Here is a 55,313-nt window from a genome sequence, read left to right on the forward strand (position 1 = left end):
TTTGGGGCTGGGGCCCCCGCCCCACCCCCCCCGCCGGCGGTCCCCGCGGGGGCCCCTTTTTGGGGGGGGGGGGGGGGGGGGTCGCGGGGGGGGCGGGGGGGGGGGCGCCCCCCCCCCCCCCACGGCACGAGACACCACGGAGGACCCATGACCGCCGCACCGCCCGGCCGCCCGCCCGTCGTCGACCTGGCCACCTGGCAGGCCGCCAGGGACGAGCTCCTCGTCCGCGAGAAGGCCCACACCCACGAGGGTGACGCCATCGCCGCGGCCCGCCGCCGGCTGCCGATGGTCGAGTTCGACGGGACGGTCGAGGTCGTCGGCCCCGAGGGACCGGTCCCGTTCCTCGACCTGTTCCAGGGCCGCGACGAGCTCGTGGTCTACCAGCACATGTGGTACGACGGAGCGCCGCACCAGGGGCAGTGCGAGGGGTGCACCACCACGGCCTGGCACCTGCGGGACGCCGTCTACCTCAACGCCCGCGGCGTCTCGTTCGCCGTGCTGACCCCGGGCCGTTGGGACGAGGTGGCCTCCTTCGTCGAGTTCATGGGCTACACCCAGCCCTGGTACTCGGTGCGGGACGTGCCCGCGCCGGTCGGCGGGGAGATGGGGCATCTGACCTGCTTCCTGCGCGACGGCGACCGCGTGTTCCTCACCTACTCCACGACGGGCCGTGGCACCGAGCCGGCCAACGGCTCCCTCAGCCTGCTCGACATGACGCCCTACGGCCGCGGCGAGGCGTGGGAGGACAAGCCGGAGGGCTGGCCCGAGGGACACGCCCCGTGCTGGTACTGGCGCACGGACGCGGAGGGGAACGCCACCTGGGGCCCGACCGGCCGCCCCGTGCCGCAGTGGACCCGCCCCGGCGCGACCCCGGTGGAGACCCTCGGCCGGCACGGCCCCCACCACTGACGCCTCGGGACCGGCGTCAGGCGTCCCGGCGTCGGTCCCTTCGCTCGGGGAGCCGCTCGAAGCCGGCCGAGGTGTAGGCGGCGACGCCACCGACGTTGGAGCTCGGGGTGCAGACGAGCGCGCTCGACGCGCCCAGCTCCCGGAGCGCGGCCGCCGCGGCGAGGTTGATCGCCCTGCCGTGCCCCCGACCGCGGTGTTCCCGATGCACCCCCATCGGCTCCAGCACCCCGGGCCGCCCCGGGCCGGCCGCCCAGACCGTCACCACCGCCACCGCGGCGCCCCGGTCGTCGTACGCGACCAGGCACCTGGCGTCGGCGTACGGCGATCCGGCCGCCATCGCGTGCCAGCGCTCGGCCGTGAACGTCGACCCGTCGAACGACGCCCGCAGCACGTCGGCCCACACCGCCGCCCGCCCGGGACCGATCGCCTCGACCCGCAGGCCCGGGTCCGCCACCGGCCCACCGAGGTCGCGGCGCAGCGGCGTCCACGGCTCGTCCTCGGGCCAGCGGTGGACGCCCAGCAGGTCGTGGACCAGGGCGCCAGGGGGCGCCTCGACATACGCCTGCCCCGCCGGCAGCACGCCGCGCTCCGGGTCGGTGGCGTCCTCGACCAGTCGCCGCGCCAGCTCCTCGTCCCGCCGGGCGTCAGGCGCCGTCGTCAGCCGCAGCAGCTCGGGGCCGTCGAGCAGCCCGACGGCGAGGATCCGCCCGTCCCGGCTCCAGGTCCTGACCGCCGCGGCCGTCGTCTCCGCGCCGAACCGCCAGAACCAGCCGAGGTCCCCCGGATGCAGCTGCGTCGGCGCCCCCTCGGACTGCCACTCCCGCAGCACCCCCACGACCTCGCCCAACCCGTCGGCCCCCGGCCTGCCCAATGCGATCGTCATGCCGCAGAGCACACACCACCGCGCCGACGCTCCGCACCCCAGTTGGCGACGACCGGCCCGACGAGGATCCGGGATCCGGCCCCCCGGGTGGCGTAACCCCAGTTGCCCGGCGCGCCGGGCTCGGTGTCGATGGCCACATGGACCTCCCGATCCTCCCGCTGGCCGTGACGATGATGGCGGGCCCGCAGTTCGTCTCCTCGGTGATCCTGGTGACGACCCCGCGCGCCGTCCGGGTGTCGCTCGCGTTCCTGGCCGGCGTCGCGGTCGCCGTGGCGGTGGGGGTGACGGCGATGTTCTTCGTCGCCGCGGCGTTCGGCGGCGCGGTGGGGCTCGGCAGCGAGTCGGACAGGGGCTCGGCCGGCAACGTCGTCAAGTACGCCCTGGTGGGGCTGCTCGTGCTGCTCGCGCTGCGGAACTGGCGCGGGCGGGCCACGGCCGAGCCGCCGAAGTGGCTCGGCGCGCTGATGGACGCGGGGCCCGGCCGGGCCTTCCGCACCGGGCTGCTGGTGATCCTGCTGATGCCGTCCGACCTGATCGTCCTGCTGACGGTCGGGGTTCACCTGCGGCAGACGCACGCCACCCCGCTGGCCGCGCTGCCGTTCTGGGCGCTGACCGTGCTGATCGCGGCGCTGCCGCTGCTCGCGCTGCTGCTGTTCCACCGCCGTGCCGCGACCGCGATGCCCAGGGTGCGGGAGTGGATGAACACGCACAGCTGGCTGATCAACATCGCCGTCTGTGTGCTGTTCGTCGTGATCATCCTGTCGGGTGCGTGACCGCCCCCGAGCCGGCCTCGGCGGCGGCGACGTTCTCCTTGACCCGCAGGAAGCTGTCCGGGCTGACGGAGACGGAGTCGATGCCCGCCTCCACCAGCAGTCGCGCGAAGTCCGGGTCGTCGCTCGGGCGTTGCCCGCACAGCCCGACCATCCGGTGGCCGGCGTGGGCGGCGTCGATCAGGGTGGCGATGCTCCCGGTGACGGCCGGGTCGCGCTCGTCGAACAGCTCGGCCAGCTGCTCGGAGTCCCGGTCGACGCCCAGGGTGAGCTGGGTGAGGTCGTTGCTGCCGATGGAGAAGCCGTCGAAGCGCTCGGCGAAGGCGCCGGCGAGCAGGATGTTGGAGGGGATCTCGGCCATCACATAGGTCTCCAGGCCGTTGCGTCCCCGGATCAGCCCGTGGTCCGCCATGGTCGCCAGCACCCGGTCGGCCTCGCCCAGGGTGCGGCAGAACGGGATCATCACGACGGCGTTGGTGAGGCCGATGTCGTCCCTGACCCGGGCGACGGCCCGGCATTCGAGGCCGAAGCCCTCGCGGTAGTCCTCGTGGTAGTAGCGGCTGGCGCCGCGCCAGCCCAGCATCGGGTTGCCCTCGGTGGGCTCGAACGGCAGGCCGCCGATGAGCCTGGCGTACTCGTTGGTCTTGAAGTCGCTCATCCGCACGATGACGGGGCGCGGCCACCAGGCGGCCGCGATGCGGGCGATGCCCTGGGCCAGCCGGTCGACGAAGAAGGCGGACTTGTCCTCGTATCCTGCCGTCAGTTCGGCGATCTCCCGCTTGGTGGTCGGGTCGGCCAGCTCGTCGTAGCGGAGCAGCGCCATCGGGTGGACGCCGATGTGGTTGGCGACGACGAACTCCATCCGGGCCAGGCCCACGCCGTCGGCGGGCAGCCGCCACCAGCGGAACGCGGCGGCCGGGTTGGCGATGTTGAGCATCACCCTGGTGCGCGTCTCGGGCACCCGCGTCAGGTCGAGGTCGCGTTCCTCGTACTCCAGGACGCCGTCGTAGACGTCGCCCCGCTCGCCCTCGGCGCAGGAGACGGTGACCCGGCGGTCCTCGGACAGCGTCGCGGTCGCGTCCCCGGTGCCGACGACCGCGGGCACGCCGAGCTCCCGGCTGACGATGGCGGCGTGCGAGGTCCGCCCGCCGTGGTCGGTGACGATGGCCGCGGCCCGCTGCATCACCGGCTCCCAGTCGGGGTCGGTGGCGCTGGCGACCAGTACGGCGCCGTCCTCGAACCGGTCGGCCTCGGCCGGGCTGTTCAGCTTGCGGACCGGTCCGGCGGCGATGGCGTCGCCGATCGCGAGGCCGCTGACCAGGCGCTCGCCGCCCGGCTCGGTGAGCCGGTAGGAACGCAGGGTGGCGGCCTGCCTGCGGGCCTGCACGGTCTCCGGGCGGGCCTGGACGACGTGCAGCTCGCCGGTCTCGCCGTCCTTGGCCCACTCGATGTCCATGGGCCGGCCGTAGTGCTCCTCGATCACCTCTCCCCAGCGGGCCAGCTGGAGGAGCTCCTGGTCGTCGAGGACCAGCGCCCGGCGCTCCGCGTCGGAGGTCTCCACCGTCCTGGTCGGGGAGTCCCCGGAGTCGCCCGAGTAGACGATCTTGGTCTGCTTGCCGCCGACCCGCCTGGCGATCACCGGGCTGAGGTCCGTCTTGTGCAGGAACGGCTTGAAGACCTCGTACTCGTCGGGGTCCACCGCCCCCGAGACGACGGACTCGCCGAGCCCGAAGGCGGCGTTGACCAGCACCACGCGCGGGAAGCCGCTGTCGGTGTCCAGGGTGAACATCACCCCGGCGCCGGCGCGGTCCGCGCGCACCATCTGCTGCACGCCCACGGACAGCGCCACCCTCAGGTGGTCGACGTGCTGGTGCTCCCGGTAGCTGATGGCCCGGTCCGTGAACAGCGAGGCGCAGCAGCGGCGGCAGGCGTCCACCACGGCGTCCTCGCCGGTGACACCGAGGAACGTCTCCTGCTGGCCGGCGAAGCTGGCCTCCGGCAGGTCCTCGGCCGTGGCGCTGCTGCGCACCGCCACGTCCACGTCGGCCCGCCCGAGGCGCTCGCACAGCTCGCGGTAGGCGCGCCTGACCGCGCCGTCCAGGGCCGGCGGCAGCGGCGTGTCCAGGATCCGTTCGCGGATGGTCCGCCCGACGTCGGCGAGCTCGGCCCCGTCGCGCAGGGCGTCGAGCCGCTCGGCGACGGCCGTGCCGAGCCCGTCGGTGGCCAGGTACTCGCGGTAGGCGTCGGCGGTGGTGGCGAAGCCGGCGGGGACCCGGATGCCGCGCGGGGCGAGGTTGCCGATCATCTCGCCGAGCGAGGCGTTCTTGCCCCCGACCACCGCGACGTCCCCCGCCGACAGGTCCTCGAACCAGCGGATCCGGTCGTCCTCCGTGGTGCCGGTCATGGCGCCTCTCCCTCGGGTTCTCGTCGGCGTGGCTCGGTGCGGCGGGTAGCCGCTCGGGTGGGGCGTGAAACCCGAGGAGGGGCCCGAACGGATGGCGCTGGGGCGCGTCGTCCCGGCCCCGCGCGGCGGCGCGGAGAAGACTTGCCCGGGCAGGGGGCCGAGCGGTGCTGCGGGACGGTGAGGATGGACGGGCTGGCCCGGACGGTGGTCGTGGGCGTGGGCAACGAGTTCCGGCGCGACGACGGGGTGGGCTGGGAGGTCGTGGCCCGGCTCGCCGAGCGCGCCGGCCGGGCGGACGCGCCGGCCGGGGTGGCGTTCGCCGTCTCGGACGGCGACCCGGGGCGGCTGATCGGGGTGTGGCGGGGCGCCGGGCTCTGCGTGGTGGTGGACGCGGGGCACGCGCACCCGGCGTGTCCGGGGCGGGTGCACCGGATCGAGGTCGCCGACGGCGAGCTGCGGACCACCGAGTCGACCAGCTCGCACGGCATGGGGCTCGGCGAGGCGGTCGAGCTGTCGCGGGTCCTCGGGGCGCTGCCCGAGCGCTTGGTGGTCTTCGCCGTCGAGGGGCTCGACGCCTCGGTCGGCCCGGGGTTGTCGGAGCCGGTGCGGGCGGCCGTGGCGCCGCTGGTGGCGCGCGTGGAGGCGGAGATCGCGCGCCACCGGGAGGCGGTCACGGCGAGGGCGGCCGATGGCTAGCCGGCGGGAGGCGTGGCGGATCGAGGTGTCGGGGACGGTGCAGGGCGTGGGGTTCCGGCCCTTCGTGCACCGCACGGCCACCTCGCTGGGGATCGAGGGCTGGGTGCGCAACGTCGACGGCCTGGTGGTCGCCGCGGTCACGGGCTGCCCGGAGCGGCTGGCCGAGCTGGCCGCCCGCTGCCGGGACGCCGCGCCCGCGCTGGCGAAGGTCGGGCGCGTCACGGTGGGCGGACTCGTCCCCGGCGAGCCGCCGCCCGGACCCGGCTTCACGGTGCTGGCGAGCGTGGGGCGGACGGACGGCGGCGCGGTGCGCGAGCTGCCGGTGGACGCCGCGCCGTGCCGCGACTGTCTGCGTGAGCTGTCGGACCCCGCCGACCGCCGCCACCGCTATCCGTTCGTCAACTGCACCGCGTGCGGGCCGCGGGCCACGGTCATCACCGATCTGCCCTACGACCGGGAGCGCACCACGATGCGCGCCTTCCCGCTGTGCGGGGAGTGCGCCGCCGAGTACGCGGACCCGGCCGACCGCCGCTTCCACGCCGAGCCGCTGGCCTGCCCCCGCTGCGGGCCCCGGCTGTCCTGGCGGTCCGGAGGCGTCACGGCCATGGGCGAGGCGGCGCTCGCGGCGGCGGTGGCGGCCGTCGCCGCCGGCGCGCTGGTCGCGGTCAAGGGGGTGGGCGGCTACCAGCTGGTGTGCGACGCGACGCGCCCCGAGGCGGTGGCGGCCCTGCGGCGCCACAAGCGGCGCCCCGACAAGCCGTTCGCGGTGCTGGTCCGCGACCTGGCGACGGCCGCGCGACTGGCCGTGGTCGGTCCCGCGGAGGCTGCCGTGCTGGCCTCGCCGGCCAGCCCCGTGGTGCTGCTGCCGGCGCGACCGGCCGCGGGCCTCGCGCCCGAGGTGCACCCGGGGACCACGCGGATCGGGCTGATGCTGCCGGCCAGTCCGCTGCACCAGCTGCTGGCCGGGGACGCGGACCGCCCGCTGGTGTGCACCAGCGGCAACGCGGCCGGGGCGCCGATGGCCGTGGACGACGCGGAGGCGGCGGCCGGGCTCGACGGGGTGGCCGACGGGTTCCTCGGCCACGACCGGCCGATCCACGCCCGCTCCGACGACTCGGTGGTGACGCTGGTGCGCGGTCGTACGCTCACCGTCCGCCGGGCCCGCGGTCACGCGCCGGCTCCCGCGCGGCTGCCGGTCGCGGCGCCCCGCCCGCTCGTCGCGGCAGGGGCGCAGCTCAAGCACACCTTCACCCTGGCCTCGGGGGAGCTGGCCGTCGTCGCCCCGCACACCGGCGACCTCGGTGACGTGCGGACCATGGACGCGTTCGAGACGGCCTTCGCCCGGCTGTCGCACCTCACCGGGATCACCCCGGAGCTGGTGGCGCACGACCTGCATCCCGGGTACGCCAGCACGGCGTGGGCCGCCCGCTGGCCCGCGGAGCGGCGGGTGGCCGTGCAGCACCACCACGCCCACGTCGCCGCGTGCGCGGCCGAGCACGGCCTGGTGGGTCCCTTCACCGGCGTGGCGCTCGACGGTCTGGGATTCGGCGCCGACGGCACGCTGTGGGGCGGCGAGGTGCTGGTCGCCGACCTGCGGGAGTTCCGCCGGGTGGGCCGGTTCGGCACCGCGCCGCTGCCCGGCGGCGAGGCGGCGGTGCGGGTCCCCTTCCGGATGGCCCTCGGCTACCTGCTGGGCGGGGAGCGGCTGGGCGGGCCGCGGCCGGACCCGGCGCTGGTGGCGGCCTTCGCCGGCCGCCGCTCCCCGCGCGAGAGCGGGGCGGTGCGGGCGATGGTCGAGCGCGGGGTGAACTGCCCCCGGGCGTCGAGCGCCGGACGGCTCTTCGACGCGGCCGCGAGCGTCCTCGGGCTGTGCGACACCGTCAGCTACGAGGGGCAGGCCGCGCTCGCCCTGGAGGCCGCCGCCGGCGACCTGTCCGGCGAGCCGCTGCCCTGGCGGATCGCCCGGGCCGCCGACGGGCTGCCGGTCTACGACCCGGCCGCCACCCTCGGCGCGCTGCTCGAAGGTCTCGCCGCGGGGGTACCGGTGCCGAGGCTGGCCGCCGGGTTCCACACCGCGGTCGCCCGGGCGACGGCCGGCCTGGTGGAGCTGGCGGTGGCGGACGGGGCCCCGCGCATGGTGTGCCTGGGCGGCGGCTGCTTCCAGAACGCCCGGCTGCTGACCGAGGTCTCCGACCGGCTGGGCGCGGCGGGGCTGCGGGTGCTGGTCGGCTCCGCCGTGCCGGTCAACGACGGCGGTATCAGCTTCGGGCAGGCCGCGGTGGCCGCCGCCCGATCGGCCACGGCGGAGAAGGAGGGATCGACGTGTGCCTCGGCATCCCGGGTCGCGTGATCGACGTGTCGGAGAACAGCGGCCTGCGCGTGGCGACGGTCGACTTCGGCGGGATCAGGCGGGACGCCTGCCTCGCCTACACCCCGGAGGCCGGGGCGGGTGACTACGTGATCGTCCACGTCGGATTCGCCATCAGCACGGTGGACGAGGCCGAGGCGCGCCGCACCCTGGACGTGCTGCGGGCGATGGGCGACGCGGTCGAGGGCGAGCTGGGCGAGCCGCTGCCGCCGGCCACCCCGTCCGGGGCCGGGTCATGACCGGCGCGGTCCTCGACGTCGCGGGCCTCGAAGCCCTGGTGCGGGCGCTGGCGCGGCGCGGGCGCACCGTGGTGGGGCCCACGGTCAGGGGCGACGCGATCGTGCTGGCCGAGCTGGGTTCGGCGGCGGAACTGCCCTACGGCTGGGGCGTGGAGCTGGAGGCCGGCCGGTACCGGCTGCGGCGCCGGGCGGACCGGATGGCGTTCGCGCACAGCGCGGGACCCCAGTCCTGGAAGTACTTCCTGCACCCGGAGCGGGTGCGGCAGTGGACCGCGGACCGGGCCCAGGACGGCACCGTCACCGTCACCGAGGAACCGGACGCCCCGCCCTCCTACGCCTTCCTGGGGGTGCGCCCCTGCGACCTGTCGGCCATCGCCGTCCAGGACGGGGTGCTGATCGGCGGGCCGCACGTCGACGACACCTACCGGCGGCGGCGCACCGGCGCGTTCCTGGTCGTGGTGGAGTGTGTGGAACCCGGCGCGACCTGCTTCTGCGTGTCGATGGGCACGGGCCCCGGGGCGCACGGCTCCTGGGACCTGGCCCTGACGGAGCTGCACGACGAGCGCGGCCACCGGTTCTGGGCGCGGTCGGGCAGCGCCGCGGGCGAGGAGGTGCTGGCCGAGCTGCCGAGCACACCGGCGGACGAGGCGACCGTGGCGGCCGCAGGCGGCAGCGTCGAGCGGGCCGCCGGCCGGATGGGCCGCACCATGCCGGAGGTGGACCTGCGCCGCATGCTGCGCGACACCCTGGAGGCCGAGCGCTGGAACGACGTCGCCGCCCGCTGCCTCACCTGCGGCAACTGCACGATGGTCTGCCCCACCTGCTACTGCACCACCACCGAGGACGTCACCGACCTCACCGGCGACCACGCGGAACGCTGGCGCCGCTGGGACGTCTGCTACGACCTCGACTTCAGCTACCTCACCGGCGGGGTGGTGCGGCGGACCGGCCACAGCCGCTACCGCCAGTGGCTCACCCACAAGCTGGGCACCTGGCACGACCAGTTCGGCAGCTCCGGCTGCGTGGGCTGCGGCCGGTGCATCGTGTGGTGCCCGGTCGGCATCGACATCACCGAGGAGGCCCACGCGCTGCACGCGGAGTCCCCGGCCGGCGGGGGCGAGGACGGTGCGGGCTCGTGACGACCACGACGGGCTTCCTCGCCGGCCTGACCCCGCCGCACCGCGGCGAACTGCTGGCGCTGGGCGGGACCGTGTCCTTCCCCGCCGACTCGCGGCTCTTCGAGGAGGGCCAGCCGGCCGACCGGTTCTGGCTGCTGACCAGCGGCTCGGTGGCCCTGGACATCCACGTGTCGGGCCGGCCGGCGCCGATCATCGAGACCCTGGGCCCGGGCGACCTGCTCGGCTGGTCCTGGCTCTTCCCGCCCTACCGGTGGCACCTGGGCGCCCGAGCCCTCTCCCCGGTGGCCTGCGACGAGTTCGAGGTGCGTGCCGTCCGCGCCCGCTGCGACGCGGACCCCGCCTTCGGCTACGACCTGGCGCGCGCCGTCGCCGCCGTGGTGGGGCAGCGACTGAAGGCCACCCGGATGCGGCTGCTCGACGTCTACGGCCCACCGCGCGAGGAGGCCCGATGAGCGCGCTGCCGGTGCCCCACGAGGTGACCGCGTGGGAGCGGGAGACGCCGGACACCGTCACCCTCACCCTGGAGCCGGTCGGCGACCCGCTGCCGGCCTTCGCGCCCGGCCAGTTCGCCATGCTCCACGCCTTCCCGCGCGGCGAGGTCCCGATCTCGCTCAGCCAGACCTCGCCCTCGGGCCACGGACTGGTGCACACGGTGCGGGCCGTCGGACCGGTCAGCCGGGCACTGACGGAGTCGCGGCCCGGCCGGCACGTGGGCGTGCGCGGGCCGTTCGGCATCGGCTGGGACCTGCCCGCCGCCCGCGGCCACGACGTGCTGGTCATCGCCGGCGGCCTGGGGCTGGCGCCGCTGCGCCCCCTGCTGCTGCGGGCGCTCGGCGAGCCCCAGGCGTACGGGCAGATCAGTCTGCTGGTCGGCGCGCGCACCCCCGACGACCTGCTCTACACCGGCCAGCGCCGCACCTGGTCCGAGGCCGCGCGGGTGGCCGTCACCGTGGACCGGCCGGGCCCCGGCTGGCGGGGCGAGGTGGGGGTGGTCACCGCGCTGCTCGACCGGACGCCCTACCGTCCGGACCGCACCACGGCGTTCGTGTGCGGCCCCGAGGTGATGATGCGCGCCACCGCCCGCGAGCTGGTGCACCGCGGCATCCCGGCGCCGCGCGTCCGGCTCTCGCTGGAGCGGAACATGCGCTGCGGCACCGGGCACTGCGGGCACTGCCAGCTCGGGCCGCTGCTGCTGTGCCGGGACGGCCCGGTGGTCGGCTGGGACCGGGCCGAGTCGCTGCTCGCGGTGCGGGAGCTGTGAGGGCCGTGACGGAACGTCGCCCCACCCTCGCCGTGTGGAAGTTCGCCTCCTGCGACGGCTGCCAGCTCACCCTGCTCGACTGCGAGGACGAACTGCTGCCCATCGCCGGGGCCGTGGAGATCTCCTACTTCCTGGAGGCGTCGAGCGCCGAGGGCCCCGGGCCCTACGACCTGTCCCTGGTCGAGGGCTCGGTCACCACGCCACGCGACGTCGAGCGGATCCGGCACGTCAGGGACGTCTCGCGGCACCTGGTCACCATCGGGGCCTGTGCCACCGCCGGCGGCGTCCAGGCGCTGCGGAACTTCGCCGACGTCGCCGACTTCCGCGCCGCCGTCTACGCGAGCCCGGAGTACGTCGAGACCCTCGCCGAGTCCACCGCCATCTCGCTCAACGTGCCGGTCGACTTCGAGCTGCGCGGCTGCCCCATCGACCGCGGCCAGCTGGTCGAGGTCATCACGGCCTTCCTCGCCGGCCGGCGGCCCGACATCCCCGACCACAGCGTGTGCTTCGCCTGCAAGCGGCGCGGCGTGGTCTGCCTGCCCGTGGCCAGCGGCACCCCCTGCCTCGGCCCGGTGACCCACGCCGGCTGCGGGGCGCTGTGCCCCTCCTACGGGCGGGGCTGCTACGGCTGCTTCGGCCCTTCGGTGTCGACCAACATGCCGGCGTTCATCCCGCTGCTGCGCCGCGACGGCATGTCCGACCGCGACATCGTGCGGGTGCTGCGCACCTACAACGCGGCGGAGCCGCAGTTCGCCGAGGCGTCGACGCCACTGGCCGAGGAGGACACATGACGCACCGGGGCTCCCGCGTGGTGCACGTCGGCGCCCTCTCCCGGGTGGAGGGCGAGGGCGAGCTGCGGCTGCGGGTCGACGGCGACGGCACGGTCACCGAGGCCAGGCTGCGGATCTACGAGCCGCCGCGGTTCTTCGAGGCGTTCCTGCGTGGGCGGGCCCACACCGAGCCGCCCGACATCACCTCCCGGGTCTGCGGCATCTGCCCCGTCGCCTACCAGATGAGCGCCTGTCAGGCGATCGAGGCGGCCTGCGGCGTCCCCGTCACCGGGCAGCTCGCCGCGCTGCGCCGGCTGCTGTACTGCGGCGAGTGGATCGAGAGCCAGACCCTCCACGTCCACCTGCTGCACGCCCCCGACTTCCTCGGCCACCCCAGCGCGATCGACATGGCCCGCGACCGCCGCGCGGACGTCGAGCGAGGGCTGCGGATCAAGCAGGCGGGCAACGCCATCGTCGAACTCCTCGGCGGCCGGGCCATCCACCCGATCAACGTCCGCCTCGGCGGCTTCCACTCCACCCCCACCAGGGCCGCACTGCGGCCGCTCGCCGAGCGGCTGCGCCAGGCCAGGGACGACGCGCTCGCCACCGTGGAGTGGGTGGCCGGCTTCGACTTCCCCGACGCCGGCGCCGACTGGGAGCTGCTGGCCCTCGCCGACCCGGGCCGGTACGCCATCGAGGGCGGCACCCCCACCGCCATGGCCGCGCCGAGCTCCGCCGGTCTCACCGAGGACAGCACCGAGGCCCTGCCCACCCGGGCCTTCCCCGTGCACGACTTCGAACGGCACGTGGTGGAGCGTCAGGTCCCGGACTCCACCGCGCTCTACTCGTCCCTGGACGGCCGGCGGCACCTCACCGGGCCGCTGGCCCGCTACGCGATCAGCGGCCGCTGGCTCTCGCCGCTCGCCCTCCAGGCCGCCCGGGCGGCGGGGCTCGGCGACCCGGCGGCCGGGGTGGTGTGCCGCAACCCGTTCCGCTCCATCCTGGTCCGCGCCGTCGAGGTGGTGTACGCGCTCGACGAGGCGCTGCGCCTGATCGACGGCTACGAGCCGCCGCCGGCCCCGGCCGTGCCGGTGCCGGCCAGGGCCGGCACGGGACACGGCGCCACCGAGGCGCCGCGCGGCCTGCTGTACCACCGCTACCGGCTGGCGCCCGACGGCACCGTGCTGGACGCCAGCCTGGTCCCGCCCACCGCGCAGAACCAGGACGCCATCGAGGACCATCTGCGCCGCGTCGTCCAGGCCCGGCTCGCCGCGGGGCGCGGGCCGGACGACGACGAGCTGCGGCTGCTGTGCGAGCGGGCCATCCGCAACCACGACCCGTGTATCTCCTGCTCCGCCCACTTCCTCGATCTCACCGTCGAACGCGACTGAACCGACCCGACCCCGGAAAGGACGCACCGTGCGCTATCTCGACGAGTACCGGGACCCCGTGCTCGCCCGGCGGCTGCTGACCGAGCTGACCGCCGTCGCCACCCGGCCCTGGCGGATCATGGAGGTGTGCGGCGGCCAGACCCACACGCTGGTCCGCCAGGGCATCGACGAGCTGCTGCCGGCCGGCGTCCGCATGGTGCACGGGCCCGGCTGCCCGGTCTGCGTGACCCCGCTGGAGACCCTGGACCGGGCGATGGCGATCGCGGAGCGGCCCGGGGTGGTGTTCACCAGCTTCGGTGACATGCTGCGGGTGCCGGGCTCGTCCACCGACCTGCTGTCGGCGCGGGCCAGGGGCGCCGACGTGCGCGTGGTCTACTCGCCGATGGACGCGGTGGAGATCGCCCGCCGCGAGCCCGGGCGCGAGGTCGTCTTCCTCGCCGTGGGCTTCGAGACCACCGCCCCGGCCAACGCGATGGCCGTGCTGCACGCCGCCCGCCTCGGGCTGACCAACTTCAGCCTGCTCGTCAGCCACGTCCTGGTGCCGCCGGCGATGACGACGCTGTTGGCCGACCCGGACTGCGAGGTGCAGGCGTTCCTGGCCGCCGGGCACGTCTGCGCGGTGATGGGCTGGACCGCCTACGAGCCGATCGCCGAGCGCTACCGGGTGCCGATCGTGGTCACCGGCTTCGAGCCGCTCGACCTGTTGGAGGGCGTCCTCATGGCCGTCCGGCAACTGGAGGAGGGCCGCGCCGAGGTGGCGAACCAGTACGCGCGCGCCGTGCGCAGGACCGGCAACACCGAGGCGCAACGGGCGGTGCGCCGGGTGTTCCGCGTCGCCGACCAGGTCTGGCGCGGCCTCGGCCCGCTGCCGGCCAGCGGCCTGCGGCTCAGCGAGGAGTTCGCGGCCTTCGACGCCGCCCGCCGTCACGACGTTGGCGCGCTCCGCCCCAGCGAGCATCCCGACTGCATCGCCGGCGCCATCCTCACCGGCGCCAGGCTGCCCACCGACTGCGCCGCCTACGGCACCCGCTGCACCCCGCGCACCCCGCTCGGCGCGCCCATGGTCTCGACCGAGGGCACCTGCGCCGCCTTCCACTCGGCGGGCCGCACCGCCGCCGCCCCCGCCGGGAGCCCCGCGTGACCGAACAGGCCACCACCCGCACGCTCGACTGCCCGCTGCCCCGTGCCGGGGACGGCGCACGGGTGCTGCTCGGCCACGGCGCCGGCGGCCGGCTCTCCGCCGAGCTGCTGGAGACGCTCGTGCTGCCGGCGGTCGCCCCAGGCGCCGGGCCCCTGGAGGACGCGGCCGCCGTGCCCACCGACGAGACCCTGGTGATGACCACCGACGGCTTCGTGGTCAGCCCACTGTTCTTCCCCGGCGGCGACATCGGCGCCCTGGCCGTGCACGGCACCGTCAACGACCTGGCCATGCGCGGCGCGGAACCGCTGGCCCTCACCGTGGCGCTGGTCGTCGAGGAGGGGCTGCCGCTCGCCGAACTGCGCGCGGTGCTCGACTCGCTCGGCGCGGCGGCCCGCGCGGTCGGGGTGCCGGTGGTGGCCGGCGACACCAAGGTCGTCGGGCGCGGCCACGCCGACCGGCTGTTCGTCACCACCACCGGCGTCGGCCGCCGGCTGCCGGGGCTCTCGCCCTCCGCCGCGGGTGCCCGCCCCGGCGACGCGGTGCTGCTCAGCGGCCCGATCGGGGCCCACGGCACGGCCGTGCTCAGCACCCGCGAGGGCCTCGGCTTCGCGACCGACGTGGCTTCCGACACCCGGCCGCTGCACCGCCTCGTGCGGGCGCTGGCCCCGCTCGGCGACGCCGTGCACGCCCTGCGCGACCCCACCCGCGGCGGCCTCGCCGCCTCGCTCAACGAGATCGCCCGCGACTCGGGAGTGGAGGTGGAGATCGACGAGGCCACCGTTCCGGTGCCCGAGCAGGTGGCCGCCGCCTGCGACCTGCTGGGTCTCGATCCGCTCCAGGTGGCCAACGAGGGCTGCCTGGTGGCGTTCGTCGCCGCCGGCGCGGCCGACGAGGCGCTGCGCCTGCTGCGCTCCCTGCCCGAGGGCGCGGCGGCGGTCCGGGTCGGTGAGACGACCGAGGGGCCCGCCGGCCGGGTGGTGCTGCGGACCCTGGTCGGGGCGCGGCGGATCGTCGAGCTGCCGCTCGGCGAGCTGCTGCCCCGGATCTGCTGAACCGGGGCGCCGCCGGGGTCACCAGGGGGTGCGCGGCTCCGCGCCGGTGATCTCGCTCGCCGGCCGGCGCGGGCTCGGCTGGCCGGGTGGCCCGTAGCCGAGCCTGATCAGCATCTGCACGTGCTCCGGTGGCCGGTCGGGGCCGTGCAGGGCGGCCCGCAGGTCGGGCCACTCCAGGGCCTGGTGCAGCAGGGAGGCGCGGACCTCGTGGCCGGTGGCGACCAGCAGCACGTGTTCCAGCGCCTCGCCGGCCCGCAGCCAGTCCGTGCGCCGGTCGTGCGTGGTGGCCAGCACCCCGATGACCGGGTTGCGCTCGAAGACCCGGGTGGGCAGGGCGGGGGCGAGGCCGGCGAAGTCCCGCACCGGCACGTTGCCGCCCTGGTCGCCGGGGCCGAGCTGTCCCGGGCCGATGCCGTAGGAGCCGGCCTCCCTGACCCATTCGCGGCTCTCCTCGCGCCGCCCGGGCTCGTGGGCGTTGCGCCACTCGCCCTCGGCGGTCAGCCGCAGCAGTCGCGTCACCTCGTCCGCGTCCGGCAGGTACAGCGCGACGTCCTCCACGCGGGCCGCCGCGACCAGGTCGTCCACCACGCCCCGGGGCAGCGGCCGGTTCTCGAACGGGAAACGGCTGCTGTGCCGCCGCCACACCTCGTCGTACAGGTCCTTCTCCCCCCGCCCGTCCCGGTCGTCGGTGACCCGGACGGCGGCCAGCAGTCCCGGCTCGTGCGGGTCGGGCAGCAGCCGGACGGCCGTGCCGCGTCCGAAGTGGGCGGCCGCCACCCGCAGGTTGTACAGCGCGGTGCCCGTCGAGACGTGCAGGGCGCGCCCCGTCGGGTCGGTCTCCTGGAGCGTCCGGCTCGGCACGGCGCGCACCAGCAACGTGTCCCGATCGGGGGCCAGTCGGAAGCTCCAGGGCTGGGTGTTGTGGATCGAGGGGGCCCTGGTCGCGGCCGAGACCAGTCTCTCCACGGTCGCGGCGTCGAGCCCGGCGGTCGGTGCCATGCGTGTTCTCCTCCTCGGCGCTCGGACGGGGCACTCGGACGTTCAGCCGGTGCGGATGCGGCGGCCGGTGACGCGGGCGGTGGTGATCCGCACCCAGCGCTCTCGTTCGCCGCCCGCCCAGGGTTCGCTGCGGGCGGCCTCGTCGAGCCGACTCGCCTCGGCCGGGTCGGTCACCTGCCGGGAGGGGCCGGTGACCAGCACGCTCCAGCCCCGGCTGAGCGCGTCGTCGACGTGGTCGACCTCGAAGGCCACGTCGGCGCCCGCGGCCCGGGCGGCGGGGCTGTCCCGCCCCGTCCGGAAGACGATCGCGTCGTCCACCACCGTGTAGTTCACCGGGAAGATCGCCGGCCCCTCGGGCGTGGACACCGCGACCCGGCCGACGCCGTGGGTGGCGAGGTGCTCCCGGCACTCCGCCCCGCTCATCGGCACCAGCTCCGGGCGCCGCGCGGCCTCGCCGCGCCCCGGCGGGAGCTCGGAGCCGCCGCCGAGCAGCTCGGCGGCCGAGGTTTCGAGGGCGGCCGCCAGCCGCAGCAGCGCGGCGGTGTCCGGCGCGTCGGGGCGCCGTTCCGCGTAGCGGACGTAGCTGGCGGCCACGCCGGCGCGCTCGGCCACGTCCTCCGGGGTGAGCCCGAGCCTCTCGCGGCGGGCGGCCAGCCGCCGCCCCACGTCGCCGCGTCCGCTGCCCGATGCCGGCACGTCGTGCTCCTCTCGCCGACTCCACTCCCGCCTCCCCAGCCCCTTCCGATTTGCCCGGAATGCCGAGATGAAACCGGGTGTGGGGCGCGGATCGCCGGCCGGCCGGCGGCCACGTGGCGCGAACCGGCCGGAGGTGCTGTGCTGGGAAGGGAAGCCTGGACACCTTCGGAGGCGGTGACAGCGGTGGAACAGCCCATGGTGGTGGGGGTCGACGGATCGGAGTCCAGCCTGGCGGCGGTCGACTGGGGAGCCGACGAGGCCGCGCGCCACGGGTGCGCGCTGCGCCTGGTCTACGCCTCCTTCTGGGAGCGCTACGAGGCCCTCACGCCCTCCGCCGGCGTCGACCGGCCGGAGAGCCGGACGCTGGCCCGCAACGTGCTGGCCGCCGCCGAGCGGCGCGCCACCGACCGACAGCCCGACGTCAAGGTCTCCGTCGACATCGTCGCGGAACCCCCCGTGCAGGCCCTGCTCGAGGAGAGCCGGCACGCCCTCGCCGTGGTGGTGGGGTCGCGGGGCCGGGGGCCGCTGACCAGCATGCTGCTCGGCTCGGTCAGCCTCGGCGTGGCCGGCCGCGCCGGCAGCCCGGTCGTGGTGGTGCGTGGCACCCGACCCGCGCTGACCGGCGGCTTCGGCCGCGTCGTGCTCGGCGTCAAGGAACCGGTGCGGGACGCGGAGGCCCTGGAGTTCGCGTTCCGGGAGGCCGCGGCCAGGTCCTGCGAGCTGCTGGTCCTGCACGCCTGGCGCGCCGCCACCGACGAGTCCCGGGTCGCCGACGAGGCCACCGCCAGGGGGTTGCTGACCGACGCGCTGGCACGGGCGGCCGAGCGCCATCCGGGCGTCCGGGTGTCGCGGGACATCACCGAGGGCCCCGCGCGCCCGGCCCTGCTGGACGCGGCCGAGGCCGCCGACCTGCTGGTGGTCGGCGCCCACCGGCGGCGTGGGGAGGAGGGCCTGCACCTCGGCCTCACCGGCCACGCGCTGCTGCACTTCGCGGCCTGCCCGGTGGCCGTGATCCCGAGGTCCTGAGACCCCGGCGCCGGCCGGCCCCGTTCACCCCAGGCGCCTCGGGTAGGGATCGTGGCGACGGCGCGGCAGCAGCCGGATCCGCACGTCGAGCGCGGTGATCCCGTCCGGCCTGGCCACCACCGGGTTGAGCTCGGCCTCCGCCAGCTGCGGCAGGTCCTCGGCCATCCGCGACAGCCGCAGCAACAGCCCTTCGAGCCCGGCCAGATCGACCGGTGGCGCCCCGTGCCGGCCCAGGAGCAGCGGGGCGCACCGTGGCGCGCCGATCAGTTCGTGGGCGTCGGTGTCGGTCAGCGGCGCGAGGCGGGCCGCGTGGTCCGCGAGCACCTCCGTCGCCGTGCCGCCGAGCCCGAACAGCACCAGCGGGCCGAACACCTCGTCCTGGGTGACCCCGGCGATCAGCTCCGTGCCCGGCGCCGCCATCGGCTGGACCAGGACGCCGCCCATCCGGTCGCCGAGGCGCGCCGTGAAGTCGCGGAACGTGGCGCGCACCGCCGCCTCGCCCACCAGGTCGAGCCGGACCGCCCCCTGCGCGCTCTTGTGCGTCAGCCCCGGGCCGTACGCCTTCACGGCCACCCGCCCGTCGGGCCCCGCCAGCCGATCCGCCGCGGCGGCGGCCTCCGCCTCGCCGGTCACCCAGGCGGAGGGCCCGAGCGCGATGCCGTAGGCGTCCAGCAGCGCCACGCAGTCGGGCGGGTCGAGCCAGCCGCCGTCCGGCCGCCCGCGCAGGAACGACTCCACCAGGCCGGCCGCCCGTGCCGGGTCCAGCCCGGCCAGCTCGGGCACCGTGCCCGCCGGGCGGGCCCGCCACCGGGCGTGCGCCGCGGCCCTGGCCAGGGCGCGTGCCGCCGCAGGGGCGTCCGCGTAGGCGGGCAGCGGCCGCCCGCGCGCCGGCAGCAGGCGCACCGGCTCTACCTGGTCGAGCAGCACGGCGGCCACCGTGACCGGTACGGCGGGACCTGCCGTGAGACCCCGCGTCAGGTCCTCGCCCCGGGCCGTCGCCAGGGCGGTGGGCACCAGCACCACCAGGACCGCGTCGTAGGCGCCGTGCCCGGCCAGCCGGCCGACGCACGACGCCAGTTGGGCCTCGGTCACCGCGGGTGTGACGTCCACGGGGTTGGCGACGCCGGCGCCCGCCGGCAGGCCGGCCAGCAGCGCCTCGGCCAGCTCGGGCGGCGGCTCCGGCACGGTGAGGCCGGCCTCCTGGCAGGCGTCGGCCGCCAGCACGCCGGCGCCTCCCGCGTTGGACACCACCGCCACCGCGGGGCCGCCGGGCAGCGGCTGGCCGTGCACCAGGGCCGCCACGCCCAACAGTTCGCCGATGCTGTGGGTCGCGACGACGCCGGCCTGGGCGAACAGCGCCTGCCGGCTCATGGTCGGGGTCGCCGCGGCCGCGGTGTGCGAGGCCGCGCCCCGCCGCCCGGCCGGCGACCGGCCGGCGTCCACCGTGAGCACCGGCATCCGGCGGGCGACCCGGCGGGCGGTCCTGGAGAAGGCACGCGGGTTGCCGAACGACTCCAGGTGCAGCACCGCGAGCTCGGTGCGGCCGTCCGCCTCCCACCAGCGCAGCAGGTCGTTGCCGCTGACGTCGTACTTGTCGCCGAGCGAGACGAAACTCGAGATCCCGATGCCCAGCCGGGAGAGGCCGCGCAGCAGCGCGATCCCCACCCCACCGGACTGCACGGCCACCCCGGCCGTGCCGGCCACGGCGCCGGGCGGCGCGAACGTCGCGTCCAGCCGCACCGCGTCCTCGGGGTTGCCCACCCCCAGGCAGTTGGGCCCCACCAGGCGCATCCCGTGGGTGCGGCAGGCGGCCAGCAGCGCCGCGCCACGCTCGGCGTCGAGCCCCGCGGTCAGCACCACCAGGGCCCGCACCCCGGCGGCCCCGCACTCCTCCGCCACCCTCGGCACCTCGGGCGCCGGCACGGCGAGCACCGCCAGGTCGGGGACCCTGGGCAGCGCGCCCACCGTGGGGTAGGCCGGCACGTGCTCGACGAACCGCGCGTGCGGGTTCACCGCGTACAGCAACCCGGTGTAGCGCCCGCGGCGGATGTTCCGCAGCACCTCGTGCCCCACCGAGCCGCCGCGGCGCCCGGCGCCCACCACCGCCACGCAGCCGGGCCGCAGCACCCACCGCAGGCTGGCCGCGTCCGCCCGGCGGTCCCGCTCGTCCACCGCCCGCAGGTAGCGCTCGTCGCCCATGTCCAGGCGGACCGCGCAGCGCACCTCGCCGCCCTCGAAGCGCCGCGAGACCGGCAGCCCGAGGTCGGCGAAGACCTTCAGCACCTGCTGGTTGTCGGCCAGCGCGTCCGCGGTGAACGAGGTGACCCCCGCCGCCCGGGCGGCGTGTGCCAGGTGTTCGAGCAGCAGCGTCCCCACGCCGCGCCGGTGCCACCCCTCGCCCACCGCGACCGCCATGTCCGCGGTCGTCGGGTCACGCGGCGACCGCTCGTACTCCGCGATGCCGACGACCCGGGCCCCGGCAAGCGCCAGCAGCGCGAGGTACCCGGTGCCGGCCGCGTCCCGCACCCGGCGGGCCGCCCGCTCGCCGAGCCCGGCGCCGGCGGCGAAGAACCGCGACCGCACGCTCTCGGGCGACATCTCCCGGTAGAGCCGCGCCACCTCGGCGTGGTCCTCGGGGCGGGCCGGCCGGACCTCCACCGTCGTCCCGTCGGACAGCAGGGCGTGCACCCCCGCCGCCGCGGTGTACCGGGGGCCCGTCATGGCGCTGCCTCCATGGCACCTGCCTACCGCGCCCGGCCGGCCCCCGCGACCGGGCTGGGCCGGCCGGCCGAACCGGCCGTCCCCCGGGGCTACTCGCGCAGCACGGCCGCGCCGTACGGCGGCAGCCGCAGCAGGTGGCCGGTGACGGGCTCCGGCGCGGCGGCGGCCAGCAGGTCGACCGTTCCGGCTCCGGTGGGGCCGAGGTCGATCTCCACCTCCCGCGCGGTGTGGTTGAGCAGGAAGAGGTGGTCGGTGCCGTCGGGGGCGCGGCGGCGGGCGGCCTCGACGCCGTCCGGGGTGTCGAGGACGGGCGTGACGCCGGCGGCGGTGGCGGCCCCCAGGACCAGGCGGCGCATGGTCTCCCGGTCGGGCGAGGTGCCGAGGTAGGTGGCGGTGCCGGCGCCGAACTGGTGCCTGGTGACGGCCGGCGGCTCACCCGACTCACCGTCGGTGTAGCGGGCCAGCGCCCGGGCGCCGGCGAGCACGACGACGTCCTGCCAGTCGGTGGCGGTGCCGGCGCGCTCCCCGTGTTCCGCGTCGTCCGCGAGGGCCAGGCCGAGCGTCACGCCCGGCTGCAGGGGGTTGAAGTCGTCGACGGTGATGCCCAGGACGTCGCGGAAGGCACCCGGGTGGCCACCGGCCCGCACCCGGTCGTGCTCGTCGACGATGCCGGAGAAGTACGACATCAGCAGGTGCCCGCCGCCGCGCACGTACGCGGTGAGGTTGGCGGCCCCGGCGTCGTCCACCAGGTAGAGGTTGGGGACCACCACCAGGCGGCGGCCGGTGAGGTCGTCGCTCGGGCGGACGAAGTCGACCGGGATGTTCGCGCCCCACAGCGGCCGGTAGTGGTCCAGGAGCCGGGCCCTGAACTCGACGTCGTTCGAAGGGTGGTCGAGGCCCTCCAGCGCCCACCAGCTCTCCCAGTCCCAGACCACGGCCACCTCGGCCGGCTCCTTGCCGCCGCCCGCCAGGTCGGCGAGCCGCGCCACGTCCCGGCCGAGGGCGACCACCTCGCGCCAGGTGCGGGTGGCCGTGCCGCCGTGCGGGACCATCGCGGAGTGGAACCGCTCGGCGCCCGCCCGGGAGGCCCGCCACTGGAAGAACATCACCGAGTCCGCGCCACGGGCCACCGCCTGGAGCGAGCGCACCCGCAACTGCCCCTCGGGGCGGGCGGAGTTGCGCGCTGGGGTGAGGTTGTTGCCGGTGGCCGACTCCAGCATCAGCCACGGCCGCCCGCCGCGCAGCGAGCGCATGAGGTCGAAGTTGTAGGCGGCGAACAGCTGCCCCTCGGGGTCGTGTGGCCTGGCGTAGACGTCGAGGGCCGCGACGTCCTCCTCGGCAGCCCAGCGCCAGTAGTCCAGGTTCTTGAAGGAGCCCATGAAGTTGGTGGTGACCGGCAGGTCCGGAGTGTGGCGGCGGACGATGTCGCGTTCGGCGGCGAAGCACTCGAGGGCGGCGGCGTCGGAGAACCGGTGGAAGTCGAGCACCTGGCCGGGGTTGGGTCCCGAGAGCAGCCGCGAGCGCGGCGCGGGCGTCGGGACGTGGTCGAAGGAGTCGTACCGCTGTCCCCAGAACGCGGTGCCCCAGGCGTCGTTGAGGGCGTCGACGGTGCCGTACCGGTCCGCCAGCCAGCGCCGGAAGTGCGTCGTCGAGGCCGGGCAGTGGCAGGGGAACCCGACGTACTCGTTGCCGATGTGCCACAGGGCGAGCGCCGGGTGGCCGGCGTAGCGCCCGGCGAGCCGCTCGGCGATCCGCGCCGCGTGGTACCGGAAGACGGGGGACGAGGGGCAGTAGTGGATGCGGGCGCCGAACGCGATCCGCCGGCCCTCGCCGTCCACCGGCAGCGTCTCGGGGTGTTCGTGGGCCAGCCAGGACGGCGGCGCGGCGGTCGGCGTGGCCAGGTCGACACCGATCCCGGCCTCACCCAACAGGTCCATCACCTCGTCCAGCCAGCCGAACTCGAAGTCGCCCGGCCGCGGTTCGAGCAGCCCCCAGGAGAACACGCCCACGGTGACCAGGTTCACCCCGGCCTCCCGCATCAGCCGGACGTCCTCCCTCCAGACCTCGGCCGGCCACTGCTCCGGGTTGTAGTCGCCGCCGTAGGCGAGGCCCTGCAGCCTTCGCCGCAGACCCGCCAGGCGGGCGTCGGCGGCATCGGGACGAGACATGGCTGGGTGCTCCCTGGGGTGTGGTGCGGTTCCGGTGCGGTGTCCGCCGGGGTTGCTGCCCTCAGCCGGCCGCGGTGATCGAGTCGCCGAGTTCGGCCAGGAACGACTCGGCCGCCTCCTCGGGCGACGACTCGCCGAAGAGGACCTGCTGGTTGTAGCGGTTGAGCAGGGCGTCGATGTCGCTGGCGCCGTTGGGGATGATCGGAGGGGTCTCGCCGACCTCCTGGGCCATGGCCTCGCTGAAGGCGAGTGACTCCCGGCCGGCGGCGTCCAGGGTGGGCTCGACCACCTCCCGGAACGCGGGGTTGCCCGGCTCGCCCCGGTCGAGGCCGAAGAGCTCGGCGACGCGGGTGTCGTTGGCGAGGAAGTCGATCAACAGCGCGGCTTCGGCGGGGTGTTCCGTGGTCGAGGCCGCCGACCAGTACATGGCGGGCTTCAGGTACTGGAAACCGTCCGCGGTGTCGGGGTCGGTCGGCCAGTTGGCGAGGTCGTAGTCGAAGTCGGGGGCCGCCGACTGGTAGGCGACGAACTGCCCCGCGGGGATGAAGCCCATGGCCGTCTGGCCGGTGACGAGGTCGCCCTGGTCGAGGGGGACGCCCACGTTCTCGCTGAGCTGGGCGACCGAGGGGGACGCCTCGCTGTCGATGAGGTCGAGCTCGCGCTGCCAGAAGCCGGCGAGCACGTCGGGGTCGAGGGCGAGGTCGCCCTCCGCGTCGAAGAGTTGGTCGCCGTGCTGACGGGCCCAGACGTTCAGGTCGAACGAGCCGGCGCCGAAGGGGGTCAGGCCGTGCGCCTCACCGCCGGAGGCCCGGGTCACCTCCACGGCGGCGCGCTGGAAGTCGTCCCAGGTCCAGGTGTCGGTGTCGGGGAGGTCGACGCCGTACCGTTCGAAGAGCGTGGTGTTGATGAGGATGCCGTTGGTCGTGGCGCCGGTGGGCACGGCGTACAGGGTGCCGCCCACCCGGCCCGAGTCGAGGATCTCCGGCGGGAGGGCGGAGGGGTCGAGGATGTTGTCGACGCTCGCCAGGTCGAGCAGGGCGCCCCGCTCGGCGTAGGAGGCGAGGTAGAGCGCGTCGAACTGGCTGACGTCCGGCATGTCACCGGCGGCGGTGGACGTCGCGAGCCGCTCCCAGTAGCCGCTCCAGTCGGAGTACACCGGCTCGACGTCGATGTTGGGGTACTCCTCCTCGAACAGCTCGATCGCCTGGATCGTCTGCTGGATACGGGCGTCCGCACCCCACCAGTTCATGGAGATCGTCACGTCCCCGTCGGACAGTTCGGGGTGGTGGACGGGATCGGCGCCGAGGCCGCAGCCGGCGAGCACGAGTCCGGCGGTGACGGCGGCGCACGCCGCGCGTGGCACTCGAAGTCTCATGGTCTTCCTCTCTGTTCCGGTTACGAGTCCAGTGGCCGGGTCGCTACTTGCCGCCGGTGGTGGCGATGCCACGGAGCAGGAACCGCTGGCCGAAGAGGAACACCAGGAACACCGGGACGAGGGAGACGACGCTCATGGCGAACATGGCGCCGAAGTCGGACTGCGACTGCGCGTCGATGAAGGACCGCAGGGCCACGGGGACCGTGTACAGGTCGGGCTTGGTGATGAAGATCAGCTGGCTGAAGAAGTCGTTCCAGGTCCAGATGAAGGTGAAGATCGCGGTGGTGGCCAGGGCCGGGACCATCAGCGGCAGCATGATCCGACCGAATATCCGGACGTGGCCGGCGCCGTCGATCCTGGCCGCCTCGTCCAGCTCCCGGGGTATGCCGCGGATGAACTGGACCATCAGGAAGATGAAGAACGCGTCCGTGGCCAGGAACTTGGGGAGGACCAGCGGCAGGTAGGTGTTGATCCAGCCCAGTTGGGCGTAGGCGACGTACTGAGGGATGATCAGCACGTGGATCGGCAGCATGATCGAGATCAGCATGATCATGAACGCCCACCGCCGCCAGCGGAACTTCAACCGCGCGAAGGCGTAGGCGGCCATGGAGCAGGAGACGAGGTTCCCGATCACCGAACCGAGCACCACGAGAAACGAGTTCAGCAGATAGGTGCTGAACGGATAGCCGAGGGCGTCCCAGCCGGTCGGGTAGTGGTCGAGGTCGAAGGTGTCGACGAAGAGACCCGAGCTCGTGAAGATGTCGTCGTTCGGCCGCAGCGAGCTGGCCACCATCCACAGCAGCGGGTAGAGCATGAGCAGGCAGACGGCTATCAGCCCGGTGTGCTTGAGGACGCTGCCGACGCGCCGCCCGGCACTGGGCTTGAGGGTGTCAGTCATTGTAGAAAACCCAATACTTCGAGGCCCAGAAGTTCAGCGCGGTGAAGGCGCCCACGATGATCAGCAGCAGCCAGGCGAGCGCCGAGGCGTATCCCATGCGGAAGCTGGTGAAGCCCTCCTGGTAGAGGTAGAGCGAGAAGAAGAGGGTGGAGTCGCTGGGCCCGCCGGTCCCGTTGGACACGATGAACGCCTGGGTGAAGGACTGGAAGCTGCCGATCAGGCCGAGCACCAGGTTGAAGAAGATGATGGGGCTCAGCAGCGGGAGCGTGATGGAGAACAGCTGCCGGGTCCTCGACGCCCCGTCGGTCGCGGCGGCCTCGTACAGCTCGCGCGGGATCTGCCGGAGACCGGCGAGGAAGATCACCATCGGCGCCCCGAAGGTCCACACGTGCAGGACGATCAGCGTGGAGAGCGCGGTGTCCGGGTCGGCGATCCAGCCGGGCCCCTCGATGCCGAAGAGCCCGAGGAACGCGTTCATCAGGCCGTCGACGCCGAACACGAGGCGCCACAACACGGCGACGGCCACGCTGGTGCCGAGCAGCGACGGCAGGTAGAGCACCGAGCGGTAGAGGGAGAGACCGCGCACGCCCCGGTCGAGCAGCAGCGCCAGGCCGAGCGCGACGGCCAGTTGCAGCGGGACCGACACGAGGACGTAGCCGAAGGTGACCTGGAGGGACTGCGCCAGCCGGTCGTCGGTGAGCATCCGCCGGATGTTGTCCAGGCCGGTGAACTCGGGGTCCTGCAGCAGGTTGTAGTCCGTGAAGGCCAGGTAGAGCGAGGCGATCATCGGCCCGAGGGTGATGCCGAGCAGGCCGATCAGCCAGGGCGCGAGGAAGAACAGCGCCGCCTTGTTGTCGCGTTTCTCCTCCGCGTCCGGCGGGCCGGCCCGGCGGCTGCGGGACCGGCTGAGTGACCGGAACTCACCCAGCGCGCTCATCGGGCGCTCCCTCGGGTCGGCGGTGGGACGTGTTCACACACATGGCTGGGCCTTCTCCGTGCGAAGGGAGTGGCGCGCGGCGGCACCACCGGGATCGTTCGCGCGAACGTGGCGTGGACTCTAAGAGGCGCGTGATCGATAACACAAGGCCCGCGTACCCTTGTTTCGCGAAGATTTCGCGACTACGCGCGGCGGGCGGGGAGGCGGCCGCTGTCAGGCGGGGCGGGCGGGCGCGGGGCCTGTGGAGTCGCGCAGGATGACGCGGTTGAGCAGCGCCACGTCGGCCCGCCCGGGCGCGGGTTCGCCCCGCAGCAGGGCCAGCAGTTGGTGGACGGCCTCGCGTCCGCGGCGCTGCTGGTCCACGCGGACGGTGGTGAGCCGGGGCGTCAGGTAGCGGCCGAGCTCGTCGTCGTCCCAGCCGAAGACGCTCACGTCCCGCGGCACCTCGACGCCCACGCTCCGCAGCCCGAGGATGACGCCGAACGCCAGCCGGTCGGAGGCGGCGAACACGGCCGTGGCGCCGGAGCCGGCGATGACCTCGGTCGCCGCCCGCCAGCCGGACCCCGTGCTCCAGTCGCCCTCGACCACGGCGCAGGACTCGAGCCCGAGCTCGGCGACGGTGGCCTCGTACACCGCCCGCCGGTTCCGCGCCGACGCCCACGCCAGGTGCCCGGTGACGTGCACGAAGCGGCGGTGCCCGAGCTCCGCCAGGTGCCGCAGCAGGTCGGCGGCGGTCGAGGCGTCCGCGTACACGCCGAGCGACCGCATCTCGTCGTCGTAGGCGCCGTCGACGACGACCGGCACCGGGAAGTCCGACAGGGCCGGCCCCTCGGTGCCGTCGCCGAGCGGCGTGAAGGAGAGGATCCCGTCCGTGCTCTCCGGCTGGAGCAGCGCCTCCAGGCGGGTGGCGCGGGTGGCGGCGTCGCCCTCCAGGCTCACCACGTCCAGCAGGTAGCCGGCCTCGTGCGCCGCGGCGGCGGCGCCGCCGAGCAGCCCCGTCGGCATGCGCTCGGTGGAGCCGGGGAGGATGACCGTGAGCCGGTTGGAGCGGCGGGTGCGCATCGTCCTGGCCGCCTGGTTGGGCCGGTACCCCAGCTGGGCGACGGCCCGCGCCACCCGGTCCGCCGTCCCGGGGCGCATGCCGGGGTCCTTGCGCAGGAATCGGGAGACGGTCTGGTGGGACACCCCGGCCAGTTCGGCGACCTCGTAGATGGTCGGGGGCTTCCGCGCGGCGCGCGGGCGCGGCAACGACTCGTCCACCATGGGTGCCCCCCTCCTCCGCTCTCCGCGCCGGGCCGGCCGTCGGGCGCCGGGATCATCGCGGCTCAGTGTAGGAGAGCCGGGCGATCTCGGACCCGCGCGAATCCCTTGTGTGATCGGTCAGCGCGCCTCTAGAGTCCGGCCGGCGAACATCACCCGACAGAAACGACCGGACATGACCAGATCCGCACGCCCGCTGCCCGATCGTCGGCTGCGCCCGCCCATGGGCTGGAACAGCTGGGACTGCTACGGCACCACCGTCACCGAGGACGAGGTGCTGGCCAACGCGGTCTTCCTGCGCGATCACCTGCTGCCGCACGGCTGGGACACGGTGGTCGTGGACATCCAGTGGTACGAGCCCACCGCCCGCGCCCACGGCTACAACGCCGACGCCCCGCTGGTCCTCGACGACCACGGCCGCCAACTGCCCGCGCCCAACCGGTTCCCCTCGGCGGCCGGCGGCGCCGGGTTCGGTCCGCTCGCCGCCCGGGTGCACGAACTCGGCCTGCGGTTCGGCCTGCACATCATGCGCGGCATCCCGCGCCGGGCCGTCGCGGCCCGACTGCCCGTGGCCGGCACCGACTTCACGGCCGACGAGATCGCCGACACCGGCTCGGTCTGCCCCTGGAACTCCGACAACTACGGCCTGAACCACAACCACCCCGGCGCCCAGGCGTACTACGACGCGCAGGTCGCCCAGTTCGCCGCCTGGGGCGTGGACTTCGTCAAGGCCGACGACATGCTCTTCCCGTACCACGAGCGGGAGATCGCCGCCTACGCCCGGGCCATCGCCCGCAGCGGCCGGCCCATCGAGCTGAGCCTCTCCCCCGGCACCGACGTCTCCCTCGCCCACCTCGACCACCTGCGGGCCAACGCCACCATGTGGCGGGTCTGCGACGACCTGTGGGACCGCTGGCCCGACGTCCGGGCGCAGTTCGCCCGCATGGCCCGCTGGGCACCCTGGCAGTCGGAACACGGCTGGGCGGACGCCGACATGCTGCCCCTCGGCCACATCGGCATCCGGGCCGAACGCGGCGAGGACCGGATGTGCGGCCTCACCGCCCCCGAGCAGACCAGCCTGCTGACCCTCTGGCTGATCTCCCGCTCCCCGCTGATGATGGGCGGCGACCTGCCCACCAGCCCACCCGGGACCATCGCCCTGCTCACCAACGACGAGGCACTCCAGGTCCTGTTCCACAGCCGGGAGAACCGCGAGGTGCTGCGCGAACGCGACCTGATCCTGTGGACCGCCCGCGACACCGAGGAACACACCCGCTACGCCGCCGTCTTCTCGCTGGCCGACGAGCCCCGCCACCTCGCCGTCCCCCTCGGCGACATCGGCGCCCACCCCGACGACCGGCTCCGGGAACTGTGGACCCACACCGACACCCCCCACGACGGCCGCCACCTACGGATCGCCTTGCCGGCACACGGGGCGGCGCTCTACCGGCTGACACCGCGCGGCTGACGGCACGCGGCCGTCAGCCCGCCCGTTACTGGTTCGCGGCCAGCCGTGCCCGTAGCCGTCGCGTGGCCGAGGCCATGTGGGCCCGCATGGCCTCCCGTGCCGCCCGCGGGTCGCCGGCCCGCACGGCGTCCAGGACGGCGGTGTGTTCGGCGAGCCGTCCCTCGCGTGGGTTGCGGATGTTCTGCTTGATCCACACGGCGACCAGCGTCTCAAGTCGGGCCTGGAGTCCGGCCAGCGTCACGTTGTGGGCGGCCTGGGCGAGCGCCCGGTGGAAGGCCAGGTCGGCCTCCAGGTAGGCGGCCGGGTCCTCGTGGGCCGCCGTCATCCGGGAGAAGTGGGTGTCGAGCGCGACGAGGTCGTTGTCGGTGCGGCGCACCGCGGCCAGCTCGGCCAGGTCGGTCTCCACGCAGGCCCTGGCCTCCAGCAGGTCGTCCACGGTCTGGTCGCCGAGCAGCAGGCCCCACTCCAGCACCTGCGGCAGCAGGTCGGAGCTGGCGTCGCGCACATAGGTGCCGTCGCCCTGCCTGATGTCGACGAGCCCGAGCAGGCTGAGCGACTTCAGGGCCTCGCGGACCGCCGAGCGCCCGACGCCGAAGGTCTCGGCCAACTGTCGCTCGGGCGGCAGCCGGTCGCCGGCGCGCACCTGGCCGGAGGTGAGGAGGTGGTCGAGAAGGCGTCTGGCCACCTCTACGGCCGGCGTCGCCGGTTCGCCCCGCTCGATCCGTGTCAGTCCTGCCATCGCCGTGCTCTCCCCACCTCGGTTGATTCCCGCACCGTAGCCGACGCGGAAAGCGGAAAGGCGTCCGCGCACCACTCAGGAGTGGTGGAACAACAGGCGGGACAGCGTGTTGACGCGGCTGCCCGGCACGACGTACTCGGCGACCGCCCGCTGCCAGGCCGGGTAGTGGGGCGCGGCGCGGTGCGCGTCGACGGCGGCCTCGTCGTCGTAGAGCTCGTGGAAGACGAAGTGGTGGTCGTCGGTCAGGTCGCAGACGATGTCGAAGTAACGGCATCCCGGCTCGTCGGTGAAGGAGCGTTCGGCCTGCTCCCGGATGGCGGCCAGGAAGGCGTCGCGGTGGCCGGGGACGACCTGGAGTGAGACGGTCAGCGCGATCACGCCGCCACCTCCTCGGCGGCCGGCAGGGCCACGCCGGTGTCGGCGGCGATCCGGGTGAGCGAGGCCCAGGTCTCGTCGACGAGGCGGACGCCCGCCACGCGCAGCCGCTCGGCGGTACGGGTCTCCGGCTCGCCCGGCACGAAGACCTCGCTGACGCCGGGGGCGGTCGGTGTGGCCTTGGTCCGCTCGACGAGCGTCTCGACCCGCCGGGCGAACTCGTCCGGATCCGCCATGGCCCTGACGTCGAGACAGATGAGCAGGTGTCCGCAGCCGCTGCGCGCGTCGGGCACGTAGGGGCCGACGACGTCGGTGCCGAAGCCGCTGCCGGTCAGCACCCCGGCCAGCACGTCGAACATGAAGGCGATCGCGTAGCCCTTGTGGCCACCCATCGGCAGGATCAGGCCCTCGACGGCCCGGCGCGGGTCGGTGGTGGGCGCCCCGTCGGCGTCGGCGGCCCAGCCCTCGGGGATGGGCTCGCCCCGCTCCTTGGCGTGGTAGATCTTGCCTCGCGCCACCCCGGTGTTGGCGATGTCCGTCACGACGACGCCGTGCCGGCCGCCGGGGGCGGCGATCGACCACGGGTTGGCGCCCACCCGCTTCTCGCGGCCGCCCCAGGGGGCCATGGCCGGGCTGCCGTTGGTGCCGAGGATCGCCACGCAGCCCCGCTCGGCCGCCTTGCGGGTGAAGTAGGCGGCGGTGCCGAAGTGCCCCGAGTTCCGGACGCCGACCGTGCTGATCCCGTGGCGCCGGGCGCGCTCGACGCCGAGCTCGACGGCCCGGTCGGTGATCACCTGACCGATGCCGTCCCGGCCGTCGAGCACCAGCACCGCGCCGTTGTCGCTGACGACGGCGGGCTCGGTGACGGGGGTCATCGCGCCGTTGGCGAGCCGGTCGAGGTACCAGGGCAGCCGCAGCATGCCGTGGGACGGGTGGCCCCACAGCTCGGCGGTCACCAGCGAGTGCGCCAGCAGTTCGGCGTCCCGCGCCGGGACGCCGTGGGCCCGGGTGGTGGCGGTGGCGAACCGAAGCAGCTCCGGGGCGCCGACGAGATGGGGCATGGCGGGTCCTCACTTCCACGGTGGGTTGCGAGCATGCCTCGGCCACCCCGGGAGATGTCAACCGGTAAACCAGATCTCGGAGCCAAATCCCCGCACCGAAACCCACGAAACATCCGCATACCCGACATCACGCGCCGAAGTCGTTCGGTTCAGACGGTTGACAGGTTGACCGGTTGGCATCCATGTTCGTCGCTGACACGCCGTCGTGCCAGATAGGGAAAGAGCCCCCATGTTTCGCATTCGTCCCGGCTCAGGCCCCCGACCCGCCCCCGCCCGCGGCCCCTCGCGCCGCGCCGTCCTCCGTGGCGCCACCGCGGCCGGCGCGGTGGTGGCCGCCGGCGGCGCGCTCGGCGGCTGCGCGGGCCCCGACGCCGACGCCGCCGCCCGGCCCGTCCCCGGCTACTACCCGACCGACTACGCCACGCTGGTCGACGGCTCACGCAGGGAGCTGAAGCTGGTCATCTACTCCCAGACCTCGCAGACCGTCTGGCAGCCGATCTTCGACGCGTTCGCCGACCGCTACCCCTGGCTCACCGACGTCCGGGCGACCAACCTGGGCAACTCGGCCGTCTACGAGCGCTACTACAGCGAGGCGGCGATCGGCACCTCGCCGGCCGACCTGCTGGTCTCCAACGGGCCCGGCAACTGGGCCGACTACGCCACCCGCGAGCTCGCGGCCGACTACGTCTCGCCCGAGAAGAGCCGGCTGCCGGAGTTCGCGGAGCTCCTGCCCGGGGTCTGGACGTTCTCCGTCGACCCGGTCGTCATCCTCTACAACCGGCGGACGCTGGACGAGGCGCGCCGCCCCCGCGGGCTCGCGCACCTGGGCGAGCTCTGCGAGGCGGAACCCTCCAGGTTCCGCGGCAAGATCGGCGCCTACGACCCGTCCAACGCGTTCGGCTACGCCACCAACCACGGCTACACCGGGAGCGTCCCCGGCGGCTGGGAGAACATGGCCCGGGTGCTGCCCTTCGCCAGGGCCGAGCACTCCTCGGGGACCCTGGTCGAGAAGGTCGTGTCGGGCGAGTACGACGCCTCCATCAACATCAGCGGGGCCACCGCCGTCTCCGCCGCCAAGCGCAGCGGCGGGCTGCTCGGCTGGACGTACTGCGAGGAGGGCACCGTCCTGGTGCCCCGCGCCGCCTCGATCGTCTCGACCGCGCCGCACCCGAACGCGGCCCGGCTCTTCCTCGACTTCCTGCTCTCCACCGAGGGCCAGGCGGCGGCCGCGGCCGGCGTCCTGACGCCCTACCGGCCGGACGTCGAGCAGTCGGACGTCGACAGCCTCCAGGACGTGCGGCGCCTGCTGGGCGCGGACCGCGTGCACATCCACCCCTACGACCCGGTGGACGAGGCGGACCAGGAGTCCTACCTCCACCGCTGGGAGCAGGCCATGGGCTGACGCCCCCTCCGCCGCACCACGAACCGCCCCCGACACTCCACGGAGAGCCCATGGCCATCCAGACCAGTCCGGCGCCCCCCGACGCCCCGCCGGGGCCGCCGCGCGCGGGAGAGCTCGGCGTCCCCGGCTACCGCCGCTTCCTCGGCGCCGGCCGCGAGGTCCTCATCCACTACCTGACGTTCCTGGTCACCGTCGCGCTGGTGCTCGCGCCGGTGCTGCCGATCCTGGCCCAGTCGGTGCGCGACCAGCCGCTGTACGCCGCCGGCGGGGTGTTCACGCTGGAGAACTACGGGCGGCTCTTCACCGAGGCCGGCTTCGGCGGGATCGTCCTCGACACGCTGCTCTTCGCCCTGCTGACCACGGTCTTCGCGCTGGCCATCGCGGTGCCGATGGCGATACTCCTGACCCGCACCCGCTTCCCCGGGGCCCGGCTCGTCGAGCAGCTCGTCCGCTGGCCGATCTACATCTCGCCGCTGGTCCTGGCCTTCGGCTGGATCGTGGTCTACGGCCCGGCCGGCTTCGTCAGCACCGCGCTGCGCGCCTACGGCGGCTTCGTGCCCTGGGACCTGTACACGCTGCACGGCATGGCGTTCGTCGAGGCGGTGGCGCAGGTGCCGGTGGCGTTCCTGTTCTGCGCCAACGCGCTGGCCTCCTCGGACACCTCGCTGGAGAGCGCCGCCCGCACGGTGGGCGCGGGCCCGGCGCGGATCCTGCGCTCGATCGTGGTGCCGATGCTGCGGCCGCCCATGCTCTACGCGGGGCTGCTGATCTTCGGCACCGCCGTGGAGACGCTGTCCGTGCCGCTGATCCTGGGCGAGCCGGCCGGCATCACGCTGTTCTCCAGCTTCCTCTACGACGAGGGCATCAACTCCATCAACCCGGACTACGGGCTGCTGGGCGCCGCCTCAACCCTGATCCTGCTGGCCACCATCGGCCTCGTGGTGCTCCAGACCCGGCTGCTCGCCCAGGCGCAGCGCTTCGTGTCGGTGCGCGGCAAGGCCAACCGCTCCCAGCTGCTCGACCTGGGCCGCTGGCGCTGGCTCGGCTTCGCCTTCGTCGGCACCTACCTGGCCTTCGGTGTGCTGCTGCCGATGACCGCCCTGATCCTGCGGGCGTTCACCACGCTGCTCACGCCGCTGGTGAACCCGCTCTCGCTGCTGACGCTCGACAACTTCGAGCTGATCTTCTCCTACCGCCCCTACACCGAGTCCATCCTCAACAGCATCACGGTGGCGCTGATCGGCTCGGTCGCCGTGACCGTCGTCGGCACCTGCGTGGTCCTGGTCGCCAGGCGCTCCGACTTCCGCTTCGCCCGGCTGCTGGAGACGGCCGCGCTGGCCCCGCACGCCATCCCGGGGCTGATCATCGGCATCGGCTTCTTCTGGGCCTTCGCCTGGGCGCCCGGCGGGGACCTGGTGCGCGGCACGCTGCTGGCGCTGATCATCGCCTTCGGCGTCCGGGCGCTGCCCTCCGCCTTCGGCGCCGTCTCCCCCTCGGTCCTGCAGATCGGCCGGGAGCTGGACAACGCGGCCCGGGTCGCGGGCGCCGACTGGTGGCGCACCGTCTCGCGGGTCCTGCTCCGGCTGCTGGTGCCGGCGATGCTGGCGTCGTTCCTGCTGATCTGGACGCAGATGATCCGCGAGTACGCGCCGGCCATGTTCCTGGCCGGCACCGAGTCCCAGGTGATCGGCACCACCGCCATCGACCTGTGGACGCAGGGCGAGACCGGCTCGGTCGCCGCGCTCGCCACCATCCAGATCGCCGTCACCGCCGTCGTCGCCGGCCTGGCCGGCATCCTGCTGAAGGGAAGGCGCACCCATGCCTGAGCTGGTCGTCGAGAACCTCGTCAAGTCCTTCGGCGGCAACGCCGTGCTGGAGGACATCACCTTCACCGTCGCCGACGGCGAGTTCTTCACCCTCCTCGGGCCGAGCGGCTGCGGCAAGTCCACGACCCTGTCGTGCGTGGCCGGCCTGGAGAACCCGGACGCCGGCACCATCCGCGTCGGCGACCGGGTCTTCTTCGACGGCCGCTCCCGCACCGTGCCGCCCGAGGAACGCAACCTGGGCCTGGTCTTCCAGTCGTACGCGCTGTGGCCGCACATGACGATCGCCGACAACCTGGCGCTGCCGCTGAAGCTGCGGAAGGTGCCGAAGGACCGGCGGCGCGAGCTGATCGACGACGCGCTGGCGAAGGTCGACATGCTGCCGCTGCGCGACCGCTACCCGCACCAGCTCTCCGGCGGGCAGCAGCAGCGGGTGGCGCTGGCCCGCGGCATCGTCTACTCGCCCGGCGTGCTGCTGCTCGACGAGCCGCTCTCCAACCTCGACGCCAAGCTGCGCGACCAGGCCCGCTCCTGGCTGAAGACGCTGCAGCGCGAGGTCGGCATCACCACGGTCTACGTGACGCACGACCAGGTCGAGGCGATGTCGCTCTCGGACCGCGTCGCCGTCTTCATGGACGGACGGATGCGGCAGGTCGGGACGCCGGCCGAGATCTACGAGTCGCCGGCCACCCCGGAGGTCGCCGGGTTCATCGGCCGCTGCAACCTGCTGGCCGGCCGCGTCGACACGGACCCGGGCGACGGCGCGACGGTACGGGTCGAACTCGCCGGCAGCGGCCAGCACCTGCGGGTGCCGCACGCGGCGGGCGCGGCGGCGGGGCGCGCGGCGACGGTCGGCCTCCGGTCCGAACGGATCACCCTGGCGGAACACGTCGACGGCGACCCGTCCGGCGTGAACGTGCTGCGCGCCCGCATCACCCAACGCTCGTACACCGGGGCCCGGTTCGAGTACGAACTCACCGTCGGCGACCTGACCCTCCAGGCGGAGAGCGCGATCTCCTACGACGCCCGCGAGATCAACCTGCTGATCCGCCCGGAAGACTGCCACCTCTACCTGACGACGACCTGAACGTACGTCTGACGGCCGGCGGCGCCCGGGGGCTTCCGCCCCCGTGACACCCGTCAGACGTCGCCGCCGGCCAGCGCGGCCCGCAGCCGTTCCGTCGCGCCCGTCATGTGGTCGGCCATGGCCTGCCGCGCCGCGGCCCCGTCGCCTCGTTCGATGGCCTCGAAGATCGGGACGTGGTCGTCGTAGGCGACCCGGCGGCTGCGCGTCGGTACGGTGCGGTGGATCCAGCCGCGCTGGATCATGGCCCGGATTCCCCTGAGCATGTCGCGCAGCACCACGTTGCCGCAGACGTCGGCGATGGCGGCGTGGAACGCGGTGTCGGCCTCCGCGAACTCCGCGTCGGGCGCGTCCCGCATGGCGGCGAGCCGCTCCCGCAGCAGCTCGACGCCGGCCTCGTCGCGTTCGGTGGCGGCCAGTCCGGCCACCACCACCTCCAGCTCGGCCCGCGCCCGCAGCAGGTCCTCCGCGCCGCGCTCGCCCAGCACCAACCCGAGCTCGAACAGCCGGTACAGCACGTCGGAGTCCGGCCCGCGGAAGTACGTCCCGCTGCTCTGCCGGATCTCCACAAGACCCAGGAAGCCGAGTGACTTGATGGCCTCCCGCACCGTCGGCCGGTTGACGCCGAGCAGTTCGGTCAACTGCCGCTCGGACGGGATGCGCTCCCCCGGCTGGACCTCGCCGGACATCAGGTAGTCGATCAGGCGCCGCGACACCTCGGAGGCCAGCGGCTCGCGCGGCTCCATCCTGATCTTCGACAGCTCGGTACCCATGCGCCGATCCTACCGGGATCGGACAACCGGTAAACCGGTCTCCCCGGGCGGGAGTCAGCCGACGGCCTTGCGCACCACGTACGGCAGGATGCCGCCGTGCCGCAGGTACGCCACCTCCTGCCGGGAGTGGAGCCGCAGCCGGAGCGGGATCCGCGTCTCGCCGCCGCCCCGTGGCCGACGCACCCGCAGCACGACGGGGTTGGTGCCGGGCACCGGCTCGTCGAGGCCGAGCAGGTCGAACTCCTCCTCGCCGGTGAGCCGGTACCGGCCGGCGCCGTCGCCCGGCTCGAACTCGATCGGCAGCACGCCCATGCCGATCAGGTTGGACCGGTGGATCCGCTCGAAGCTCTCCGCGATCACCGCCCGCACGCCGAGCAGCGCCTGCGCCTTGGCCGCCCAGTCCCGGCTCGACCCGGCGCCGTAGTTCCGCCCGGCGAACAGCAGCAGCGGCACGCCGGCCGCCCGGTAGCCGGCGGCCGCCTCGTACACCGGCAGGACCGCGCCGCCGTCGACGGTGCGGGCGTGCCCGCCCCGGCCCCGTTCGCCCTCCGGCAGCAGGAGGTTGGCGACGGCCGCGTTGGTGAACGCGCCGCGCAGCATCACCTCGTGGTTGCTGCGACGGGTGGCGTACTGGTTGAGGTCGCGCGGCGCCGTGCCCCGCTCGGCCAACCAGCGGCCGGCCGCGCTGTCCCGGGGGATGGCGCCGGCCGGCGATATGTGGTCGGTGGTGACGTCGTCGCCGAGCCGCAGCAGCGCCCGCGCCGACGTGACGACGGGCGGCCCGGCCGCTTCGCGGGCCAGGCCGGTGAGGTAGGGCGGCCGGCGCAGGTAGGTGGAGTCGGGGTCCCAGGCGTGGCGGACGCCGTCCCGGCCGGAGAGCCGCCGCCAGTGCTCGGTGCCGTCCCGCAGCCGCTCGGTGTTCTCCCGGAACATCTCGGGCCGCACGGACGCCGCCACCACCTCGGCGACCTCCTCGTCGCTGGGCCAGACGTCGGCCAGGAACACCGGCCGGCCGTGCGCGTCGTGGCCCAGTGGCTCGCCGGTCAGGTCCCGCAGGACGCTGCCGGCCAGCGCGTAGGCCACCACCAGCGGCGGCGAGGCCAGGTAGGAGTAGGAGACGCGCGGGTTGACCCGGCCGGCGAAGTTGCGGTTGCCGGACAGCACGGCCACCGGCTCGTGCCCGGCGTCCGCCAGCTCCGCCATCCGGGGTTCGAGGGGCCCCGAGTTGCCGATGCAGGTCATGCAGCCGAACCCCGCCAGGTGGAACCCGACGCTCTCCAGCGCCGCCAGCAGGCCGGCGTCGGCGAGGTACCGCTCGACCACCCGGGACCCGGGCGACAGCGAGGTCTTCACCCACGGCCTGGGCCGCAGCCCGGCCTCGGCGGCCCGCCTGGCCAGCAGCCCGGCCTGGATCATCAGCGCCGGGTTGGCGGTGTTGGTGCAGCTGGTGATCGACGCGATGGCCACCGGCCCGGCCGGCACCGGCTCCCCGTACACCGGGTCGCTGTGCGCCGTCGTCGCCGCCGCCCGGTCGCCGGCCGCCGTGTGGAAGGAGGCCGGCACGGACGAGAGCGGCACCCGCTGGTGGGGCAGTGCGGGTCCGGCCAGGCTCGGCTCGACGGAGCCCAGGTCCAGGTCGATGACGGCGTCGAACCGCGGCTCGGGCGCGCCCGGCAGCCGCTTCAGGCCCTGCGCGGTGAGGTAGGCGTCGACCAGCTCGCGGTGCCCGGCGTCGCGACCGCTCAGCCGCAGATAGCGCGCGGTCTCGTCGTCGTAGGGGAAGAACACGCAGGTCGCGCCGTACTCCGGGGCCATGTTGGCGACCGCGGCACGCTCCGCCCAGCCGAGGGTGTCCACGCCGTCCCCGGTGAACTCCACGAAGCGGTCCACGACGCCGGTGGCGCGCAGCAGTTCGGTGAGCGTGAGCGCCAGGTCGGTCGCGCCGACGCCGGGGGCGAGCCTGCCGGTCAGCTGCACCCCCACCACCTCGGGGAAGGGGATGGCCACCGGCTCCCCGACCATGGCGGCCTGCCCCTCCAGGCCACCGACGCCCCAGCCCACCACGCCGAGCGCGTTGATCATCGGGGTGTGGCTGTCCGTGGCCACCAGCAGGTCGGGGTGGAGCAGCGGCGGGCCGCCGTCGGCCGCCTCCGTCGTCCACACGACCCGGGCCAGCGACTCCATGTTGACCTGGTGGATGATCCCGGTGCCGGGCGGCACCACCCGGAAGCCGGTCAGCGCCCGCTCGGCCCAGCGGATGAACGCGTACCGCTCGTGGTTGCGCCGGAAGTCGACCCGCAGGTTGCGCTCCAGCGCGCCGGCGTGGCCGTACTCCTCGACGACCACCGAGTGGTCGACGACCAGGTCCACCGGCACGGCCGGCCGCAACCCGGCCGGGTCGCCGCCCAGTTCGGCCACGCTGTCCCGCATGGCGGCGAAGTCGGCCAGCGCCGGCAGGCAGGTGGTGTCGTGCAGCATCACCCGGTTGGGCAGCACCGGCACCTCGCACGGCGGCCCCTCGCCCCTGATCCGCGCCCGCACCGCGGCCAGCGCCTCGGGCGAGCGCCGGGCCACGTTCTCCAGCAGGATCCGCACCGCGTACGGCACGGCCGCCAACTCCGCGGGCGGCAGCAGCCGGTCGAGCGGCACGTAGCGGTACGCGCGCCCGCTGATGCGCAGGGCGGCGGTGGACGGCGGGGCTGGCACGGCACTCATGGCCCGATTGTACGAGCACGCGCATTCGTACAACAACTGCCCGCGCGAGAGCCCCTGCCCCGGCCGCTTTCCCGGCCTACCCGTCGATCTTGCGCCGCCGCACCCGGTCCAGGTGGTCCCGGAGGAAGTCGGCCGCCTCGGCCAGCCGTCCCCGCTCGACCAGGTCGAGCAGCGCGAGATGCTCCCTGGCCTGCTCGACGAGGCGCGCCACGTCGCCCTGGAGGCGGTACTCGATCAGCCGCCGCAGCCGGTTCTGCCGGCGGACCGCGTCCAGCAGGAAGGTGTTGCCCGAGCCACCGACCAGCGTCTCGTGGAACGCCGCGTTGGTCTCGAACAGCTCGGCCGGCGTCAACGCGCCGGCGCCGCCCGCCGCCAGCGCCTCCTGGCGCGCCCGGTGCGCCGCCAACTCCCCGGCGTCCACCGCGAACCCGGGCTCCAGCAGCGCGGCCGGCTCGACGATCATCCGGAACCGGTAGCTCTGGTCGTGCGCCCCCGCCGTGGTCAGCACCGGCTCGAACACCCAGCCCCGGGCCGGGCGGCGCCTGACCAGCCCCTCCCCCTCCATGCGGGACAGCAGCCGCTGCCCCTGCCGCGGGTTGAGCCCGTACCGGCGCTCCAGGTCGGACGCCGTGAACTCGCCGCCGAACGCGCCGCCCAGGTGGTCCCTGGCGAGCGCCAGGTACGCCGCCTCCACCGCGTCCCCCGCGTCCTCGCCCGCGATCCGCGTCAACTCAGCGCCGGACCGCCGCAGGAAGAACCCCCGGTTCGCCTCCCGCACCAGCACCCCGCGCTCGGCCAGCGCCGCCATCGCCCGCCGCGCGGGCGTCCGCGAGACGCCGAGCCGCTCGGCCACCCACTCCTCGGTGAGGTGCTCGCCCTCGCCGACCCCCGCGTCCCGGAGCACGGCGGCCAGCCGGGCCGCGAGAGGCGCTGACTTGGTCACGGAAAACCTCGGTGCTGGCGTACGACGACGGGTCCTGACGGGCGGCGGCCCATTCTGGCACGCCGCCCCCGGGCGGACGCGGTCAGCGCGGGGCGGTCAGGTCGCCGCGGAAGGTACGCCGGTAGGCGAGCGGCGAGATGCCGATCGCGGCGTGCAGATGCTCGCGCAGCGAGGTGCCGCTGGCGAAGCCGACCCGGGCCGCGACGTCGTCCACCGGCAGGTCGGTGGACTCCAGCAGGTCCCGGGCACGGTCCACCCGCTGTCGGATCAGCCAGCGGCCCGGGCTCGTCCCGACCTCCTCGTTGAAGCGCCGCACGAAGGTGCGCGGACTCATCCGCGCGTGCCCCGCCAGGTCCGCCAACGTCAGCGGCTCGTGCAGGTTCTCCAGGGCCCACCGGCGGGTGGGCGCCGTGCCGTTGGCGACCGGCTCGGGGACCGGCCGCTCGATGAACTGGGCCTGGCCGCCCTCCCGCCACGGCGGCGCGACGCAGATCCGGGCCGCGCGGTTGGCGACGGCGGTGCCGTGGTCCCGACGCACCAGGTACAGGCAGACGTCCACCCCGGAGGCGGCGCCGGCCGACGTGAGCACGTCCCCGTCGTCGACGAACAGCACGTCGGGGTCCAGGCGCACCCTCGGGTACCAGGCGCGGAAGAGGTCCGCGAGCGCCCAGTGCGTGGTGGCCGGGCGGCCGTCGAGCAACCCGGCGCCGGCCAGCACGAAGGCGCCCGTGCATATGGACACGATCCGCGTCCCCGGCGGCCGGCTCGCCAACGCGTCCCGGACTCCGGCGGGCGGCTCCCGGGTGAGTCTCGCGGTGTCGAAGGGCGGCAGCAGGACGGTGTCGGCCGTCCGCAACGCCTCGGGGCCGTGCGGCGGTGAGACGGAGAAGTCCGCGTTGGTGCGGACAGGACCGCCGTCGATCGAGCAGGTCAGGACCTCGTAGCGGCCACCGGCCGCGTCGAAGACCCGGCTGGGGATGCCGAGTTCGAACGGGTACACCCCGTCCAGGGCGAGCACCACGACCCGGTGCGGAGTTCCCATGGCATGATCCCGTCGAAAGATGGCATTCATGCCATGGTACGGCGGTCGCCGGCGTACCAGGCTGGTCCCATGACGAACACGACCGCCACCATGCGAGCCATCAGCCAGGACACCGTGGGCAGCCCCGAGGTGCTCAGGGAGGTCGAGCTGCCCAGGCCGAAGCCGGGCCCCAGCGAGCTCCTGGTCGCCGTCCGGGCCGCCGGGCTCAACCCCACCGACTGGAAGCACCGTTCGGGCCGCGGCTTCGTCGACCGCCTCCCGCGCGTCCTGGGCTGGGACGTCTCCGGGGTGGTCGAGGCCGTCGGCTACGGCGTGACCCTCTTCAAGCCGGGCGACGAGGTCTTCGGGATGCTGCCCTACCCGTACGGGGTCGGGGCGCACGCCGAGTACGTCACAGGGCCGGCCCGCGCCTTCGCGCACAAGCCGGCCGCCGTCGACCACGTCCAGGCCGGCGCGCTGCCGCTGGCCGCGCTCACCACGTACCAGGCCATCGTCGACACGGCCGACGTGACCGCGGGGCAGCGGGTCCTGATCCACGCGGCGGCCGGCGGCGTCGGCCACCTCGCCGTCCAGATCGCCAAGGCGCGCGGCGCCCACGTGATCGGGACCGCGAGCGGCCCCAAGCACGAATTCCTGCGCGCCCTCGGCGCCGACGAGACGATCGACTACCGCACCACCGACTTCCGGGAGGCCACCGGGGACGTCGACATGGTCCTCGACACGGTCTCCGGCGACACCCGCACCCGCTCCCTCGACGTCCTGCGCCCCGGCGGCGTCCTCGTCTCCCTGCTGCCGAGCCCCGACCCCGAGGCGGAGGCCACGAAGGCCGCGGAGCGGAACGTGCGGGTGGAGACGCTCCTCGTCGAGGCCGACCACGCCGGCATGACCGCCATCGCCGACCTCGTGGACTCCGGCGCCCTGCGAGCCCACGTCGAGGCCACGTTCCCCCTCGCCGAGGCCGCGAAGGCCCACGCGCTGGGCGAGACCAACCGCACCACCGGCAAGCTCGTCCTCACGGTCGACGGCTAGGGCCCGTCCTCCGACGGTGCGCGGCCCGGCCCTACCGGCCGCTCGGGCGGCTGGGCCAGCTCTGTCTGGGGCGTTCCTCCGCCGGGCAGGCGGTGGCGCTCAGGGTGGTGTCGGAACAGCCCGCGCGCCGCGTTCGGCGTCGGCCGGGCCGAGCGACGCGGCGCTGGGCGACGCGGACTACCTCTCCCCTGAGCAGTTGCTCAGCGAGCCGGAGACCGCGGCTCGGCGCGGTGCTCCACGTCGCGGCGGTGGGCCGGATCAGGAGCCGGAGCGGGCTTCCGGTGCTCCGCCGCCGAGGCCGCCGCCCCACCCCACGCGCCCGTGGTTCGCCCGCCGCCTCCCGGGCCCTCGGCGGCGAAGCCGGCGGCCGGCGGCGACCCGAGTGGCGTCGACAGCCTCTTGCCGCTGCGGGTCGCCGGGGGGCCATATGCCTGCGACCGCGTGGTGACACCGGTGTCGGCGAGAGACGGTCACGGCCGCTGTTCGTCGACCCAGCCGCGCTCGACTGCCCACTCGTCCGTGATGTCCTCCGCGGCCGGCAGCGTGAGGAGCGAGACGGCGGACAGGACGACGACGAGCCCGGTCGAAACGGCCCAAGCGCGAGGACGGGTTTCCGGCCGCCCCGTCCTGTCCTGGCCGGCGTCGGCGGGGCGGTCCCGGCGGAGCCGGGTCGCCTGGAGTCGACGGTCGGCCGGCCTCAGTGTCCACGACGCGACGGCGAGCGCCAGGAACATCAGCGGCGGCCCCCACGACTCAGGACCATCGCCAAGTGCCAGATGTGACACGACGGCACCTCCCCAAAGGAAAAGGACACCCGCGTACGCCCATTCCTTGATCAGCTGGAACCCGGGAACGGCGATCGCGACGGCCGCACCGAACTGACACACGCCCAGAACGTAGGCGAAGTAGTCCGGGTATCTGAGGTGGTCCAACTGGGCTTCGACCCAGTCGATCGTCAGAAGGTTCCACGCCGTTCCGGCGATCAACTCGAAGACGATGACGACGGTGGTGAACCAGAAGGCCATGGGGCGGATCCGGTTCCCGTCGGCTTGTCCTGCGGTGGCCGGCTTCTCGCCGGTCACGCGCGGCCGGCTGTTGGTCGTTTGAGTTCGCATCGTGGTCTCCTTGCCGAACTGGTTGCTGGTTTGAGAGCGGAGTCGGTTTCAGGTGGCCGTCCGCTCAGCAGGTCACCCACAGTGAGTGCACGCGTGGTGCGGTGACGAAGACCGCGGGAGGCCGACTCCCGCTACCGGCCGATCCGGCGTGGCACCGTCAGCGTGAGGAGCTTGTCCGGGTTGCGGATGACGTAGATGTTGGTGATCTCGTCGTTGGTGATCTCGATCAGGAACACGCCCCCCAGGTGGTCACCGCGGTAGGCGACCAGCGCGGGCGCGTTGTTGCAGTTCACCATCTCGGTCCGCAGGCCCGGTACGGCTCGTCCCTTGTGGAAGAGGTTCGCGAGGTGCGCCGCCACCAGCTCCGCACCCACCACCGGCTGGCGTGCCGCGGGGGTTTTGCCGCCGCCGTCGGCTGTGAGGGTGGCGTCCTTCGCGAGCAGCGCGAGCAGCCCTTGCATGTCACCCGTGGTGGCCGCGGTCATGAACTGATCGGTGATCCGTGCGGTCGTCGCGGTGTCGGCGGGTTCGAAGCGCCTGCGCCGCGCCTGCACGTGCTTGCGGGCACGGTGCGCCGCCTGCCGTACCGTCGCCACGGGTTTGCCCACCGCGGCGGCGATGTCGCTGTGGGAGAAGCCGAACACCTCGTACAGCACGAACACCACGCGCTCGTCGGGTGTGAGAGTTTCAAGCACCACCAGCATCGCCATGGACACGGACTCGGCCAGCACCACGTCGGCCGCCGCGTCGTTCTCGTCGAGCAGCACGGGCTCGGGCAGCCACGGACCGACGTAGTCCTCGCGCCGACGCGCGCTCGCCCGCAACGCGTTGAGAGCCTGGCGGGTCACCAGCCGCGCCAGATACGACTTGGTGTCTCGCACCGTCGCGAGGTCCACCTCGGCCCACCGCAGATAGCTGTCCTGCAGCACGTTGTCGGACTCCGTCGCCGAGCCGAGCATCTCGTAGGCGATCGTGAACCGCAGTGGCCGCAGCAGGGTGAACCGCTCGGCGTGCTCGTCGGTGGTCATGGCGACGTGACTCCCCGCGGTGCGGTAGCCGGCCGCTCGTGACGGGGGCCGCTGGTGTGGACGTTCACCGGGTCGTCGTCCCTGCCGGCGAGTTGGCGGGCGGCGCTGTGCGTGGCACTGTCGACGACCAGCCGGACCTCCTCGCCGAGCAGCGTGCCGTAGTCGACCTTGTTGCTTGGTGGACTGTGTTCCGTCATGCCTCCAAGACACCGAGGCCGGCCGAAACGTGACACCGATCGGTGTGACACGAGGCACATCACCCCGAAGACCGGCGCTGCGGGCCCTGGTGGAGGACGACCGGTGACGATCGCCTGCGGCTGTGAGGCTCTGGGTAGGCTGAGCCCCCGTTCACACCGTTTGGGGAGTCATGACGAGTAGGTTCACCGAGTTGGTTGTCGACTGCCACGATCCGGAACGCCTCGCGGCCTTCTGGTGCGCGGTCCTGGACTTCAGGGTGATCGACCGGAGCGAGGGCAAGGTCGAGATCGGCTCGTGGGAGCCGACCGTGGAGGAGGTCCGGGCCCGCCAGATGCCGCCCACCCTGGTGTTCATCCGGGTGCCGGAGGGCAAGGCCGTGAAGAACCGGCTCCACCTCGACGTCAGCCCGATCGACGGCAGCACCGAGGACGAGGTGAGCAGGCTGCTCGACCTCGGCGCGACCCGGGTGGACGTGGGCCGGCACCCCGGCCAGACGTGGGTCGTCATGGCCGACCCCGAGGGCAACGAGTTCGACGTCCTACGCTCCCTGGCGCCGGCCGATGTCCTGGAACCGACCGTCTAGTAGTCCATGACCACGACGGCGTAAACGACCGCGACGCCCGGCGATGGCGACCAGCGCGCAGCCGATCCCTCCCAGCCGAACCGCGTCGCCCGGTCGGCTCGCCGCAGGGCGTCGCGGTACTCGCGGTCGTCGTCCCGGTCGGGGCCAGTCACGGCCGGGCGTTCAGCCCTTCACGGCCGCGACGAAGGCTGCCCACGCGCCCGCCGAAACCACAAGCGCGGGACCGGCCACGGCCTTGCTGTCCCGCACCGGCACGACGCCGGACAGACCGTCGGCGACCTCGACGCAGTTGTTGTCTCCCCCATTGCTGTAGCTGGACTTACGCCAGGTGACACCGCTCAGATCGGGGCTGGGGAATCGCATCGTCAACCCTTCACGGCCGCGACAAAGGCCGCCCACGCGCCCGCCGAAACCACAAGCGCGGGACCGGCCACGGCCTTGCTGTCCCGCACGGGCACCACGCCCGGCAGGCCATCGGCAACCTCGACGCAGTTGTTGGCTCCCCCGTTGCTGTAGCTGGACTTGCGCCAGGTGAGGCCACTCAGATCAAGCCGGGGGGATCGCATCGTCTCTAGCCATCCTTCATCAGGTCGCGGACGAACTCCAAGGAGTCCTTCGGGGATAGTGCGAGTGCGCTTACCTCATCGTAGGAGAGTCTGTACTGTTCCACCTCCGCCGGTTCCTCGATCATCTCCCCGGAACTGCTGCCCTCCGAGTAGACGGCACAGGTGCCGTCCGGGAGCCACATGATGGTCAGGGAACCGCCCAGGAGGTAGTGCAACCCCGTCTCGAACGGAAGCACCTGAATCGTCACGTTCGGCAGCTCGGCGTCGTCGAGCAGGCGCTGCAACTGCCGCTTCCAAGCGTCCCGGTCCTTCAACGGCCGGCTGAAGACAGCCTCGTCGAGCACCACCCGTAGATGCGGGGCCGAATTGTCACGGCGCAGTATCCGCTGTCGGTTCAAGCGCAGGACCAGTTGCTCCTCAAAGCCATCCTCCTCGTCCGCGCGGTGCGGCATTGACCACAGCTGCTCCCTCGCGTACTCCTCGGTCTGCAGCAGCCCGGGAATGGTCTGCGGCACATACACCTGGAGGACCCGCGCCAAGTTCTCCAGCGCCATGTATCGCTGATACCGCCCGAGATACGTGTCGTCCTTGGCCAGCGACCACAGGTTCTGGAGACTCCGCCGCGTCCCGTAGACCTCGTCGAGCCGCTTGGCCGTGTCCAGATCGCCGAGCCGCTCCCCACGCTCCAACTTGCCGAGATACGACCGGTCGTACGTCGTCGCCTCCGACAGGTCCCCGAGGGACATGCCGGACTCCTCGCGGAGTTGCAGCAACTCCTCCATGTACTTCCGCCGGGCCGGTGCCACCTGCTCCGGCTCGGACTTGCGTGACGCCATCGGCCGCCACCCCTTCCCGAATGTGCGTTTGTGGCCGGTCTGAGAGGCCACAGCTCCGCTCTGGCCAGCGGCCTACCCACGCGGCAAACCTTGTAGTCACGCGACTACAGAGAGAACACATGTCCATGCAGCCCCAACCGCCCGCCCCGCCGGTCCGTTGCCCCCACCCCGGTTCCCTCCGGGACATGAAGCAGTCCCCCGAGGGCCTGCGTTGCCCCGCCTGCGACGCGCTGATCTACGGCCGGACGGTCGTCAGGTGAACGTCCCCAAGGCCGAATGGGCCACCGAACTCCCCTTTCCTCCGGGCACGCTGGTGGAGGACGCGCACGGCCGCCGAGGGCGACTGATGGCGTGCCTGATCGAGCGCGACCGCACCACCGACCGGATCGCCCGCCAGACCGCGTTCCTCCGCCCCATCGGCGGCGGCCACGAGTGGCAGGCGTCGCTCGACGAACTCAGGGCCGTCGGCTGACCGGTTGAACCTCTCATGATCGACGCCGCATCCGACGCCGGCATCCAGAACCGCAGTTGGGGGAGGACATCCTTCACTGGGTGTCCGAGAACTGGGACACCATCGTCCCGAGCCCTCAGCCCGAGGCTGAAAAAGGCTCAGTGGCGCACCGTTCGGGATGGGAAGATCACGCGGTGGAAGTCCTCCACCGACCCATCCCAGATCATCCGGGAGTTCGGGGAGAAGGCCACGGACTGAGCCGGCCCGCGGGTGAGCTGTCCGCCAACTCTTTCAGGAGGCTGTGTTGTCAGGTGCGCACGCGCCGGTGGCCGTCGTCACCGGGGCCAACCGGGGCATTGGGCTGGAGGTCGTCCGCCAGTTGGCGGAGCGCGGCTTCACGGCCGTGCTGGGCTCGCGTGACGCGGTGAAGGGCGAGGCCGCCGCCATGTCGTTGGCCGAGGCCGGGCTGAGCGTGGTCACCCACCAACTCGACGTGGCCGACAGTGAGTCCGTCACCGCGTTCGCACAGTGGCTGACTGCCGAGTACGGGCGCTGCGACGTGCTGGTCAACAACGCCGCGATCCTCTACGACACGTGGCAACGGCCGGCCAGCGCCGATCTGGACGTGGTGCGCCAGGCACTGGAGACCAACACCCTCGGCGCCTGGCGCACGGCACAGGCCCTGGTGCCCCTGCTGCGCCGCAGCCCGCACCCGCGCGTCGTCAACGTCTCCAGCGGTGGGGGTTCGCTGGCCGGCATGGGCGCCGGTACGCCGGCGTACTCGGTGTCCAAGGCCGCGCTGAACGCCGCGACCCGCCTGCTGGCGGCCGACCTCAAGGGCGACCGGATCCTGGTCAACGCCGTCTGCCCGGGCTGGGTGGCCACCGACATGGGGGGTCCCGGGGGGCGGCCGGTGAGCGAGGGCGCCCGCAGCGTCCTGTGGGCCGTGGAACTGCCCGACAACGGGCCCACCGGCGGCTTCTACCGCGACGGGCGACCGCTGGACTGGTAGCGCGCGCCACGGTCGCACGCTCGGCCCGGGCCGGCGGGGTGCGGCGGCACAACGACGGCCCCTGGTTCAGCTACCGCGTGGAGCACGATGGTTCTGTCAGTCGAGCCGACCGAGCGCCGCGCGCTGCGCCGGGCTCAGCCGGTCCGGTCGCGTAGTGAGGGTGTACGCGCCGTCCGCGCCGACCCGCAGGGTCAGCGGGTCAGCGATGGCCGGTCGACGCCGGATGGCGTCGAGCGCGGCGGTGACCCGGTCGGCGGGCCAGTCGAGCGCGCCGGCCAGCGCGCTGACGGTGAGCGGTCGGCCGGCGTGCACGAGCGCGGCGAGCACGGTGAGCGCGTCGTGCGCGCCGGCCTCGGCGAGGCCGCTGCCGCCCATCTGTTCGCTGAGCCTGGTGAAGAACTCGCCCATCGCGCCGAGTCGGGCGCCGGCGGGCGAGTCGGCGCCGAAGATCTCGACGCCCCGCCGCGCCGCGTCCGCGACGTGGCCGTGTGCGCCGGTGTCGGTCCCCCACGCCCGGAGCCAGACGTCCTCGTCGATCACGTACCGGTCGCGGCGGGTGCCGGGGTCCGGTTGGCGACCGACCAGGTCCATGGCTTCGAGGGAGCCGATGGACTTGGACACCGACGCCGGGCTGACCCGTAGCCGGCGGACCAGGTCGGCGGCCGTCAGGCCGTCTTCGTCAGCGGTGAGCAGACAGACGAACACCCGGGCCGTCATCCGGGGCATGCCCGTCGCGGCCAGCACGGTGGCGAACTGGTCGACGAAGACGCGCACCGCCTCGGCCGGCCGCTGGTCGGTCGTCGGCTCGACCGGTCGCGCCGACCCGCTTCGGCGCGCTCGGTGATCGGCGGCCCGCTGCGCGCGGGCGGCCCGGTAGTCACCGGGTGTCCCGTTGCGCGCGACCTCGCGGCTGATCGTGGAGGTCGGCCGGCCGAGGTGCCGTCCGATCTCGGCGTAGCCGAGCCCGTCGGCCAGCCACGCCGCGATCCGCTGACGGTCCTCGTGGGTCAGCCTGCCGCCGGGCACCGGCACCCCCTCCCTCCTTGTCTTCATCGACAGTACATTGCAACGGGCCATCTGAGGTAATTGCATTTCGCCGCAGGCTTGTTGCAACGATTCCGGAGCTGACCTGGCACTTTGTGGCGCCGGAGTTGACTCGGCAAAAAACGCAACTTAGCTTTTCCGCGAATCGAAAGAGAGGAAGCCGCCATGCACGTGCTGGCCATATCGACCGTCTCGGACCAGGACAAGTTCTGGAGCGGCCTGAAGAAGGCCCATGCCAAACTCCCCAGGGGCACCGCCTGGAAGGTGGCGGTCGCGAGCAGGGACGGGGCGAGGGCGGTGAACATCATCACCGGCGACTCCATCGACGCCGTCCGGGACTTCTTCGAGGCGCACGCCGGCGCCCACGCCACGACGGAGTACGTCGAGGCGGACGCCGCCAACGCGGTCGGTCTCCCGCGATGAGGCTCGACGTGCCGAGGGCACGCGCCCGGGTCGCCGAACTCCTCGCCCGGTACGGCATCCCGAGCGCCGCGATCGGGCTGCTCCACGAGGGAGAGCTCGCCGAGTTCGCGGTCGGCGTCCGGGACGTGCGGACGGGTGAGCCGGCGACGACGGACACCGTCTACCAGTGCGGATCGATGACCAAGACCTGGACCGCGCTGGCCATCATGCAGCTCGTCGACGAGGGGGGTGTCGACCTGGACGAGCCGGTGCGGACCTACCTGCCCGGCTTCACCGTCGCCGACCCCGAGGCAGCCGCCACCGTCACCCCTCGTCACCTGCTGCACCACACCAACGGCATCGAGGAGACCTACGGCGATCCCGGCGAAGACGACGACGTCCTCCGACGCATGGTCGAGAACATCGCCGACGCGCCCCAGGTCTTCCCGGTCGGCCACACCCACGGTTACAGCGCGGCGCTGGGCTACGCGATCCTCGGGCGGATCCTGGAAGTCCGCGACGGCAAGCGCTGGGACGACGTCATGCGGGACCGCCTCTTCGCACCGATGGGACTCACCAGCACCCACAGCCGGCACGAGCAGGTGGACCCGGCCCGGGCCGCGACCGGGCACCTGCTCCGCTCCCTGGCGGAGGGCCCCGTCGTCACGCCGGTGGACCACCTGCCACGCGCCTTCGGCGCCGGCGGCACCATCACCTCGACGACCCGGGACGTGCTCGCCCTGGCACACGTCCTCCTCAACGAGGGCGTGGCGCCGAACGGGAACCGGATCGTGTCGGCCGAAAGCGTCCGGGAGATGACGCGGTCGCGGGTACCCGTCCCGGATCCGTACCTGTTCGGGCCCGCATGGGCGCTCGGGCTCATCGTGTGCGACTGGCACGGCCAGACCGTCTACGCGAGCGACGGCAGCACCATCGGCCAGAACGCCCGGCTACGGCTGCTGCCGGACTCGCACACCGCCCTCACGATGCTGACCAACGGTGGACCGCGAGAGAGCTTCTACCACGCGGTGTTCAACGAGATCCTCACCGACCTCGGCACGGCCACCATCCCCGCCCCACCCGCCCCGGACCCGACACTGAACCTCGACCCGGCCCGGTACGAAGGCGTCTACGAGCGCCCCGGCACCCGCTACGAGGTGTCGGCCGAAGGAAGAAAGCTGTACCTGACCCTGGTCCTCGACCCCACGCAGGCGCAGCTCGTCCAGCAACCCGACCGCGTCAGGTACGAACTGCTCCCGGTGAGCGAGACGCACTTCCTGGTGCCGCCGACACATGCCCTGGAGGACGTCCAGACGGTCGCGATCCACGACTTCACGGACGGGCCCGCGCGGTACCTGCACACCAACTGCCGGGTGCACCCGCGGACGGCCTCGCCGCACCACGTCCGCGCCTAGGGAATGAGCGGTTCGGGTTGGAGTGCGGGGCCGAGCAGCAGGCCCCCGTCCAGGACGAATTCCGAGCCCGTGGCGAAAGACGCGTCCTGGGAGGTGATGAAGAGCAACAGGCGGGTGATCTCAGCGGGTTCGGCGAGGCGGGGGATGGCGAAGGGATCGGGCGAGTAGACGTCGGCGATGGCCGGCTGACCCGCGACGGTGGGTTCGTTGATCAGCGGTGTGGAGACGACGCCGGGGTGGATGGAGTTGACCCGGATGTTGTCCCGCCCCAGTTCCAGCGCGGCCGTCCTGGTCAGCCCGCGCACGGCCCACTTGCTGGCGGTGTAGGGGGCGTAGAAGGCCGTGCCGACGTGGGCCATGGTCGAGGCGATGTTGACGATGGTTCCGCCACCGCCCCTGCGCATCGACGGAGCCACGGCCCTGATGCCGAGGAACTGGCCGGTGACGTTGACGCTGAAGGTGCGCTCCCAGGCGCTGAGTTCGGTGTGCTCGACAAGGGCCGCCGGGTTCTGGACGCCCGCGTTGTTCACCAGGACGGTGATCGGCCCGAAGTGGCCTTCGACGTCTCGCACCACCGCCGCCCAGTCGTCCTCGCTGGCGACATCCAGGTGAACGGACAGCGCCCGATGACCGAGCTGAGCGGCGAGATCGCGGCCGGCGTCGTCGTCGCGGCCGGCGATGACGACGTTCGCCCCCTCGGCGTGGTAGCCCCGCACATGGCTGCTGCCCATGCCCCCACTGCCGCCCGTGACGATGACGGTCCGGCCCTCGAAGCGTCCCATGGTGCGTCCTTCCAGGCTTACGCTAATGGTGAGCCGAGTGGCTCACCTCTTGCCTCAAGGTAAGAGCGGAACCAGAGGTGAGTCAAGTGACTCACCTCGCAGCCAGGGGCATACTGAGGGCATGACGGCACAGCCTTCGGAATACCACCGGCGCGTGGCAGCGCAGAAGCGGACGTCCATCATCGAGGCGGCCACCAGGCTGTTCCTCGACTCCGGCTACGACGGCACCTCGCTGGCCCGCATCGCCGAGACGGCCGGAGTGTCGAGGGCGACGCTGTTCAAGCAGTTCGCCACCAAGGCGGCCCTGTTCGAGGCGATCGTCACCGAATACTGGAAGGTCGACGAGGAGGAGGCTCCCCTCCCCGAGCCGGGGGACCTCCGTGCCGGGCTCGAGGCCATCGGACGCCGATACGTGGCGCTTCTCACCCAGCCCGGCATGGCTGCCCTCTTCCGCATCGTCATCGCCGAGGTACCGCGCTTCCCCGAGCTCGGCGAGACCCAGTTCAAGCTCGGCAAGATGCCCTACTTCGAATCGGTCCGCCGCTACCTGGCGGCGGAGAACGCCGCTGGTACAGCCCGCCTTGACGATGCGGAGATGGCGGCGACCCAGTTCCTCGGGATGATCTCCAACTACGTGTTCTGGCCGCGGATGCTGCTCGCCCGCTGGGAGCCCGACGACTCCGCCATCACCCACGCGGTCGACCAGGCGGTGCTGACCATGCTCGCCCGATACGGCGCACCGGGGACCCACGGAGCCTGAGACACCACCGAAGCCACCACCGCGCGTTCAGCGCTCGTGCCCGTTCGCGGCGAGCGCCGCGCGCAGGACCGCGCGCAGCTCGGTCGGTCGTTCGCGCCACGGGTGGTGGCCGGCGTCGCGCAGCGCGTGGAGCCGGCCGTGTGGCAGGGCGTCGGCGAGCGCGGCCGCGGCGGTGATCGGGCGTGGGTCGCCGGTGCCGTGGACGACGGCCATCGGGGCGGTGACGCGGCGGCAGCCGTCGCGCACGGCTTCCGCCGGCCACGCGTCCGTCTCCGCCGCCAGCCGGCGGTTGGCCGTCCAGTTGACGCGGTGGGGCGCGGCGGCGTCCTCGGCGGCCCATTCCCAGGCCCGCTCGCGGTCGGCGTGGTCGGTGAACCACGCCAGGGTCCGGAACTCCCGTTCCCGCTCGGCGGCGGCGCGCACTTCCTGCGGAACCTGGAGACGTCGTTCGTGCTGGACGGCACGGCGTTCCCCGGTCGGGTCAGGCGCCGCCCCCGGCGAGGAACTCCGCCAGCTCCGCGCTCGTCGGGGCCGTGGCCGGGCCGCTGCGGGTGACGGCGTAGGCGGCCGCCGCGTTGGCGGTGCGGGCGGCGGCGGCCGGGGTCTCGCCCTGGGCGAGGCGGGCGAGGAAGGCTCCGACGTGCGCGTCGCCGGCGCCGTTGGTGTCGACGGCGTGGACGGGGAAGCCCGGCACATGCCGGGGTTCGGCGCCCGGCAGGGCGAGCCAGCAGCCGGCGCCGCCGGCGCGGAGCACGGCCCCGGCGCCCGGCGCGAGCCGGGCGCGGAGGGCCGCCGCCGCGGCGGCGGGGTCCTCGTGGCCGGTCATCAGCCGCGCCTCGCGGGCGTTGGCGCTGATCCAGTCGGCGCGGGCGAGCACCGGGTCGAGGACGGCCGGCGGGATGTCGGCGACCAGCGACGCCGGGTCGAGGCAGAGGGTGACGCCGGCCGGCAGCCCGGTCGCGAGCCGGGCGAGCAGCGGCCCGACGGCCGGCAAGGCCAGTGCGTAGCCGGAGAGTTGGACCAGGTCACCGGGGCGGATCTCGGCGGCGACGGCCGCCACCTCCGGCTCGGCGAGCCGCGCCTCGACGCCGAAGCTGGTGACGAAGGTGCGTTCGCCGCCGCCGTCGACCAGGGCCACGGTGAACCCGGTGTCGCCGTCGATGCGGACCGGCAGGAGGTTCTCGACGCCCTCGGCGGCCAGCGCCGCGCGCACCAGGTCGCCGTGGGGTCCGGTGCCGTGCGGCCCGGCGAAGACGGCGGCGGTGCCGAGCCGGCGGGCGGCGACGAGGGTGTTGAAGCCGCCGCCCACGGTGAGTTCGGTGCGCGAGCCGACGACGTCGCCGCCGCGCTCCGGCAGCGCCGGGATCTCGATGACGAGGTCGGCGATGACGTTCCCGACCAGGACCAGGCGGCGGCTCATCGGCCGGCTCCCTGGAGGGCGGGCGCCGGGGTGGCCTCGGCGTCGGGCCCGGCGGCCCGGCCGGCCAGCGCGTAGACGGCGGCACCGGTGGCCATCGCGATCGCCCAGCCGAGGCCGTTGGTGCCGGCCCAGGTGTCGGCGAACGGGCCGGCGAACCACACGTCGGTGCTGGTGGCCGCCTCGGTGAAGAGCAGCCCGGCCACGATGGCGGCGGCCCAGCCCAGGACGGCGGGCAGCCGGAAGCCGCCCGTGTACCAGTAGCGGCTGCCGCCGGTGGTGTCCATCAGCGCCTCCGGGTCGTAGGCGCGGCCGCGCAGCGAGTCGACGGCGACCACGCCGATCCACGCCGAGATGGGGACGGCGAGGAGGGTGAGGAAGGTGGAGAACGGGCCGTAGAAGTCGTCCGCGATCAGCATCAGGTAGATGCCGCCGGCGAACATCAGCACCACGTCGAGGGCGACCGCCCACACCCGGGACACCCGCAGGCCGAGGGTGATCATGGTCAGGCCCGCGGAGTAGGTGGACAGGTGGTTGGACATCAGCAGCCCGCCGAACGCCGCGACGAGGTAGGGGATGGCCATCCAGGACGGCAGCATCTCGTTGATGGCGGCGACCGGGTCGGAGGAGGTGGCGAGCGTGTCGTCGCCGGCCGTCAGCAGGGAGCCGAGCGAGATCAGCAGGAGCAGCGGGATGCCGGCGCCGAACGCGGAGGCCACGACCAGCCGGCTGCCGGGGATCTCCTTCGGCAGGTAACGGGCGTAGTCCGCGCCCGCGTTGGCCCAGCCGATGCCGGTGCCGGCGGCGACGAAGCCGATGCCCGCTATCACGCCGCTGGTGGCGCCGGCCGGCGCGTCCAGGACGCGGCTCCAGTCGACCGTCGCGACCAGGAAGCCCATCACGATCAGGTTGAGGACGCCGAAGACGACGGTGGCCCACTTGTTGATCCACATGATGGTGGCGTGCCCGAGGCCGCTGATCAGCAGCGTGCAGGCGATGAAGACCAGCAGGCAGAGCAGCGTGAGCACGGTGTCGCGGTCCAGGCCGAACGCGATGTCGAGCATGGCGAGCAGGGCGTAGGCCGCGGTGGTGGTGGAGATGATCTCCCAGCCGATCCGGCTCAGCCAGCTGACCAGCGTCGGGCCCGCGTTGCCGCGCTGCCCGAAGACGGCCCGGGAGAGGGTGAGCGCCGGGGCGCCGCCCTTCTTGCCCGCCAGGCTGAGCGCGCCGACCAGCGCGAAGGAGCCGAAGGAGCCGACGAGGGCGACGAGTACCGCCTGCCAGATGTTGAGCCCCCGGAAGGCGACCAGGGTGGCGCCGAGCGGAAGGCCGAGGATGCTGATGTTGGCGGCGAACCAGGTCCAGAACATCTGTCCCGCGTGGCCGTGCCGTTCGTGGTCGGGGACCGGCTCGATGCCGCGGGTTTCAACGGCGCCGACGCGATCGTTCGTCTTCGAAACGCTCATCTTCGGTGCCTCCTTCGGTGGTGCGATGGGACGGGGGTGGTGGGCGGCGGGTCGGCGGCGCGTCAGCGCAGGGCGATCAGCCGGGCGGTCAGGGGTTCGAGGTCGAGGGAGTTGACGTCGCGCAGGGTGCGCACGGCGTCGGTGGGCAGGGCGGAGAGTCCGGCGACGGAGCCGGCGATCGCGCCGGCGACGGCGCCGATGGTGTCGGTGTCGCCGCCGAGGTTGGCGGCGAGCACGGCGGCGCGCCACGGGTCGCCTTCGGCCAGGGCGAGGACGGCGAACGCCGCGGGGACGGACTCCTGGGTGGCGACGCTGGTGCCCACCAGGGTGGAGATCAGCTCCAAGGACCGCTCCTCGGACTGCCCGCCGACCAGCTGCCAGGCCCACTCGATGCGGGCCGCGACGTCGGCGCCGGCGATCCAGTGCCCGCGCCTGGCCCCGGCCCGGGCGGCGGCGACGGCGGCGCGCACCGCCTCGTCGAGGGTGCCGCCGGCGACGCCGGTGCTGACGGCGGCGGCGACGGCCGCCGCGCCCGCGATCCCGATCGTCGTGTCGTGGGTGACCTGGCAGGACTCCACGACCCGGTCGAGGAACGGTTCGAGCGGCTCGGCGGGGAAGGCGACGCCGACCGGGGTGACGCGCATGGCGGCCCCGTTGGTGGTGCCGAACCTGCCGGCCTCC

The 55,313-nt window shown here is 73.8% G+C and carries 54 protein-coding genes (1 of these 54 running past the window's edge); 24 read left to right on the forward strand and 30 right to left on the reverse strand.

Annotated elements, in window-relative coordinates:
• Window positions 1-147: 147 nt before the first annotated feature.
• Window positions 148-909 carry a DUF899 domain-containing protein gene (locus ACFWI8_RS20560; RefSeq protein ID WP_387093434.1) on the forward strand — a complete coding sequence of 254 codons (762 nt, stop codon included), beginning with the start codon at window positions 148-150 and terminating at the stop codon, window positions 907-909.
• Window positions 910-925: 16 nt separating this feature from the next.
• Here ACFWI8_RS20560 and ACFWI8_RS20565 read toward each other — a convergent pair whose 3' ends face one another.
• On the reverse strand, window positions 926-1,792 hold the full coding sequence (locus tag ACFWI8_RS20565; protein ID WP_387093437.1) for a GNAT family N-acetyltransferase: 867 nt from the start codon (window positions 1,790-1,792) through the stop codon (window positions 926-928).
• Window positions 1,793-1,929: 137 nt separating this feature from the next.
• Between ACFWI8_RS20565 and ACFWI8_RS20570 the strand changes: the two genes are divergently transcribed.
• Window positions 1,930-2,565 (forward strand): GAP family protein, encoded by a 636-nt coding sequence (locus tag ACFWI8_RS20570; protein WP_387093439.1) that lies wholly within the window; start codon window positions 1,930-1,932, stop codon window positions 2,563-2,565.
• Here ACFWI8_RS20570 and ppsA read toward each other — a convergent pair.
• Window positions 2,546-4,966: a phosphoenolpyruvate synthase gene (ppsA, locus tag ACFWI8_RS20575; protein WP_387093442.1), complete on the reverse strand. Its 2,421-nt coding sequence runs from the start codon at window positions 4,964-4,966 to the stop codon at window positions 2,546-2,548. The two genes, ACFWI8_RS20570 and ppsA, sit on opposite strands and share 20 nt — an antisense overlap.
• Before the next feature lie 183 nt (window positions 4,967-5,149).
• On the opposite strand from ppsA, the gene ACFWI8_RS20580 reads away from it, so the two are divergent.
• The 10 genes from ACFWI8_RS20580 to hypE are packed head-to-tail and all read left to right on the forward strand — an operon-like array spanning window position 5,150 to window position 15,023.
• Entirely contained in the window at window positions 5,150-5,662 is a 513-nt protein-coding gene (locus ACFWI8_RS20580; RefSeq protein ID WP_387093445.1) for a hydrogenase maturation protease, read from the forward strand.
• Window positions 5,655-8,012, forward strand: coding sequence for a carbamoyltransferase HypF (hypF, locus tag ACFWI8_RS20585; RefSeq protein ID WP_387093448.1), 2,358 nt, complete (start codon window positions 5,655-5,657; stop codon window positions 8,010-8,012). The genes ACFWI8_RS20580 and hypF overlap by 8 nt, the downstream gene beginning before the upstream one ends.
• Entirely contained in the window at window positions 7,985-8,269 is a 285-nt protein-coding gene (locus ACFWI8_RS20590) for a HypC/HybG/HupF family hydrogenase formation chaperone (protein ID WP_387093451.1), read from the forward strand. The genes hypF and ACFWI8_RS20590 overlap by 28 nt, the downstream gene beginning before the upstream one ends.
• A complete protein-coding gene (locus ACFWI8_RS20595) occupies window positions 8,266-9,408 on the forward strand; it encodes a 4Fe-4S dicluster domain-containing protein (RefSeq protein ID WP_387093453.1) in 1,143 nt (380 codons plus the stop codon). The genes ACFWI8_RS20590 and ACFWI8_RS20595 overlap by 4 nt, the downstream gene beginning before the upstream one ends.
• Entirely contained in the window at window positions 9,405-9,860 is a 456-nt protein-coding gene (locus tag ACFWI8_RS20600; protein WP_387093456.1) for a cyclic nucleotide-binding domain-containing protein, read from the forward strand. The genes ACFWI8_RS20595 and ACFWI8_RS20600 overlap by 4 nt, the downstream gene beginning before the upstream one ends.
• A complete protein-coding gene (locus ACFWI8_RS20605; RefSeq protein ID WP_387093459.1) occupies window positions 9,857-10,669 on the forward strand; it encodes an FAD/NAD(P)-binding protein in 813 nt (270 codons plus the stop codon). The genes ACFWI8_RS20600 and ACFWI8_RS20605 overlap by 4 nt, the downstream gene beginning before the upstream one ends.
• Window positions 10,670-10,674: 5 nt before the next feature.
• On the forward strand, window positions 10,675-11,460 hold the full coding sequence (locus tag ACFWI8_RS20610) for an oxidoreductase (protein WP_387093462.1): 786 nt from the start codon (window positions 10,675-10,677) through the stop codon (window positions 11,458-11,460).
• Complete coding sequence (locus tag ACFWI8_RS20615; protein ID WP_387093465.1) at window positions 11,457-12,830, forward strand: Ni/Fe hydrogenase subunit alpha; 1,374 nt, start codon at window positions 11,457-11,459, stop codon at window positions 12,828-12,830. The genes ACFWI8_RS20610 and ACFWI8_RS20615 overlap by 4 nt, the downstream gene beginning before the upstream one ends.
• Before the next feature lie 28 nt (window positions 12,831-12,858).
• A complete protein-coding gene (gene hypD / locus ACFWI8_RS20620) occupies window positions 12,859-13,971 on the forward strand; it encodes a hydrogenase formation protein HypD (RefSeq protein ID WP_387093468.1) in 1,113 nt (370 codons plus the stop codon).
• Window positions 13,968-15,023 carry a hydrogenase expression/formation protein HypE gene (gene hypE / locus ACFWI8_RS20625; RefSeq protein WP_387093471.1) on the forward strand — a complete coding sequence of 352 codons (1,056 nt, stop codon included), beginning with the start codon at window positions 13,968-13,970 and terminating at the stop codon, window positions 15,021-15,023. The genes hypD and hypE overlap by 4 nt, the downstream gene beginning before the upstream one ends.
• Window positions 15,024-15,041: 18 nt before the next feature.
• Here hypE and ACFWI8_RS20630 read toward each other — a convergent pair whose 3' ends face one another.
• Complete coding sequence (locus ACFWI8_RS20630; RefSeq protein WP_387093473.1) at window positions 15,042-16,022, reverse strand: Acg family FMN-binding oxidoreductase; 981 nt, start codon at window positions 16,020-16,022, stop codon at window positions 15,042-15,044.
• A 42-nt stretch (window positions 16,023-16,064) separates the two neighbouring features.
• A complete protein-coding gene (locus ACFWI8_RS20635; RefSeq protein WP_387093476.1) occupies window positions 16,065-16,718 on the reverse strand; it encodes a pyridoxamine 5'-phosphate oxidase family protein in 654 nt (217 codons plus the stop codon).
• Between the two features lie 183 nt (window positions 16,719-16,901).
• Here ACFWI8_RS20635 and ACFWI8_RS20640 point away from each other — a divergent pair, with 183 nt between their 5' ends.
• Window positions 16,902-17,744, forward strand: coding sequence for a universal stress protein (locus tag ACFWI8_RS20640; protein WP_387093478.1), 843 nt, complete (start codon window positions 16,902-16,904; stop codon window positions 17,742-17,744).
• Window positions 17,745-17,768: 24 nt separating this feature from the next.
• On the opposite strand, the gene ACFWI8_RS20645 is transcribed toward ACFWI8_RS20640, so the two are convergent.
• The 6 genes from ACFWI8_RS20645 to ACFWI8_RS20670 form a co-directional block, all read right to left on the reverse strand.
• The gene (locus ACFWI8_RS20645; protein WP_387093480.1) at window positions 17,769-20,465 is read right to left on the reverse strand and encodes a GNAT family N-acetyltransferase; all 2,697 of its coding nucleotides are present in this window, start codon (window positions 20,463-20,465) and stop codon (window positions 17,769-17,771) included.
• 89 nt (window positions 20,466-20,554) lie between these two features.
• Window positions 20,555-22,633, reverse strand: a complete 2,079-nt coding sequence (locus ACFWI8_RS20650; protein ID WP_387093483.1) for a beta-galactosidase — start codon at window positions 22,631-22,633, stop codon at window positions 20,555-20,557.
• A gap of 61 nt (window positions 22,634-22,694) precedes the next feature.
• Window positions 22,695-24,008, reverse strand: coding sequence for an ABC transporter substrate-binding protein (locus ACFWI8_RS20655; protein ID WP_387093486.1), 1,314 nt, complete (start codon window positions 24,006-24,008; stop codon window positions 22,695-22,697).
• A gap of 43 nt (window positions 24,009-24,051) precedes the next feature.
• Window positions 24,052-24,906, reverse strand: coding sequence for a carbohydrate ABC transporter permease (locus tag ACFWI8_RS20660; protein ID WP_387093488.1), 855 nt, complete (start codon window positions 24,904-24,906; stop codon window positions 24,052-24,054).
• Window positions 24,899-25,843: a carbohydrate ABC transporter permease gene (locus tag ACFWI8_RS20665; RefSeq protein WP_387093491.1), complete on the reverse strand. Its 945-nt coding sequence runs from the start codon at window positions 25,841-25,843 to the stop codon at window positions 24,899-24,901. Before ACFWI8_RS20665 ends, ACFWI8_RS20660 begins: the two co-directional genes overlap by 8 nt.
• A gap of 213 nt (window positions 25,844-26,056) precedes the next feature.
• Entirely contained in the window at window positions 26,057-27,106 is a 1,050-nt protein-coding gene (locus ACFWI8_RS20670) for a LacI family DNA-binding transcriptional regulator (RefSeq protein ID WP_387093494.1), read from the reverse strand.
• A gap of 172 nt (window positions 27,107-27,278) precedes the next feature.
• On the opposite strand from ACFWI8_RS20670, the gene ACFWI8_RS20675 reads away from it, so the two are divergent.
• Window positions 27,279-28,571, forward strand: a complete 1,293-nt coding sequence (locus tag ACFWI8_RS20675; RefSeq protein ID WP_387093496.1) for an alpha-galactosidase — start codon at window positions 27,279-27,281, stop codon at window positions 28,569-28,571.
• Between the two features lie 25 nt (window positions 28,572-28,596).
• On the opposite strand, the gene ACFWI8_RS20680 is transcribed toward ACFWI8_RS20675, so the two are convergent.
• The 3 genes from ACFWI8_RS20680 to ACFWI8_RS20690 form a co-directional block, all read right to left on the reverse strand.
• Window positions 28,597-29,310: a FadR/GntR family transcriptional regulator gene (locus tag ACFWI8_RS20680; RefSeq protein WP_387093499.1), complete on the reverse strand. Its 714-nt coding sequence runs from the start codon at window positions 29,308-29,310 to the stop codon at window positions 28,597-28,599.
• A 75-nt stretch (window positions 29,311-29,385) separates the two neighbouring features.
• Window positions 29,386-29,688, reverse strand: a complete 303-nt coding sequence (locus tag ACFWI8_RS20685) for a putative quinol monooxygenase (protein ID WP_387093502.1) — start codon at window positions 29,686-29,688, stop codon at window positions 29,386-29,388.
• Window positions 29,685-30,746, reverse strand: coding sequence for an Ldh family oxidoreductase (locus tag ACFWI8_RS20690; RefSeq protein WP_387093504.1), 1,062 nt, complete (start codon window positions 30,744-30,746; stop codon window positions 29,685-29,687). Before ACFWI8_RS20690 ends, ACFWI8_RS20685 begins: the two co-directional genes overlap by 4 nt.
• 229 nt (window positions 30,747-30,975) lie before the next feature.
• Here ACFWI8_RS20690 and ACFWI8_RS20695 point away from each other — a divergent pair, with 229 nt between their 5' ends.
• Genes ACFWI8_RS20695 through ACFWI8_RS20705 form a run of 3 tightly spaced genes read left to right on the forward strand, consistent with a single transcriptional unit; the run spans window position 30,976 to window position 35,058 of the window.
• A complete protein-coding gene (locus ACFWI8_RS20695; protein ID WP_387093506.1) occupies window positions 30,976-32,148 on the forward strand; it encodes an ABC transporter substrate-binding protein in 1,173 nt (390 codons plus the stop codon).
• Between the two features lie 50 nt (window positions 32,149-32,198).
• On the forward strand, window positions 32,199-33,974 hold the full coding sequence (locus ACFWI8_RS20700; RefSeq protein WP_387093509.1) for an ABC transporter permease: 1,776 nt from the start codon (window positions 32,199-32,201) through the stop codon (window positions 33,972-33,974).
• Window positions 33,967-35,058 (forward strand): ABC transporter ATP-binding protein, encoded by a 1,092-nt coding sequence (locus ACFWI8_RS20705; protein WP_387093512.1) that lies wholly within the window; start codon window positions 33,967-33,969, stop codon window positions 35,056-35,058. Before ACFWI8_RS20700 ends, ACFWI8_RS20705 begins: the two co-directional genes overlap by 8 nt.
• A gap of 53 nt (window positions 35,059-35,111) precedes the next feature.
• On the opposite strand, the gene ACFWI8_RS20710 is transcribed toward ACFWI8_RS20705, so the two are convergent.
• From ACFWI8_RS20710 to ACFWI8_RS20725, 4 genes are all read right to left on the reverse strand, one after another.
• Window positions 35,112-35,828 carry a FadR/GntR family transcriptional regulator gene (locus ACFWI8_RS20710; RefSeq protein ID WP_387093514.1) on the reverse strand — a complete coding sequence of 239 codons (717 nt, stop codon included), beginning with the start codon at window positions 35,826-35,828 and terminating at the stop codon, window positions 35,112-35,114.
• Window positions 35,829-35,882: 54 nt separating this feature from the next.
• A complete protein-coding gene (acnA, locus tag ACFWI8_RS20715; protein ID WP_387093517.1) occupies window positions 35,883-38,543 on the reverse strand; it encodes an aconitate hydratase AcnA in 2,661 nt (886 codons plus the stop codon).
• 76 nt (window positions 38,544-38,619) lie between these two features.
• Window positions 38,620-39,486, reverse strand: coding sequence for an FCD domain-containing protein (locus ACFWI8_RS20720; RefSeq protein WP_387093520.1), 867 nt, complete (start codon window positions 39,484-39,486; stop codon window positions 38,620-38,622).
• A gap of 82 nt (window positions 39,487-39,568) precedes the next feature.
• A complete protein-coding gene (locus ACFWI8_RS20725) occupies window positions 39,569-40,528 on the reverse strand; it encodes a GlxA family transcriptional regulator (RefSeq protein ID WP_387093522.1) in 960 nt (319 codons plus the stop codon).
• A 69-nt stretch (window positions 40,529-40,597) separates the two neighbouring features.
• On the opposite strand from ACFWI8_RS20725, the gene ACFWI8_RS20730 reads away from it, so the two are divergent.
• On the forward strand, window positions 40,598-41,557 hold the full coding sequence (locus ACFWI8_RS20730) for an NADP-dependent oxidoreductase (RefSeq protein ID WP_387093524.1): 960 nt from the start codon (window positions 40,598-40,600) through the stop codon (window positions 41,555-41,557).
• Window positions 41,558-42,027: 470 nt separating this feature from the next.
• On the opposite strand, the gene ACFWI8_RS20735 is transcribed toward ACFWI8_RS20730, so the two are convergent.
• The 3 genes from ACFWI8_RS20735 to ACFWI8_RS20745 all read right to left on the reverse strand — a co-directional run bounded on the left by ACFWI8_RS20735 (window position 42,028) and on the right by ACFWI8_RS20745 (window position 43,897).
• The gene (locus ACFWI8_RS20735) at window positions 42,028-42,639 is read right to left on the reverse strand and encodes a DoxX family protein (RefSeq protein WP_387093527.1); all 612 of its coding nucleotides are present in this window, start codon (window positions 42,637-42,639) and stop codon (window positions 42,028-42,030) included.
• Between the two features lie 164 nt (window positions 42,640-42,803).
• Window positions 42,804-43,700: an RNA polymerase sigma factor SigJ gene (sigJ, locus tag ACFWI8_RS20740; RefSeq protein ID WP_387093530.1), complete on the reverse strand. Its 897-nt coding sequence runs from the start codon at window positions 43,698-43,700 to the stop codon at window positions 42,804-42,806.
• A complete protein-coding gene (locus ACFWI8_RS20745) occupies window positions 43,697-43,897 on the reverse strand; it encodes a hypothetical protein (RefSeq protein WP_387093533.1) in 201 nt (66 codons plus the stop codon). The genes sigJ and ACFWI8_RS20745 overlap by 4 nt, the downstream gene beginning before the upstream one ends.
• A 170-nt stretch (window positions 43,898-44,067) precedes the next feature.
• On the opposite strand from ACFWI8_RS20745, the gene ACFWI8_RS20750 reads away from it, so the two are divergent.
• Window positions 44,068-44,481, forward strand: coding sequence for a VOC family protein (locus ACFWI8_RS20750; RefSeq protein ID WP_387093536.1), 414 nt, complete (start codon window positions 44,068-44,070; stop codon window positions 44,479-44,481).
• Here ACFWI8_RS20750 and ACFWI8_RS20755 read toward each other — a convergent pair.
• From ACFWI8_RS20755 to ACFWI8_RS20770, 4 genes are read right to left on the reverse strand one after another with little or no spacing between them, the layout of a single operon-like run.
• Window positions 44,478-44,633 carry a hypothetical protein gene (locus ACFWI8_RS20755; protein WP_387093539.1) on the reverse strand — a complete coding sequence of 52 codons (156 nt, stop codon included), beginning with the start codon at window positions 44,631-44,633 and terminating at the stop codon, window positions 44,478-44,480. The genes ACFWI8_RS20750 and ACFWI8_RS20755 overlap by 4 nt on opposite strands.
• A gap of 10 nt (window positions 44,634-44,643) precedes the next feature.
• On the reverse strand, window positions 44,644-44,844 hold the full coding sequence (locus ACFWI8_RS20760) for a DUF397 domain-containing protein (protein WP_387093541.1): 201 nt from the start codon (window positions 44,842-44,844) through the stop codon (window positions 44,644-44,646).
• Window positions 44,845-44,846: 2 nt separating this feature from the next.
• Window positions 44,847-45,047 carry a DUF397 domain-containing protein gene (locus ACFWI8_RS20765; protein WP_387093544.1) on the reverse strand — a complete coding sequence of 67 codons (201 nt, stop codon included), beginning with the start codon at window positions 45,045-45,047 and terminating at the stop codon, window positions 44,847-44,849.
• Window positions 45,048-45,052: 5 nt separating this feature from the next.
• On the reverse strand, window positions 45,053-45,883 hold the full coding sequence (locus tag ACFWI8_RS20770) for a helix-turn-helix transcriptional regulator (protein WP_387093547.1): 831 nt from the start codon (window positions 45,881-45,883) through the stop codon (window positions 45,053-45,055).
• Between the two features lie 256 nt (window positions 45,884-46,139).
• Here ACFWI8_RS20770 and ACFWI8_RS20775 point away from each other — a divergent pair, with 256 nt between their 5' ends.
• The gene (locus tag ACFWI8_RS20775; RefSeq protein WP_387093549.1) at window positions 46,140-46,355 is read left to right on the forward strand and encodes a hypothetical protein; all 216 of its coding nucleotides are present in this window, start codon (window positions 46,140-46,142) and stop codon (window positions 46,353-46,355) included.
• A gap of 283 nt (window positions 46,356-46,638) precedes the next feature.
• Window positions 46,639-47,346, forward strand: coding sequence for an SDR family oxidoreductase (locus ACFWI8_RS20780; protein ID WP_387093552.1), 708 nt, complete (start codon window positions 46,639-46,641; stop codon window positions 47,344-47,346).
• A gap of 96 nt (window positions 47,347-47,442) precedes the next feature.
• Here the strand turns inward: ACFWI8_RS20780 and ACFWI8_RS20785 are convergent, their stop codons facing one another.
• Entirely contained in the window at window positions 47,443-48,399 is a 957-nt protein-coding gene (locus ACFWI8_RS20785) for a helix-turn-helix domain-containing protein (RefSeq protein WP_387093555.1), read from the reverse strand.
• A 156-nt stretch (window positions 48,400-48,555) separates the two neighbouring features.
• On the opposite strand from ACFWI8_RS20785, the gene ACFWI8_RS20790 reads away from it, so the two are divergent.
• Entirely contained in the window at window positions 48,556-48,813 is a 258-nt protein-coding gene (locus ACFWI8_RS20790) for a hypothetical protein (RefSeq protein WP_387093558.1), read from the forward strand.
• 8 nt (window positions 48,814-48,821) lie between these two features.
• Window positions 48,822-50,207 carry a serine hydrolase domain-containing protein gene (locus ACFWI8_RS20795; protein WP_387093561.1) on the forward strand — a complete coding sequence of 462 codons (1,386 nt, stop codon included), beginning with the start codon at window positions 48,822-48,824 and terminating at the stop codon, window positions 50,205-50,207.
• On the opposite strand, the gene ACFWI8_RS20800 is transcribed toward ACFWI8_RS20795, so the two are convergent.
• Window positions 50,204-50,989, reverse strand: a complete 786-nt coding sequence (locus ACFWI8_RS20800) for an SDR family NAD(P)-dependent oxidoreductase (RefSeq protein WP_387093564.1) — start codon at window positions 50,987-50,989, stop codon at window positions 50,204-50,206. The two genes, ACFWI8_RS20795 and ACFWI8_RS20800, sit on opposite strands and share 4 nt — an antisense overlap.
• Before the next feature lie 121 nt (window positions 50,990-51,110).
• Between ACFWI8_RS20800 and ACFWI8_RS20805 the strand changes: the two genes are divergently transcribed.
• Window positions 51,111-51,749 (forward strand): TetR/AcrR family transcriptional regulator, encoded by a 639-nt coding sequence (locus tag ACFWI8_RS20805; RefSeq protein WP_387093567.1) that lies wholly within the window; start codon window positions 51,111-51,113, stop codon window positions 51,747-51,749.
• A 27-nt stretch (window positions 51,750-51,776) separates the two neighbouring features.
• On the opposite strand, the gene ACFWI8_RS20810 is transcribed toward ACFWI8_RS20805, so the two are convergent.
• From ACFWI8_RS20810 to ACFWI8_RS20825, 4 genes are all read right to left on the reverse strand, one after another.
• Window positions 51,777-52,172 carry an alpha/beta fold hydrolase gene (locus ACFWI8_RS20810; protein WP_387093569.1) on the reverse strand — a complete coding sequence of 132 codons (396 nt, stop codon included), beginning with the start codon at window positions 52,170-52,172 and terminating at the stop codon, window positions 51,777-51,779.
• Window positions 52,173-52,230: 58 nt separating this feature from the next.
• The gene (locus ACFWI8_RS20815; protein WP_387093572.1) at window positions 52,231-53,169 is read right to left on the reverse strand and encodes a PfkB family carbohydrate kinase; all 939 of its coding nucleotides are present in this window, start codon (window positions 53,167-53,169) and stop codon (window positions 52,231-52,233) included.
• On the reverse strand, window positions 53,166-54,632 hold the full coding sequence (locus ACFWI8_RS20820) for a purine-cytosine permease family protein (protein ID WP_387093575.1): 1,467 nt from the start codon (window positions 54,630-54,632) through the stop codon (window positions 53,166-53,168). Before ACFWI8_RS20820 ends, ACFWI8_RS20815 begins: the two co-directional genes overlap by 4 nt.
• A gap of 62 nt (window positions 54,633-54,694) precedes the next feature.
• Window positions 54,695-55,313: the 3' portion of an ADP-ribosylglycohydrolase family protein gene (locus tag ACFWI8_RS20825; protein ID WP_387093578.1), read on the reverse strand. The gene runs 380 nt beyond the window's last position; only the last 619 of its 999 coding nucleotides appear in the window; its start codon lies off the right edge, out of view — the gene reads right to left on this strand; it ends in the stop codon at window positions 54,695-54,697.

Origin of the sequence: Streptomyces sp. NPDC127098 (assembly GCF_042722465.1) — a bacterium.
GTDB classification, from domain to species: domain Bacteria; phylum Actinomycetota; class Actinomycetes; order Streptomycetales; family Streptomycetaceae; genus Streptomyces; species Streptomyces millisiae.

Coding starts and splice junctions, on each gene's coding strand:
- ACFWI8_RS20770 (WP_387093547.1), bottom strand. CDS start 45,883: ATGGCGTCACGCAAGTCCGAGCCGGAGCAGGTGGCACCGGCCCGGCGG.
- acnA (WP_387093517.1), bottom strand. CDS start 38,543: ATGAGTGCCGTGCCAGCCCCGCCGTCCACCGCCGCCCTGCGCATCAGC.
- ACFWI8_RS20690 (WP_387093504.1), bottom strand. CDS start 30,746: ATGCCCCATCTCGTCGGCGCCCCGGAGCTGCTTCGGTTCGCCACCGCC.
- ACFWI8_RS20790 (WP_387093558.1), top strand. CDS start 48,556: ATGCACGTGCTGGCCATATCGACCGTCTCGGACCAGGACAAGTTCTGG.
- ACFWI8_RS20760 (WP_387093541.1), bottom strand. CDS start 44,844: ATGCGATTCCCCAGCCCCGATCTGAGCGGTGTCACCTGGCGTAAGTCC.
- ACFWI8_RS20765 (WP_387093544.1), bottom strand. CDS start 45,047: ATGCGATCCCCCCGGCTTGATCTGAGTGGCCTCACCTGGCGCAAGTCC.
- ACFWI8_RS20595 (WP_387093453.1), top strand. CDS start 8,266: ATGACCGGCGCGGTCCTCGACGTCGCGGGCCTCGAAGCCCTGGTGCGG.
- ACFWI8_RS20710 (WP_387093514.1), bottom strand. CDS start 35,828: ATGGGTACCGAGCTGTCGAAGATCAGGATGGAGCCGCGCGAGCCGCTG.
- ACFWI8_RS20605 (WP_387093459.1), top strand. CDS start 9,857: ATGAGCGCGCTGCCGGTGCCCCACGAGGTGACCGCGTGGGAGCGGGAG.
- ACFWI8_RS20655 (WP_387093486.1), bottom strand. CDS start 24,008: ATGAGACTTCGAGTGCCACGCGCGGCGTGCGCCGCCGTCACCGCCGGA.
- ACFWI8_RS20645 (WP_387093480.1), bottom strand. CDS start 20,465: ATGACGGGCCCCCGGTACACCGCGGCGGCGGGGGTGCACGCCCTGCTG.
- ACFWI8_RS20705 (WP_387093512.1), top strand. CDS start 33,967: ATGCCTGAGCTGGTCGTCGAGAACCTCGTCAAGTCCTTCGGCGGCAAC.
- ACFWI8_RS20615 (WP_387093465.1), top strand. CDS start 11,457: ATGACGCACCGGGGCTCCCGCGTGGTGCACGTCGGCGCCCTCTCCCGG.
- ACFWI8_RS20750 (WP_387093536.1), top strand. CDS start 44,068: ATGACGAGTAGGTTCACCGAGTTGGTTGTCGACTGCCACGATCCGGAA.
- ACFWI8_RS20630 (WP_387093473.1), bottom strand. CDS start 16,022: ATGGCACCGACCGCCGGGCTCGACGCCGCGACCGTGGAGAGACTGGTC.
- ACFWI8_RS20730 (WP_387093524.1), top strand. CDS start 40,598: ATGACGAACACGACCGCCACCATGCGAGCCATCAGCCAGGACACCGTG.
- ACFWI8_RS20725 (WP_387093522.1), bottom strand. CDS start 40,528: ATGGGAACTCCGCACCGGGTCGTGGTGCTCGCCCTGGACGGGGTGTAC.
- ACFWI8_RS20680 (WP_387093499.1), bottom strand. CDS start 29,310: ATGGCAGGACTGACACGGATCGAGCGGGGCGAACCGGCGACGCCGGCC.
- ACFWI8_RS20670 (WP_387093494.1), bottom strand. CDS start 27,106: ATGGTGGACGAGTCGTTGCCGCGCCCGCGCGCCGCGCGGAAGCCCCCG.
- ACFWI8_RS20665 (WP_387093491.1), bottom strand. CDS start 25,843: ATGAGCGCGCTGGGTGAGTTCCGGTCACTCAGCCGGTCCCGCAGCCGC.
- ACFWI8_RS20800 (WP_387093564.1), bottom strand. CDS start 50,989: ATGGGACGCTTCGAGGGCCGGACCGTCATCGTCACGGGCGGCAGTGGG.
- ACFWI8_RS20650 (WP_387093483.1), bottom strand. CDS start 22,633: ATGTCTCGTCCCGATGCCGCCGACGCCCGCCTGGCGGGTCTGCGGCGA.
- ACFWI8_RS20675 (WP_387093496.1), top strand. CDS start 27,279: ATGACCAGATCCGCACGCCCGCTGCCCGATCGTCGGCTGCGCCCGCCC.
- ACFWI8_RS20580 (WP_387093445.1), top strand. CDS start 5,150: ATGGACGGGCTGGCCCGGACGGTGGTCGTGGGCGTGGGCAACGAGTTC.
- ACFWI8_RS20570 (WP_387093439.1), top strand. CDS start 1,930: ATGGACCTCCCGATCCTCCCGCTGGCCGTGACGATGATGGCGGGCCCG.
- hypF (WP_387093448.1), top strand. CDS start 5,655: ATGGCTAGCCGGCGGGAGGCGTGGCGGATCGAGGTGTCGGGGACGGTG.
- ACFWI8_RS20560 (WP_387093434.1), top strand. CDS start 148: ATGACCGCCGCACCGCCCGGCCGCCCGCCCGTCGTCGACCTGGCCACC.
- ACFWI8_RS20745 (WP_387093533.1), bottom strand. CDS start 43,897: ATGACGGAACACAGTCCACCAAGCAACAAGGTCGACTACGGCACGCTG.
- sigJ (WP_387093530.1), bottom strand. CDS start 43,700: ATGACCACCGACGAGCACGCCGAGCGGTTCACCCTGCTGCGGCCACTG.
- ACFWI8_RS20785 (WP_387093555.1), bottom strand. CDS start 48,399: ATGAAGACAAGGAGGGAGGGGGTGCCGGTGCCCGGCGGCAGGCTGACC.
- ACFWI8_RS20565 (WP_387093437.1), bottom strand. CDS start 1,792: ATGACGATCGCATTGGGCAGGCCGGGGGCCGACGGGTTGGGCGAGGTC.
- ACFWI8_RS20700 (WP_387093509.1), top strand. CDS start 32,199: ATGGCCATCCAGACCAGTCCGGCGCCCCCCGACGCCCCGCCGGGGCCG.
- ACFWI8_RS20695 (WP_387093506.1), top strand. CDS start 30,976: ATGTTTCGCATTCGTCCCGGCTCAGGCCCCCGACCCGCCCCCGCCCGC.
- ACFWI8_RS20815 (WP_387093572.1), bottom strand. CDS start 53,169: ATGAGCCGCCGCCTGGTCCTGGTCGGGAACGTCATCGCCGACCTCGTC.
- ACFWI8_RS20820 (WP_387093575.1), bottom strand. CDS start 54,632: ATGAGCGTTTCGAAGACGAACGATCGCGTCGGCGCCGTTGAAACCCGC.
- ppsA (WP_387093442.1), bottom strand. CDS start 4,966: ATGACCGGCACCACGGAGGACGACCGGATCCGCTGGTTCGAGGACCTG.
- ACFWI8_RS20805 (WP_387093567.1), top strand. CDS start 51,111: ATGACGGCACAGCCTTCGGAATACCACCGGCGCGTGGCAGCGCAGAAG.
- ACFWI8_RS20660 (WP_387093488.1), bottom strand. CDS start 24,906: ATGACTGACACCCTCAAGCCCAGTGCCGGGCGGCGCGTCGGCAGCGTC.